The sequence below is a fragment of the Saprospiraceae bacterium genome (genome assembly GCA_016714025.1).
Taxonomy (GTDB): domain Bacteria; phylum Bacteroidota; class Bacteroidia; order Chitinophagales; family Saprospiraceae; genus Vicinibacter.
Genome location: JADJOB010000002.1, coordinates 57672 through 102500 on the forward strand (window position 1 = coordinate 57672; position 44829 = coordinate 102500).

Annotated in this window: 37 protein-coding genes (2 of these 37 running past the window's edge); 28 read left to right on the top strand and 9 right to left on the bottom strand. The window is 35.9% G+C overall.

Going from position 1 to position 44829, the window contains the following annotated elements; translation table 11 throughout:
• From IPJ80_03585 to IPJ80_03655, 15 genes are all read left to right on the top strand, one after another.
• Positions 1-521 carry the 3' portion of an aldo/keto reductase gene (locus tag IPJ80_03585; protein ID MBK7912561.1) on the top strand. The gene continues 436 nt to the left of window position 1, outside the view, so 521 of the gene's 957 nt are visible here — the last part of the coding sequence; its start codon lies off the left edge, out of view; it ends in the stop codon at positions 519-521.
• 68 nt (positions 522-589) lie between these two features.
• Positions 590-1312 (top strand): SDR family NAD(P)-dependent oxidoreductase, encoded by a 723-nt coding sequence (locus IPJ80_03590; protein MBK7912562.1) that lies wholly within the window; start codon positions 590-592, stop codon positions 1310-1312.
• Positions 1313-1541: 229 nt separating this feature from the next.
• On the top strand, positions 1542-2306 hold the full coding sequence (locus IPJ80_03595) for a hypothetical protein (GenBank protein ID MBK7912563.1): 765 nt from the start codon (positions 1542-1544) through the stop codon (positions 2304-2306).
• A gap of 12 nt (positions 2307-2318) precedes the next feature.
• Positions 2319-2798 carry a tryptophan-rich sensory protein gene (locus IPJ80_03600; GenBank protein ID MBK7912564.1) on the top strand — a complete coding sequence of 160 codons (480 nt, stop codon included), beginning with the start codon at positions 2319-2321 and terminating at the stop codon, positions 2796-2798.
• A 707-nt stretch (positions 2799-3505) separates the two neighbouring features.
• Positions 3506-4270: a hypothetical protein gene (locus IPJ80_03605; GenBank protein ID MBK7912565.1), complete on the top strand. Its 765-nt coding sequence runs from the start codon at positions 3506-3508 to the stop codon at positions 4268-4270.
• A gap of 662 nt (positions 4271-4932) precedes the next feature.
• Positions 4933-5394, top strand: coding sequence for a GNAT family N-acetyltransferase (locus IPJ80_03610; protein ID MBK7912566.1), 462 nt, complete (start codon positions 4933-4935; stop codon positions 5392-5394).
• Between the two features lie 151 nt (positions 5395-5545).
• Positions 5546-6481: an alpha/beta hydrolase gene (locus tag IPJ80_03615; protein ID MBK7912567.1), complete on the top strand. Its 936-nt coding sequence runs from the start codon at positions 5546-5548 to the stop codon at positions 6479-6481.
• Between the two features lie 361 nt (positions 6482-6842).
• Entirely contained in the window at positions 6843-7163 is a 321-nt protein-coding gene (locus tag IPJ80_03620; protein MBK7912568.1) for a winged helix-turn-helix transcriptional regulator, read from the top strand.
• The gene (locus IPJ80_03625; GenBank protein ID MBK7912569.1) at positions 7160-7654 is read left to right on the top strand and encodes an SRPBCC domain-containing protein; all 495 of its coding nucleotides are present in this window, start codon (positions 7160-7162) and stop codon (positions 7652-7654) included. Before IPJ80_03620 ends, IPJ80_03625 begins: the two co-directional genes overlap by 4 nt.
• 3 nt (positions 7655-7657) lie before the next feature.
• Positions 7658-8092, top strand: a complete 435-nt coding sequence (locus IPJ80_03630) for a DUF1801 domain-containing protein (protein MBK7912570.1) — start codon at positions 7658-7660, stop codon at positions 8090-8092.
• Between the two features lie 293 nt (positions 8093-8385).
• On the top strand, positions 8386-9054 hold the full coding sequence (locus IPJ80_03635) for an FMN-binding negative transcriptional regulator (GenBank protein MBK7912571.1): 669 nt from the start codon (positions 8386-8388) through the stop codon (positions 9052-9054).
• Between the two features lie 206 nt (positions 9055-9260).
• Positions 9261-9722: an SRPBCC family protein gene (locus IPJ80_03640; protein ID MBK7912572.1), complete on the top strand. Its 462-nt coding sequence runs from the start codon at positions 9261-9263 to the stop codon at positions 9720-9722.
• 133 nt (positions 9723-9855) lie between these two features.
• Positions 9856-10479: a CatB-related O-acetyltransferase gene (locus tag IPJ80_03645; GenBank protein ID MBK7912573.1), complete on the top strand. Its 624-nt coding sequence runs from the start codon at positions 9856-9858 to the stop codon at positions 10477-10479.
• 183 nt (positions 10480-10662) lie between these two features.
• Positions 10663-11133, top strand: a complete 471-nt coding sequence (locus tag IPJ80_03650; protein MBK7912574.1) for a DUF1801 domain-containing protein — start codon at positions 10663-10665, stop codon at positions 11131-11133.
• 283 nt (positions 11134-11416) lie between these two features.
• Positions 11417-12127, top strand: a complete 711-nt coding sequence (locus IPJ80_03655; GenBank protein ID MBK7912575.1) for a hypothetical protein — start codon at positions 11417-11419, stop codon at positions 12125-12127.
• Between the two features lie 96 nt (positions 12128-12223).
• Here IPJ80_03655 and IPJ80_03660 read toward each other — a convergent pair whose 3' ends face one another.
• Together IPJ80_03660 and IPJ80_03665 are read right to left on the bottom strand one after the other, a co-directional pair.
• Positions 12224-14317: a carboxy terminal-processing peptidase gene (locus tag IPJ80_03660; GenBank protein ID MBK7912576.1), complete on the bottom strand. Its 2094-nt coding sequence runs from the start codon at positions 14315-14317 to the stop codon at positions 12224-12226.
• Between the two features lie 125 nt (positions 14318-14442).
• Complete coding sequence (locus IPJ80_03665) at positions 14443-14886, bottom strand: DUF393 domain-containing protein (GenBank protein MBK7912577.1); 444 nt, start codon at positions 14884-14886, stop codon at positions 14443-14445.
• A gap of 192 nt (positions 14887-15078) precedes the next feature.
• Between IPJ80_03665 and IPJ80_03670 the strand changes: the two genes are divergently transcribed.
• Positions 15079-17127: a hypothetical protein gene (locus IPJ80_03670; GenBank protein ID MBK7912578.1), complete on the top strand. Its 2049-nt coding sequence runs from the start codon at positions 15079-15081 to the stop codon at positions 17125-17127.
• A gap of 50 nt (positions 17128-17177) precedes the next feature.
• On the opposite strand, the gene IPJ80_03675 is transcribed toward IPJ80_03670, so the two are convergent.
• Positions 17178-17900 (bottom strand): TerC family protein, encoded by a 723-nt coding sequence (locus IPJ80_03675; GenBank protein ID MBK7912579.1) that lies wholly within the window; start codon positions 17898-17900, stop codon positions 17178-17180.
• 404 nt (positions 17901-18304) lie between these two features.
• Between IPJ80_03675 and IPJ80_03680 the strand changes: the two genes are divergently transcribed.
• Both IPJ80_03680 and IPJ80_03685 read left to right on the top strand, forming a co-directional pair.
• Entirely contained in the window at positions 18305-20560 is a 2256-nt protein-coding gene (locus IPJ80_03680) for a sodium-translocating pyrophosphatase (GenBank protein ID MBK7912580.1), read from the top strand.
• Between the two features lie 50 nt (positions 20561-20610).
• Positions 20611-21480 carry a cation transporter gene (locus IPJ80_03685; protein MBK7912581.1) on the top strand — a complete coding sequence of 290 codons (870 nt, stop codon included), beginning with the start codon at positions 20611-20613 and terminating at the stop codon, positions 21478-21480.
• Positions 21481-21577: 97 nt separating this feature from the next.
• Here IPJ80_03685 and IPJ80_03690 read toward each other — a convergent pair whose 3' ends face one another.
• Positions 21578-22024 carry a GatB/YqeY domain-containing protein gene (locus tag IPJ80_03690; protein MBK7912582.1) on the bottom strand — a complete coding sequence of 149 codons (447 nt, stop codon included), beginning with the start codon at positions 22022-22024 and terminating at the stop codon, positions 21578-21580.
• Positions 22025-22219: 195 nt separating this feature from the next.
• On the opposite strand from IPJ80_03690, the gene IPJ80_03695 reads away from it, so the two are divergent.
• Positions 22220-22825, top strand: a complete 606-nt coding sequence (locus tag IPJ80_03695) for a DNA-3-methyladenine glycosylase 2 family protein (GenBank protein MBK7912583.1) — start codon at positions 22220-22222, stop codon at positions 22823-22825.
• Between the two features lie 10 nt (positions 22826-22835).
• Positions 22836-23297 carry a hypothetical protein gene (locus tag IPJ80_03700; protein MBK7912584.1) on the top strand — a complete coding sequence of 154 codons (462 nt, stop codon included), beginning with the start codon at positions 22836-22838 and terminating at the stop codon, positions 23295-23297.
• Between the two features lie 88 nt (positions 23298-23385).
• Here IPJ80_03700 and IPJ80_03705 read toward each other — a convergent pair whose 3' ends face one another.
• From IPJ80_03705 to IPJ80_03715, 3 genes are all read right to left on the bottom strand, one after another.
• Positions 23386-24579: an ABC transporter permease subunit gene (locus IPJ80_03705; protein MBK7912585.1), complete on the bottom strand. Its 1194-nt coding sequence runs from the start codon at positions 24577-24579 to the stop codon at positions 23386-23388.
• Positions 24576-25613 (bottom strand): ABC transporter permease, encoded by a 1038-nt coding sequence (locus IPJ80_03710; GenBank protein ID MBK7912586.1) that lies wholly within the window; start codon positions 25611-25613, stop codon positions 24576-24578. Before IPJ80_03710 ends, IPJ80_03705 begins: the two co-directional genes overlap by 4 nt.
• Before the next feature lie 490 nt (positions 25614-26103).
• Positions 26104-26718, bottom strand: coding sequence for a YdeI/OmpD-associated family protein (locus IPJ80_03715; GenBank protein ID MBK7912587.1), 615 nt, complete (start codon positions 26716-26718; stop codon positions 26104-26106).
• A gap of 155 nt (positions 26719-26873) precedes the next feature.
• On the opposite strand from IPJ80_03715, the gene IPJ80_03720 reads away from it, so the two are divergent.
• Positions 26874-29651 (top strand): T9SS type A sorting domain-containing protein, encoded by a 2778-nt coding sequence (locus IPJ80_03720; GenBank protein ID MBK7912588.1) that lies wholly within the window; start codon positions 26874-26876, stop codon positions 29649-29651.
• Positions 29652-30262: 611 nt separating this feature from the next.
• Here the strand turns inward: IPJ80_03720 and IPJ80_03725 are convergent.
• Entirely contained in the window at positions 30263-30985 is a 723-nt protein-coding gene (locus IPJ80_03725; GenBank protein MBK7912589.1) for a class I SAM-dependent methyltransferase, read from the bottom strand.
• A gap of 109 nt (positions 30986-31094) precedes the next feature.
• Between IPJ80_03725 and IPJ80_03730 the strand changes: the two genes are divergently transcribed.
• The 4 genes from IPJ80_03730 to IPJ80_03745 all read left to right on the top strand — a co-directional run bounded on the left by IPJ80_03730 (position 31095) and on the right by IPJ80_03745 (position 34403).
• On the top strand, positions 31095-32723 hold the full coding sequence (locus IPJ80_03730; GenBank protein MBK7912590.1) for a S41 family peptidase: 1629 nt from the start codon (positions 31095-31097) through the stop codon (positions 32721-32723).
• Between the two features lie 14 nt (positions 32724-32737).
• Positions 32738-33418 (top strand): tRNA (adenosine(37)-N6)-threonylcarbamoyltransferase complex dimerization subunit type 1 TsaB, encoded by a 681-nt coding sequence (gene tsaB, locus IPJ80_03735; protein MBK7912591.1) that lies wholly within the window; start codon positions 32738-32740, stop codon positions 33416-33418.
• A gap of 141 nt (positions 33419-33559) precedes the next feature.
• A complete protein-coding gene (locus tag IPJ80_03740) occupies positions 33560-33898 on the top strand; it encodes a helix-turn-helix transcriptional regulator (protein ID MBK7912592.1) in 339 nt (112 codons plus the stop codon).
• 175 nt (positions 33899-34073) lie between these two features.
• The gene (locus IPJ80_03745; GenBank protein ID MBK7912593.1) at positions 34074-34403 is read left to right on the top strand and encodes a helix-turn-helix transcriptional regulator; all 330 of its coding nucleotides are present in this window, start codon (positions 34074-34076) and stop codon (positions 34401-34403) included.
• 532 nt (positions 34404-34935) lie between these two features.
• On the opposite strand, the gene IPJ80_03750 is transcribed toward IPJ80_03745, so the two are convergent.
• Positions 34936-35583 carry a lipoprotein signal peptidase gene (locus IPJ80_03750; GenBank protein ID MBK7912594.1) on the bottom strand — a complete coding sequence of 216 codons (648 nt, stop codon included), beginning with the start codon at positions 35581-35583 and terminating at the stop codon, positions 34936-34938.
• A 71-nt stretch (positions 35584-35654) separates the two neighbouring features.
• Between IPJ80_03750 and IPJ80_03755 the strand changes: the two genes are divergently transcribed.
• The 3 genes in view from IPJ80_03755 to IPJ80_03765 are tightly spaced (at most 29 nt apart) and all read left to right on the top strand, a layout consistent with a single transcriptional unit that may run on beyond the window.
• Positions 35655-39008, top strand: coding sequence for a gliding motility-associated C-terminal domain-containing protein (locus tag IPJ80_03755; protein MBK7912595.1), 3354 nt, complete (start codon positions 35655-35657; stop codon positions 39006-39008).
• A complete protein-coding gene (locus IPJ80_03760) occupies positions 39005-43648 on the top strand; it encodes a gliding motility-associated C-terminal domain-containing protein (GenBank protein ID MBK7912596.1) in 4644 nt (1547 codons plus the stop codon). The genes IPJ80_03755 and IPJ80_03760 overlap by 4 nt, the downstream gene beginning before the upstream one ends.
• Before the next feature lie 29 nt (positions 43649-43677).
• Positions 43678-44829, top strand: the beginning of a protein-coding gene (locus tag IPJ80_03765) for a gliding motility-associated C-terminal domain-containing protein (GenBank protein MBK7912597.1). It continues 2070 nt past the right edge of the window; the window shows 1152 of its 3222 coding nt (coding positions 1-1152); it begins with the start codon at positions 43678-43680; its stop codon lies beyond the right edge, outside the window.

Below are 44829 nucleotides of genomic sequence, written 5' to 3' on the forward strand. Positions count from 1 at the left end.
AGGGAAAAATAAAACATTTAGGCATTTGTGAAGCCAACGTAGAAATGATTCGTCGGGCGCATGCTGTTCACCCACTGGCAGCCGTCCAAAACGAATATTCATTGTGGAGCCGCGAACCTGAACAAGAAATTTTGGCTGTGTGTCAGGAACTCGGAATCACTTTTGTTGCATATAGTCCTCTTGGACGAGGGTTCTTAACGGGAGCAATCAAAAGTCGGGTAGATTTGGAACCAAGTGATTGGCGTCTTACACTTCCTCGCTTTACAGACGAAGCGATAAAGGAAAATCTAAAATTTGTAGCGGTTGTGGAGCAAATTGCACAAGACAAAAAAGTTACCAAAGCTCAAGTCGCTCTTGCCTGGGTTCTTAGTCAAAACGATGAAATTGTGACGATTCCAGGTACTAGGAAAGTTCATCGTCTTGAAGAGAATTTAGCTGCCTTTAATGTGGAATTAACAACTACTGATTTGGCTATAATTCAAAATTCTCTGCCATCACAAACAATTGGAAATCGTTATTAAACAAATAAAAGAATCTGTCAATAAATAATCGCTTTAAAAGATACAAATTCAATTAAAATATAACAATTATGAAATTATCAAACAACAAAATTTTAGTCACAGGCGGTGCAAGCGGTATTGGTTTAGGACTTACCGAGCGATTTATCCAGGAGAACAATACTGTGATAATCTGCGGCAGACGAGAAGCTACATTGCAAGAAGTAAAAGACAAATTTCCCTCTGTAATTACTAAAGTTTGCGACTTATCTTTAGAAGCTGATCGGTTTGAACTTTATAATTGGGTATCAGAGCATCATCCTGACCTGAATGTACTTGTAAATAACGCAGGCATTCAAAATTGGATGAACATCTCTGACAGTGACTTCTATTCCAAATCGATCAATGAGATTAATATAAATGTGGTAGCTCCAATTCACTTGACAACTCAATTTATTAATTTAAATAATTTGGATACTATTATCAACGTGACATCCGGTTTAGCATTCGTTCAACTTTCCAAAGTCCCTGTTTATTGTGCAACAAAAGCATCTCTTCATTCATTTACACTTTCATTACGACACATGTTGAAGGATAAAAATATTGAAGTAATTGAAATGATACCACCAGCTTTAAATACAGACCTTGGCGGTAAAGGTTTACACGATGGTCAACCACCTGTTTCAGCTTTTATTAATGCAGTTTTCCAACAAATGAAAGAAGGCAAAACAGAATTGACCTTTGGATTTAGTGAAGTTATGGCAAAAGCAACACCAGATATTATCAATGCAACTTTCAATAAAATGAACCCATGATCACATGAAATAACTATAAAACGTTGAAAATAAAAAAAACATAAACACAGGATTTTTTAAAATAATCATTCAGTACTCTACTAACACTTTTTCATGTCAATCAATCCAAGTTTTCTCACGTCAAAATTTATAGTTAAAATCGCTATCTGCACCAAGACCAACCAATCCATGCAAGTTAAATAATTTTTCATTAAAAAAAATAACATCAGAAATTAATACTGTTTATAAAATGAAAACTTTAATTAATTCAATCTCAATTATATTACTGACTTTCATATTGAATATTTCAGTGAGTGCACAGTCAAATATTGATTTGGAAACAGGAACTTTTTTTACTGGTTATAATAAAGTCCGCATTCCGGGCGATCTGGGTACAACTTTTTCTCTTAAAGATGATTTAAAAGCTAAAACACAGCTATTTTATCGTTTGAGAGCAAGTTACACATTAAAAAAACGGCACACGCTTTCTCTACTATATGCTCCTCTTGGGACTAAATCAGAAGGCAGTGTGTCAAATGCTATTTTCTTTGAAGGTGTTTCATTTCCTGCTAATACAGAACTTGTTGGTAAATACAAATTTAATTCCTACAGGTTGACATACCGATACGATATAGTAAATAAATCTAATATTGTTTTCGGCTTAGGATTCACTGCAAAAATCAGAGATGCAAAAATTGCACTTTCTTCGCCCGGGCTAAGTTCTGAAAAAACGAATGTTGGATTTGTTCCAATTATTAATTTCAGGCTTGTATGGAATGTATATAGTAAGTTTGGTCTGCTACTGGATGGAGATGCACTTGCTGCCCCGCAGGGAAGAGCTGAAGATGTTCTGATTGCTGCAACATATAAACTTACAAATAATTTCGATATACGGGCAGGATACCGCATTCTAGAAGGAGGTGCAGACAATGACGAAGTTTATAATTTTGCGCTCTTCAACTATGCTTCCGTTGGGTTGACGTATACTTTTAATAACCAGAATGAGTCAAATTAAAATTATTTAGGTATGAGCAAATTGCAAATTATAAAACTTATAGTATCCATAATAGTTCCTTTAGGCCTTGGCAGTATAGCAGGAATATTTACAGCTCAATCAGTACCTGAATGGTATGCAACCTTAAACAGGCCTTCGTTCAATCCTCCAAACTGGATATTTGGACCAGTTTGGACAATGCTATACATTTTAATGGGTATCTCATTATTCATGATTTGGAAACAAGATATGAGCAAAGAACGCAACTTGGCCATTTTAGTCTTTATGCTTCAATTGCTCCTTAATTTTGGATGGAGTTTTATCTTTTTCTATTTCAATATGATAGGTTTTGCATTGATTGAAATTATTTTATTGTGGATTAGTATTTTATTTATGCTTTTGTTGTTTTACAAAATCAAACCAATAGCTGCTTATATTAATATACCCTATTTATTATGGGTAAGTTTTGCAACCGTGCTTAATGGAAGTTATTACTTTCTCAACAGAGGCTGATTTCAACTTAATGCAAATAGGGTTTAAAAGTACTTTTCCATTCCTTATATAGCTCCCTGTAAAGATTTTAATAACAAGATTCCATCAACTTCAATTTTGTAGTTCTCAAAGCATTCACTTGTAGGTGTAGGAAAACGTTACACCAATAGGCAGCAACCGCTACATCGCTATTGCTTTCAGGCTATACACCAAATGTTTTGGCTGTTGAATAAACATTCTTTACTTTTGGTTAACTTAGGTTTGGTGATGCATCATCGTTGTTAATCGAACGACTAAATTTTATGAATAGATATAACGTAGTTGGAATTATTTTAACATCTTTAATAATTATTATCATTATAAATTATACTTATATTAGTTGTTTGTGTGTATTAACTAATAAAGTATGTGTTTATATAAAAAACGAAAGTGGCCAAATTATTAAATCGGGTTACTTAACAGCATACGAAACTGACACTCTGAAATTTTATAACCTTCAGAATGAATCTGCTATCTGTTTAAAATATTATAGCCCGGGAGAGAACGCTTTTACCTTAATAACTTACTTATCTGATAATAAGTCCTTTCAATTTGGTCCTGAATATTCGGAGAGTGGATACTGTTTTGATCTAAAAATTACAACTAATAGTATTCAAATTAATCGGTAATTTTAAAAATAAACTGCCTCAATACGCGTTAAATAAAATGGCTACCTATAAAAATTGGATATGAAAACAACTAGAATCTACTTAGCTCTAATTTTGACATTTTTTAGCACTTATTCAATTTATGCAGGATATAAGCTCGCCATTCTCAAAGATCCGGATGGATTCTCAAATGTTCGTAACGGACCTGGTAATGACTTTTTAATAGTTGATACACTTTATACAGATGACTTTCTCTATTTTCAGTTTATCGAAAATTCAGAATGGGCTAAAATAAGTGCTTGGAAAGGAAGACAAATAGAGGGTTTTATTCAGCTTAATAAAATTCAAGAAGTCGAGAAACTTGAAAACAAAATCCAACAGGAGCTTATTGCTAAAATACTCAATACACGTAACAAATTGAAAGCTGATTTTGTGGATTTCCAGAAATCGAAAGATAGTCTTGCTTACATAAACTGCCTTAGTGAACTAAAATTTTATAGCGATACCAAGTTAGAACCGATACTTGAAATTTTACCGAGATATATCTGTTCAACCCAGGATACCAAAATTCTCAAACTATTCTTTGCTTCCTATTGGGCCGATAAAGGATCATTAAATGAGATGCCTTCCCTTACAATGGCTAGTTTTTTCATTTGCAATCCAGACTTGGTCATCAAACAATTGAATAAAATAAACAGCATTGAGCAGAAAAAATCCATTTTAAACCATATTTATTGGGGACTTATAAACTATTACGGTATTGAAGAAAATGGAAAAACAAACAATAAAGAATATAATAAACATAGAGCACGACTCGATACTGAAATAAAGAAAATCAACCCATAACTAAGCATTCACTCAGACCCAATAGAAAAATCTAAAAGTCCATATTTTACTTTGGTTATAAAATTTAAATTCCTATCTTGGGATTCCTCCCTTTGACAGGAGGGATTGCGAGTGTACCCAAAACGTTGTGCATTATACCAAGAGCCATTAGCAAAAATGAGGAACTTTAATATGATAAAAAATAAAATACTATTTTTAAGTTGCTTGACATTTATGCTTCCTACGAAGGACAAAAAAACAAACACTCCTAAAGACCCAAATATTTCTAAACCAATCCCAACAGTGATTAAAAACTTTAATGCAGTCACATTACGTGCGAATATTGACACTACCCTGGTCAGTCAATATATCCGAAGTAATTTTCAGGACTCGAAAAAGAATTTATGGTTTGGAACATTAAGCGAAGGTGTAGTGAACTAAGATGCGAAAAGGGTTCATGGAATGATGCAATGAAATTTAAAAAAATCTATGACAACTGTGCTCACATATAAAGAAACCAAAATTGGAACTTTGTATTTAACTTTAAAACAAACAAAGCTCTCAAAGCTTGACTTTGAATATTACTCTCTAAAACCTGGCATAGATCTGTATTGCTAAAAAATTAGTAAACATTATTATATAGCTTCTAAATAGAACAAAATTAAAATAGAGATTAACACGCAATGAAAATAATCGAAATCACTTTTGACGACTTTACAATTACGACAGACAGATCAAAAATGGATCTTGTTGAAATCCACGATTTCCTATCAAAATACTCAGGCTGGAGTGATAATATTCCATTCGACAACGTAGTAACTTCTATTAACAATTCCCTTAACTTTGGTTTATTTCATAAAGACAAACAAATTGGGTTTGCAAGAATCATATCTGACTTTTCAACTATAGCATATTTAGGCGACATATATATATTGGACAATTATCGTGGACAAGGACTCTCTAAGAAACTAATGGACGCAGTAATGAGTCATCCAAACTTACAAGGATTAAGGCGGTGGATTTTATTAACATCGACAGCAGATTGGCTTTATGAAAAATATGGATTTACTAAATTACCCAAACCTGAATTATATATGGAGCTATTTAATCCAAACGTTTACAAATCTGACATACAAAAAACATGACGAGTAAATTAAAATAAAAACAACGAACCGGTATCAATAGATCTAGCTCAGTGTTGACCTTGACGTTGGAGCATAAGCAACGAAATAGACCATAAACAAAGATATACCCTGTAATCCTGAGAAGACCCACTTTAAACCAATATCAAAAATTATGATTAGACTTTTTATAATAATTTTTACTTTTTCACTTTTTGCTATAAACGGAACGGGACAGAAAGCATCTAACCTAAAAATTGAGAAAATATTTCTTGATGTAAATGACAATACAAAAAACTGTTACACTAAAATATATCCACCCAAACTTCCGTGGAAAGGAATTATTTTTCTAATTCCAGGTTTTGGTGAAACAGCGGAAAACGTTTTACAGCAGACTGACTTACCCTACAAATTAGCCTTAAACGGGATTTTGACTATTATTCCAACTTTTCAAGACGGAGTTTTGTCTTTCGGTGTAGATAGTTTAAGCCAACACGCATTTAATAGAATTTTAAATGATGTAACTGCAAAGCACAAACTTGTGAATCGAAAATTCTTTGTAGGCGGATTTTCAATAGGGGGTAGTTGCGCAATTAAATTTGCAGAAAACGCAGAAATTAAACCAACAGCAGTTTTTGCGATTGACCCACCACTCGACTTTGAAAGATTTTATAATTCCGCTAAAAGAGCTATCAGACTATCAAAAAACAGCCAAGCCAGCCAAGAGAATCTTTATATGATTAACAGACTGGAAAAGGAAACGGGCGGGAATCCAAATACACGACTCGATGAATATTATAAAATTTCAGCTTATTCATATTCTGACACATCTCAAACTGAAATAAAAAAACTATTAACTGTTCCCTTAAGAATCTATACTGAACCAGATATAAATTGGTGGTTAAAAGAACGTGGTGCTGACTTTACGAGCATGAATGCGACCGAATGTTCGGCTATGATTAATGAACTGAATAGGCTTGGAAATCAACATGCCGAATTAATAATTACAAAGAATAAAGGTTATAGAAAACCAGATAATATAAGACATCCACATTCATGGAGTATTGTGGATACTGACGAATTAATAAAATGGTTACTAAAGCAGATTTAAGACCCGAAAGTAACAGCCATCAAGCAAATGCAGGAACTGTGTAATTTTATATGAGTGAAATGGTAAATTCATGCTTAGTGCTGTTACAATAACCAGATTATGGATTCTTTAACCCGATAAATTACGGAAAAGGGATATTCGGTTGGAAAAGCGAAAACTCCTTCACCAACGGCAATCCTGAAATTTAAGGCCTCTGTGCTAGAAGTTCCATTGCTGCAAAACCAAAGTGTTTAAGCTTCGACAACACTAAAAGACTTGGAAAATCCCAATATTTTAAAATTAATTTAAAATAAATTTGTGAAACCGAATGGTTGCGCATATATTTGCAACTGATTAGTTTCGTAATTCAATATTTAAGTGTATGAGAAGAGATATTTTTCAAGCAGTTGCAGATCCAACCAGACGCGCCATTATCGTCTTAATTTCTTTACACGCAATGACACCGAACGCCATTGCCGAACAATTTAACACCACCCGACAGGCCGTTTCAAAACACCTGCGCATCTTGACTGAGTGCGATCTTGTAAAACAAAATCATCAAGGAAGGGAAATTTACTATTCTCTGAATATCGATAAAATGAAAGAAATAGACGAATGGATGGAACAGTTTCGAAAAATTTGGGAAACCCGATTCAATCAATTAGACCATTTATTATCAACAATTAAAAAAAATAAAAAATGAACCATTTAAATTTTGAATTTAAGGTTGACAAGTCAACTAAAACCGTACTGGTTACCAGAGAATTTAATGCCGAACTTTCCCTTGTATGGGATGCATTTACTAAAAAAGAAATTCTTGACCAATGGTGGGCACCTAAACCCTTCGAATCAAAAACTAAAATCATGGATTTTAAAGTGGGCGGACGTAGATTTTATGCCATGGTGAGCCCTGAAGGACTAGAAATGTGGCAACTCCAACAGTACACTTCAATTACACCTAATACCAATTTTAAATTTTTAAGCGTATTTGCCGATAAAGATGAAAATCCTCATTTGCCAGGTTCAAATTGGGATTTAAATTTTAGTGAAGCTAATGGGATAACAAAAATCAGTATTTCAATCTATAACGAATCACTTGAACGTATGGAAAAAATGATCGAAATGGGATTCAAAGAAGGATTCACTATGACCTTAAACGAACTGAATGACTTATTAAATAATATAAATAAATAACACATGCAAGTAAATGAACAAATCCAGGAATATATTTCGAGTCAGGCTGAACCTAAACGCAGTGACCTACAGGCTTTGCACTCCATCATTCTAAAAACTATGCCTGGCTGTAAACTATGGTTCCTGGATGGTAAAAACGAAGAAAACAAAATTGTTTCCAATCCCAATATTGGATACGGCCTTCAAACCATTAAATATGCTGATGGTAAAACAAGACCGTTTTATCAAATTGGCTTGAGTGCTAATAAAACCGGAATCTCAGTTTATATTCTTGGTTTCAAGGATAAGACCTACTTAGCGAAAATCTATGGCAGCAAATTAGGCAAGGCAAGTGTTACCGGCTACTGCATAAAATTCAAAACGCTCAAAGATATACATAGCGACATCCTTCAAGAGGCAATACTAGATAGGCTTTCGACCCAGAATGAACTCAATTAAGCTGGAGCTAAACGCAGTGTAAACACGATTCTCCATCATTCTCATATGCTGCCTTTTAAAATTCCAATTGCTGTGGGACTCATAGGATATTAATCTTTGAAAATTAGCAATAAATACAGCTGTTATTTCTTTTCCTGTCATAGACACCCAAGGATAAATGCAATAGAATATTTTAAACTAATATCTACATTTGTAATATATTCAATGGATTGCAATCAGTTGGCTTGAATTTACCAATTAAAACTATTAAATGGTTCATTTAATCTTTACTATAAACTAACCTTACTTTTATTATGTACAGTTTCTCATACTTTAAAGAAAAAGATCAACAACTTATTTTGGAATTTCTGGACAAATATCCATTTGCTTTTTTATCAGGAAGTAATCTTCTGGGAAGTCCAGTAGCAACCCAGATTCCTGTTTTATTTGAAGAACGAAATGGTGAGTTGTTTTTGCAGGGTCACATCATGCGAAACACAGATCATCATAAAGCTTTAGTTGAAAATCCAAACGCTCTCATTGTATTTACAGGACCCAATACTTACATAAGTGCTTCGTGGTATAGCAATTCAAATATTGGCTCCACCTGGAATTATATGAGTGTTCATATCAGCGGTCAACTAAAATTTATGAGTTCAGATGAATTAATTCAGTTTATGCGAAAATTCACCTTAAAATTTGAAAAAGGGAATAAAGCATCTCAAACTATTTACGACAATCTCCCGGAAAATTATTTGGGTAAGATGATGCCTGCGATAGCTGGTTTTGAAATGAAAGCAACTAAAATTGACAATGTATTTAAACTAAGTCAGAATAGAGATGAAAAAAGTTATCTGAACATAATATCCAAACTTGAAGAACAAGGCGGAAACTCAGCATGGATTGCGGAGGAAATGAAGAAAAGAAAATCAGAACTATTTCCACCCGGACTTGAGTGGGACGGTTCAAAATTTGATTCATAGTTATAGTATAATCTATAATAATTGAAACGAATCGAAATTAAAAGCTTATCGCTGATTAGTAAAGTCCAAATTTCCAGGAAATTAATACGCTTGTAATATTAAATAAATTAGGGTTTGAAAGATTAGATTCCAATCCTAATACACAAATTCAAAGATGATTTATTCAAATTTTATCAACAAATATGCGTATTGAAAACTAGATACAAATGATAACAGAAATTATTACGACAACACCTGATTGTGAAATTGAAAGTTCAAGAATTTTTTCTGCGAACAGAGAATTGGTTTTCCGGGCATGGTCTGAACCAAATCATTTAAAAAATTGGTGGGGTCCCGCCGGGTTTACAAATACCTTCAATGAATTTGACTTTCGGGTGGGTGGCAAATGGCGCTTTATTATGCACGGACCAGACAAGGGAAATTACGTAAATGAATGCGAGTTTATAATAATTGAAACGCCATCACGAATAGCCTGGCAACGAATTTCAAAGCCAATTTTTCAAGTCGTAGCGACCTTTGATGAAATATCAGAAGACAAGACCTACCTTGTGTTCAAAATGCTATTTAATACTGCAGCGGAGTGCCTAAAATTAAAGCCCTATGTAATTGATAAAAATGAAGAAAATTTTGATAAACTTGAAAGAGAATTAAATAAAATGATTTTATAAAACAAAATAGCTACACCTGATTGAATCATGTTCAATCAGGTTTTTATTTCCAAATAATTTGGCAGCTAATGAGTTTAGATATCATTTTAGAATCAATTTAAACTTTATTTATAAATTTAAATTATTGTAAATTATGACAGGACCCAATAAAGACATTACTTTCCCATTAGACAGTTATCATAGACTTTGCTTTCTAAAAAATATTATTAAAAATCCAAATATTGTTGTAGGCGATTACACCTATTACGACGATTTTGAAAATGTTGAAAACTTTGAAAAAAATGTAAAATACCATTTTGACTTCGTTGGTGATAAATTAATAATTGGCAAATTTTGTATGATTGCTTCTGATGTGAAATTTATCATGAATGGAGCAAATCATTTAACGAACGCATTATCAACATATCCCTTTGCCATTTTTGGAAACGGCTGGGAACACGCAATGGAAAATAAATCCTATCCACAAAAAGGGGATCTAATTATAGGGAATGATGTGTGGATAGGATATAATGCAACTATTATGGCAGGAGTCACCATCGGAGACGGTGCAATTATAGCCACAAATTCGACAGTGATTCACGATGTTGAACCCTATTCCATTGTTGGAGGCAATCCAGCAAAGGAAATTAAAAAACGATTTCCAGAAGATGTTATTGCAAAACTAGTAGCAATTAAATGGTGGAATTGGGATATTGAAAAGATCGCAAAAAATATTCAAAATTTAACAGATAATTCTATTGATAAATTAATTGATTAAGATTTAAGTAGCTTACTATTGGTGGAACCACCAAACTGATAAGATAGTTTAGAAACCCTTTTTACACTAAACAGTTCATATTCCTATAGCAATTTACTTTCATTTCAAGATTCTTTTAAAAAACCATACTCCTCGAAGTTAGAATTAATAAATATTTGTATTTTTGAATATAACTACTGTTAAATGAAAGCACAAGGCAAAACCGTTAAGGAAATTTTAATAAATCTGCCCGAGGATCGGATTGAACCATTTAATAAACTGCACGATGTCATTGTTAAGAATTTACCCAAAGGATTTGAACCAGGCATAAGTTATGGGGGCTTAGGTTATGTGGTACCTCATACACTTTATCCAGCCGGTTACCATTGCAAGCCTGAAGAACCTCTCCCTTTTGCCGGCATTGCCTCTCAAAAAGGTTCTATCAATTTTTACCATATGGGGATTTATGCAGATCCAAAATTATTAAAATGGTTTGTGGATGAATATCCAAAACATAGTAAGCAAAAGTTAGATATGGGCAAGAGTTGCATCCGTTTTAAAAAGATGGATGAAATTCCCTATAAACTCATTGGCGAATTAATGAAAAAAATGAGTGCTAAAGAATGGATTGAAATGTATGAATCTCATTTTATAAAGAAATCTAAGAAAAAGTAGGCATTCTGAATCGATATTTATGATTGAAATTCAAGGAATGAGCAACTCAAGAATGACTAATAAGCCTACACGTTCTGAAATTAAGTCAATGTGCGTTTAAGGACTCCAACACGTTGAGCATTACCTTTATGGCCGATTGCTAACTAGTTGAAAAAATAAATTCTGGTATAAGCGCAGCTTGAACTAAAATCCAGGCTGATCAATTGCTTTAAACAAATAATTAATTATTATTTTTGATGAATTACTGGTACTTTAATGGTACACTATCATTCATTTTTTTACTATGGAAAAAGGATATAAAAATCTAGTATTTTTCTTTGGAGCAATCGCCTTAATTACTTTTATAGGATTTTATAAAAAGTATTTTTCGTTGGCACCGGATTTTCCAGGCTTAAAGATCATTCATCATTTTCATGCTGCCCTCTTGATTACATGGCTTGGTTTACTAATAGTCCAGCCCATACTTATCGCCACTCATAAAATTAAAATTCATAAATTATTAGGAAAACTATCCTATTTTTTGGTGCCGATCGCATTTATTTCTATGCTGCTGGCTTACCACAATCAATACCTCCGCTTTATAAGTGAGGGCCAATCAGAATCTTTCGTTCTGTCCTTTGTATTCGCTCCTGCCACAGATGCAATTCCCTTTGTAATCTTGTATCTGCTGGCTATTCTAAACAAGCATGAAACTCCTAAGCACATGCGTTATATGATTACAACGGGAATTGTCATAGGCGGACCAGGATTGGGAAGAATCTTCATGACCTGGATGGATATGGATATTTTCATGGCGATTCAGATCCAGTTTCTATTTCAGTTGATTACATTTATTTCCCTGATTATTTATGACCGTATTCATAAAAAATCATTTGGCATCAATCCATATACCATTGCATTTAGCATTTGGCTTATTCCTAATATACTAATCATGTTCTTTCCAAATACAACGCTTTGGCAAGGAATTGCAAAGTGGATCGTAAACTATTTTTAAGTTTTATGGAATGTATATCCTTTTGAATATAGCTCTAAAAAAACAAGGCTTGACTTAATAAAAAGTCAAGCCTTTCGAAAATACTGATTTTGGAATTTATTTCTTTCGAATATCGCGAAGGATATTCATGGATTCATAAACATACAAATCTTTATTCAAACTTTTCAGGAAATCTTCATTGCGCGCAATTTTAGCGGAATCGGTATGGATTGATGCATAATCTTCCTGTAAGTTTTCCACTTTCATTGCGGTGATTACCTCATCTCCGATTTTCTCAAATTTCTTAATTTCCTCTTTACGTTGATTAATAAAACTTTTATATTTATTTAATTCAAGATTTACTTCAGTTTCTTCGCGACTTTTTGCAAGTCGTTTTGCATTTTCATCAATCAATCCAAAAACAGGATTTGCTTTGATTCGCTGCTTGCTGTTGTTAGCAACATCTTCCAAATTATCTATTACAAACGTATTGGGAGAATAATTTTGTTTTTCGATGACATCGTATGGCAATGGATGTTTGTATTCCTTTTCTCCATTGACAATATAACTATACGTATCAGGAAGCAGAATATCGGGCTCAACACCCTTTAACTGAACAGATCCACCACTTACTCTGTAATATTTTTGAATGGTTACTTTCATTTCACCCAAAGGTTTCATTTCTGAATTTGGAGTTAACTGATCCAAATTACGAAATTGTTGCACACTCCCTTTTCCAAAAGTAGGTTCGCCACCAACAATCACGGCGCGTTTATAATCTTGTAAACATGCACTGATGATTTCCGATGCAGAAGCACTGTTGCTGTTTACCAGGATGACCATCGGTCCGTCGAAAAAAACATTTTTATCCGGATCATTATAAGGTCTGATACCGCGTCGATCTTTAACCTGAACAACAGGGCCTTCATCAATAAACAATCCAGACATGTCTACAACTTCTTGCAAACTTCCCCCACCATTATTTCTTAAATCAAGTATTAAACTGGTGGCTCCTTCCTTTTTTAATTTTTGCAATTCTTCAGCAATGTCTTTTGCCGCTGATGGACTGTTTGGATCATTAAAATCAGCATAAAAACGGGGTAATTTGATATATCCGATTTTATCCTCTTTCCCCTCTTGCTTTAATAAAGCGGAACGTGCAAATCCTTCGTCCATGATCACCTCATCCCGAATAATTGAAATTATTTTTATGGTGCCATCCTGTTTTTTAACTTTCAAACTGACCTTGGTTCCTTTTTTACCACGAATTTTACTAACTACGTCATCAATCCGCATGCCTTTGATGTCAACCGGTTCCATTCCATCTTGCTGAACCCCCATTATTAAGTCATTTGCTTCCAATTCACCCTGGCGCGCCGCAGGTCCTCCTGGCACGATCGAACTCACTTTTGTAAATTCACGTTCGGTTTGAAGCCGCGCCCCAATGCCTTCCAGTTTTCCAGACATATTAATATTGAAATCTTCCTTCTCTTTAGGATTTAAATAATCTGTATGCGGATCGTATAAATGGATAAATGTATTTACATAAATTTCAAACCGGTCTTCTCGTTTTAATTTGGATAAACGGTCAAACCAGGCATCCATCATGTCCTTAACTTCTTTATTGATATCCATCCGAATGGAATCATCCGGACGTGTCTTCTTTTCTTTTTCTAATTGCTGCAAATCTTCAATATAGCGATTTAATTTTTCATACTTAATTGATTTGCGCCAATAGTCTTTCATCTCCTTATCATCTGCAGGCCATTTCCGCTTATCTGCATCCAATTCAACTTTTTCATCTTTGGTAAATTCAAAAGGCATGTTTATAAATTCCTCGTAATAAGATTTAGATTTGACTATCGCTTCATCAATCAACTTTAAGGACAAATCAAAAAATTCCAATTTGCCTCCCTTAAAATGATCATCCAGATCATTTTTAAATTTTTCCATTTGTTTTACATCCTTCTGAGTATAAAACCGCTTGCCAGGATCCATATCTACCAAAAACTCATCGAATGCTTTTTGTGAAAAGGCATCATCCACTACCGGAGGTGCATAATGGAATCTTTGGGAACTTTCATAAACCAATTTCAATAAATGACTCTCCTTGGAAGTCGGTTCCCCTTGCGGATGACTGCAATTTGCAGTAAAATAGACGAGTAACATGCTCAAAGGCACTAAAAGGAACCAGGCTTTTTTTGATTTCATTTTTTCTTTCATTTTGCAATTAATCTATTCAACAGATTTTAACTCATTTTCATTATCAAGAATAAACTGATTTATAAAAAGTTTAACAAAGATGAGGAAATCCGTTACTTATCGTTGTAAAGATACTACGAAAAGCTTCGTATTAAATAATCTAAAGCCAATTTATTTTGAATAATTCGATGGGAATTTTCATAATCAGTCAGCGAACAAGAGGAATTTCTGGCATTAAAAGCATAGCGGTGTTTTGCTATCAGCTCATACAATCCATCTCGTAAAAGCCTGGGAATCAACCTATAAATTTTGAAAATTGACCACCAACCGCCCAGCGCAATCAATATTTTGAAAACAGCATCGGAACGGTAAAAAACCTTCCCCTCCTGAACCAAAACAATTGAATCCACCTGCTTTAAGGGTTCCTGGATCTTGAGTTGTTTGCCCAACTCAGCATCTAAATTTAAATTGCAATAAATAAACTGTTCACTTTGATCCCATTTAAGCAATAGCCTTACCCATCGATTACAAAATCCACAATTTCCATCAAAAAAAACGATTCCAACTTGCTTAGACACAGGTATTAAAACAATTTTCCAAAGGGTTTGATCTTAAAATGCTCATTTATTTATTCAAACAACTAGATTTTATATTCTACGATCCCACCCGGAAATTCAAATCCCTGATAAAAAAGCAATTCGGCTGCCATCGTTTGATCCAATTCCTGTTATAATCATTTTGATTTGTACATTGTATTTCCAAACGAACCCATGAAAGTCTACAAACCCACTTTTTACTTCGTTTTCTCATTACTTGCCTTGGCAACATGGTACAACTATCAGGAAATCAGTTTTAAAAAACCTCAATCCATTCATAAATGGCGGCAAGCCGATGGTGCTTCTCTCGCTCTTAACTATTACCAGCATGGCATGCATTTTTTTCATCCTCAAACCCATAACCTCACTTCGGATGGAGGAAATTCCGGTGCCGCTTGCACCAGCGAAATGCCTATTTTATATTTTGGTGTTGCCCTATTATACAAGTTGTTTGGATATCACGATTTCATATTCCGGATTTTTAATACCCTCTTGTTTTTTTTGGGACTATGCTATCTTTTTAAAATCTTTCAGTATTTATTAAATGATACCCTTTGGTCTCTCTTGCTTTCGGTGTTGTTTTTTACCGCTCCAGTTTTAGTCTATTATGGCAATAACTATCTCAGCAATACCGGCGCCCTTTCGTTTGCTATCATTGGTTGGTATTTTTTTATAAAATTTTATTTTGAACGAAATTCCAAATTACTTTATACAGCATGCACTTTATTTTTTATTGCTGCCTGCTTTAAACTGACTTCTTTAATGAGCTTGTTAAGCATTCTTGCAGTCGTGCTGGCAAATCAATTCAATCTGATACCGCTGGATCGCACCGAGAAATTTATCAAGTCATTAAAACCGTTTCTATTCTATAATGCTGTCCTATTATCACTTTTGGCGATATGGATTTTTTATGCACGTACTTACAATACAGCACACGATAGCAGTTACTTTTCTACCACCACCTTCCCAATTTGGAGTTTGTCATCGGTAGAAATCAAAGGCGTATTGGAAAACATTCAAACCCTTTGGTTGGATCAGTATTTTCATCCTTCGGTCATCCTGTTATTATCAGCTTGCCTGGTCTTTTTAATTTGGAATAGAAATAAAAATATAAGCCTATTCAATTTATTGCTAGCATTTATGAGCATCCAAATGATCGTATTTATCCTGCTGCAATTTTGGACATTTGCGGATCACGACTATTATGTTATTGATCTCTACATCTTTCCGATGTTGATGCTTTTATTTACTGCTTATGCTCTTCACAAGCAATTTCCACAAATATTTCAATCAAAGTACTTAAAAATAGGATTTACATTTTTCATACTCTTCAATGTAGTATATGCAAGACAGGAAATGAATACCAGGTATTCTGAACCCATAAACGATTTTGAATCCAATGCAGCGATATACAGCATTACTCCATATCTGAGACAAATAGGAATTCAGGCTGAGGATCGGGTCATTTCAATACCTGATTTTAGTCATGCATCCTTGTATCTTATGAATCAAAAAGGATGGACAGAATATACGGATGCGCGATTTAACACTGGCACAAAAATTCCCTACAATCAGGATAGTGCCGGAATTCAATTATCAATCAGCAGAGGCGCAAAGTATTTAATCATAAATGGAATTTCTGAAATTCACAAAAAACCTTATCTCAAATCATTTTGCAAAAACTTAAAAGGACGCTACCAAAACGTATTCATTTTTGATTTGATCGCAACAGAAAACAATTTTAATCCTGATGCACGTGAAGTATTAAAAAAATATACTTGTGACGCAGAATTTCGTACACCAGATGGTATTTACTATCAATCAACCGCAGACAGCAGTTTATTTGAATTTGGACAAACACAAACCAACGAACAGGCTCATTCCGGAATGAATGCGTGTAAACTGGATGAACTAAATCCTTATGGTATGACATTAAAGATTCCACAAATTAAAAGTGGATTCATATTTGAAATTACTGTTTGGCGAAAAGCGTCCGAAAATTCCAAATCAAGCTTAATTGCTTCCAGCGAACCCAATCCATTTTATTCCGGCGAATGTAAAATTATTGAACGCGAGCCAAGTGGATGGGTAAAACTTAAAATGGAATTTGAAATCAGTCCGCCCCTGGCTGGTCAGGAGCTTAAAATTTATGCATACAATCCAGACAAACAAGTTGTCTATTTTGATGATCTAGAAGTGATCTGTTATAAAATGATAGAATAACCAATTGGCTAAAGTTTTTTAGCTCAATTTACAGATAACTCTCTATTTAATTATTTTGCTTTAGAACTTGTTCTACTTCCGATTTTCACATTTATAATTTCAACAAAAACTGCGAAAGCCATTGAATAATAAATGTAGCCTTTAGGAATATGAAAATCCAATCCTTCAGCAATTAAGGCCGTTCCAATCATCAGTAAAAATGCCAAAGCCAATATCTTAATTGCAGGATGATTATTTATAAAATTGTTTAAGGTTCCGGCAACCATCATCATAATGATCATTGAAACAATTACAGCAGCAATCATAATGGCTATTTGGTCAACCATACCTACTGCGGTAATCACAGAGTCTAGAGAAAAAACGATGTCAATTAAAATAATCTGAAGAACAACTCCGTGAAATGTTATATTTTTTATGTTTGCTTCCAATATTGAATCTGAATGCTCAATTTTCTCATGTATTTCCCGTACACTTTTTATCAATAAAAACAAACCACCTATTATTAATATGATATCCCTTCCAGAAAATCCAAGTGAACCTATTGTAAAGAAATCATTCGTCAAACCCATAATCCATGATATCGAGAATAACAGCATAATACGAATGACTAAAGCCAAGCTTAAACCTATTTGACGCGCTCTCCTTTGTTGGTGTTTGGGAAGTTTATTAGCAAGTATGGAAATAAAAATCAGGTTGTCAATACCTAAAACAATTTCTAATGCACACAAAGTTAAAAAAGCGATCCATACATCCGGGTTAAACAGCCATTCCATAAAATTTTGCTTGGATTTAAAATGATACCGATATAAACTCTAAACTTTTGAATATAGTTCACTAAAACAGAAAATTAATCTTATGTTTATTTTGATTTATTTTAATGTTTATTGGATTCCTTTGGATTTGAGTAATTTCTACAAAATTTAGTATAATTAGTCGTTTTAAACAGGCAATCCATGGCACTATTTTCGATATCAGTAAGCCCAATTTATATCTACTATCCATATTGGTTTGAAAGCACCCTGCTTGAATAGAAGGAGCATAATCCCATTGTGAGCCTTTGCTTTCTTTGCATTTAATGCAGTTTTCAAGATAGAATACCGTCTAAATTCACTAAAATTCATAAACGAATCAGTTTATCGCATTACTTTTGAGCCGTTTTTTAAAAAATTCAGATAGAATGGAAAATTTAGTATACTTCTTACCCGCATTTGGGATTGTTGGATTGCTTTATATGATTTATTTATATAAATGGGTTTCTAAACAAGATCCAGGAGACGCTAAAATGCAGGGGATCGCAGGTCACATAGCTGAAGGTGCCATGGCATTTTTAAAAGCTGAGTACCGTGTTTTAACCATTTACGTAGCAGTTGCTGCGTGTTTATTGGCTTTCCTGAGCTTTAAAGTGGACACAACCCATTGGACCATCGTCATTGCCTTTATTTTAGGGGCTCTTTTTTCAATAATTGCTGGATTTATAGGGATGCGAGTCGCAACCAAGGCCAATGTCCGGACCACCCAGGCAGCAAGAACTTCTTTGGTTAACGCCTTGCACGTTTCTTTTAGAGGCGGTACGGTAATGGGATTGGGTGTCGCAAGTTTGGCGGTTTTAGGTTTAAGTATCCTATTTGCCCTGTTTTTCTATTCAATTATGGGTGGAATTTGGGGCGGATCCACAGTTAAAGGAATTCAATACGATGCGGTTCATTCTATGACCATCATCCTTGAGATCCTGGCTGGATTTTCATTGGGTGCTGAATCCATTGCTTTATTTGCACGTGTTGGAGGTGGAATTTATACAAAAGCAGCCGACGTAGGAGCAGATTTGGTGGGTAAGGTTGAAAAAGGAATTCCAGAAGATGATCCTCGGAATCCTGCCACCATTGCCGATAACGTGGGAGATAATGTAGGAGACGTAGCCGGTATGGGAGCCGATTTATTTGGTTCGTATGTAGCCACCGTTCTTGCAGCAATGGTTCTTGGAAATTACGTAATCCGTGACATGGGAGGTGATATCACTGCCATGGACTCATTTAAAGGCTTAGGTCCTATTTTGCTGCCTTTGTTTTTGGCATGCATCGGCTTGATATTTTCCATTTTTGGTAGCTTCTTCGTAAAAATTAAAGGAGAGCAAGCAGGTGCCAATGATGTGCAATATGCTTTGAATATGGGTAACTGGGTTTCGCTTGCTTTAACAGCGATTGCAGCTTACTTCTGTATTGATATGTTATTGCCAGAAAAAATGCAAATGATGTTTTTTGGACAAGGGATCCATGAAGTTAGTTCGATGAATGTATTTTATGTCGTACTGATTGGTTTATTTGTTGGGGCATCCATTTCATATTTAACTGAATATTATACTGCATTGGGTAAAGGACCTGTAAATGCCATTGTTAATAAATCAGGTACCGGTGCAGCCACAAATATTATTGGAGGATTGAGCAACGGAATGCTAAGTACCGCTGGTCCGGTATTGATATTTGCTGCAGCGATTTGGATTAGCTATTCATTGGCTGGTTTTTATGGTGTATCCATTGCAGCTTCTGCCATGATGGCCACTACTGCAATGCAATTAGCGATTGATGCCTTCGGACCGATTGCTGACAATGCAGGTGGAATCGCTGAAATGTCTGAATTGCCAAAAGAAGTTCGCCAAAAAACGGATATTCTGGATTCAGTAGGAAATACGACTGCAGCCATAGGAAAAGGATTTGCAATTGCTTCTGCCGCATTGACCGCTTTAGGTTTGTTTGCAGCTTATGTTACATTTACCGGAATCGACGGAATCAATATTTTTAAAGCAGATGTATTGGCTGCACTTTTTGTCGGGGGTATGATTCCTGTAGTGTTTTCAGCATTGGCCATGAGTTCAGTAGGAACCGCAGCAATGGACATGGTAAATGAAGTACGTCGTCAATTCAGAGAAATTCCCGGAATCATGGAAGGTACCGGCAAACCAGATTATGGACGTTGTGTGGAAATTTCAACAAAAGCAGCTTTGCAACAAATGATATTACCAGGTGCAATTACTTTAATAAGCCCAATTATTATTGGCTTTGGAATGGGACCTGAAGCTTTAGGTGCTTACATGGCAGGTGTATGTGTAAGCGGTGTTGTATGGGCTATCTTCCAAAATAATGCAGGCGGTTCCTGGGATAATGCAAAAAAATCTTTTGAATCCGGGGTAACGATTGATGGTGTGGTATATCACAAAGGTTCAGATCCACATAAAGCAGCCGTTATTGGTGATACAGTTGGGGATCCGTTTAAAGATACTTCAGGTCCATCCATGAATATTTTAATTAAATTGACCTGCCTGGTCGGTTTGGTCTTGGCACCCATTTTAGGTGAAATTTATGGATCTGAACAAATGCATTCCACCAAAGAAAAAACTGAACAAATTCTTCAGAATACGCCACCTGTTGAACAGAAATAAGCAGATACCTTAGTGCTTTGACTTAGGATCCATACTTATACGATTTACAGATGAGTTCAAAAAAAGCTATCGCCGTCCAGGTGAGTTGGCTTAGTATACTATCCAACTTCATTTTAGCTATCGTCAAATGGTTGGTAGGGTATTTTGGAAATTCGTACGCATTGATCGCAGATGCGATTGAATCAACAACTGATATCCTTTCATCGATTCTGGTATTATTTGGAATTCAGTATGCTCATCGTCCGCCTGATAAAAATCATCCCTACGGACATGGCCGACTGGAGCCCCTTATAACTTTTATTGTCGTTGCATTTTTAGTTTGTTCAGCCGTTTTAATTGCCATCACCTCCATTCGCAATATCCAAACACCCCATCAAATTCCGGAATCGTATACGCTTTACTTTTTAGCAGGAATTATATTGCTAAAAGAAATTATTTATCGGAGGATCCAGTTTAAAAACCAGGAAGTTAAAAGCAGTTCACTGGCAGCAGATGCATGGCACCATCGAAGTGATGCGATCACATCCGCTGCAGCATTTATCGGAATCAGCATTGCATTGTATCTGGGACCTGGATTTGAATCGGCAGATGATTGGGCTGCATTAGTTGCTTCGGGTTTTATATTATTCAATGCATACCTCATCTTTAGACCAGCCTTGGGTGAAATTATGGATGAGCATGTTTACGATGATTTAATAAAAGAAATCAGGATGCTTTCCATGCAAGTTCCCGGAGTACTTGGAACAGAAAAATGTTTTGTCCGAAAATCTGGAATGCATTATCTGATAGACCTCCACTTAATTGTAAATGGAGACATTTCGGTGCATGAAGGGCATAGCATTTCACATGCATTAAAATCTCATTTATTGGAAGAGTTGCCTCAGATCTCTGATGTATTGATTCATATTGAACCCGCATAAGCGTGATTCCTATCCAGGTGAGACCGATTAAGAAAAATCAGTATCGTAAAAATTTGAAAGAAAGATGTAAGCTAAAAGCAAGCTTGGATGAGAGTCATTAACCAAGTAATTCCTTTACAATTGCAGATATTGCTTTTCCATCTGCAGCACCTGCAAGTTTTTTAGATGCCATCCCCATCACTTTTCCCATATCCTTGGCATCTTTTGCGCCAGTTTCTGCAATGATCTCTTGTAAAATTGACCGCAGCTCCTCCGGACTCATTTGAGCCGGTAAGTAACGCTCAATGACTTCTATTTCTTCCCGTTCAACAGAAGCTAAATCAGCGCGACCCTGTTTTTCATAAATATCCAAGGACTCCCGACGTTGCTTTACCAGTTTTTGCAATATTTGGATTGATTTATCATCATCCACCGGTTTGCCTGTACCATCAGTATTTGCTAATAAAATAGCTGCTTTGATTGCCCGAATTGCACGCAAAGCTTTTTGGTCTTGCGCCTTCATGGCTTCTTTCAGGTCGTTATTGATTTTGTCGGTAAAACTCATGGCTCGAAAAATTATGTGTACAGTAAACAAAACAAATCACAAAAGGTTCAATTAAAATAACTAAGCAATGTAAAATAATGCATTTTCAAATGCACAATTCATATTTAGCCAATTAAAAATCGTAATTTTCCATCCTAAATTATTAATAGACGCGTTCCCAATTCTTAATTCTTAATTTTTAATTCTTAATTAAAAATGCATCATCTTCAAGTACTAAGTAAAGACACAAAACTAAATAAACTGATTGCTTCGATTCCAATGGATCAGTTGCATCAAACAGGCATGAAATCTGATTTAAGAGAATATTTAGTAGGATCAATTATCAGTCAACAACTTTCAACGAAAGTGGCGAAAGTCATTCAGGATCGCTTTTTAACATTATACAAAAATAAATTTCCTACAAATAAGGCCATTCTGAAAACGGATGATGATAAATTAAGGGCCATTGGATTATCCTATCAAAAACTTTCCTACATTAAAAATATTGCTGCGTATTTTGAAGAAAATAAATTAAATGGTACGAATTGGAATGAACTGTCTGACGAAGAAATTATTAAACTGCTCATTCAAATCAAAGGAGTAGGTCAATGGACCACCGAAATGGTATTGATGTTTGGATTAAGTCGACCGGATGTATTTTCTGCCGGAGATTATGGGATTCAAATGGCCATGAAGAAATTATACAACTTGAAACTGGAAGGGAAAGACCTTCAAAAAAAAATGATTCAAATTGCTGAAAAATGGAGGCCTTACCGTTCGCATGCTTGTATGTATCTTTGGGCCTGGAAAGACGCAAAATAAAATTAATAGTATGATTGCTGCACATCAATTGGACGAAACAATTCTCAATTTTGAAAATAATGCCAAGGAATTGGATAAGCTGCTGGACCATGTCCAGGAAAAGCAAAGTTTACTTATTGATATATTAATCGGTACCCATGCCGAATTGCTTACAGAAGAAGAAATGGATTACCTCTTGTTTTTGTTTTTGGGAATCTATGGCACCTTTCAAAAACAAGCAGAAGTTCCCATATTTACCGAACAGGAAATTGCTAAAGCAGAAGAATTTAGTTGGCAAATAATCAACGAAAATAATGATTACAATACAGCCATGGATTTATTTTTTGCCGCCATTCCGGAAGAAGATGTAATGGATTTTATAGATCTTTCTATTGCACCGGATGATGAAAACGAAATAAAAATTACTGATCCGGGCCGTTTAATCTTACTGGCGGTACTCGCTGCTCTTACAAAACTTTTAGGGAAATTCTAAAAAGTCCTTTATTCAAAAATTTACTGACTTTTCCTTCTATATAGTATTTTGAATTGTGTTTGATTATAATAATTTATAAGCAATCACTTCAATTCGTTGGTTCTGTCAATTCTTTTGAAAACAAGGTTCCAATTTGATTAAATAGAATCACTAACCAGAATATCAATAAACCTGGAAATACAATGACCCACCATGCGGATGGGTTGCTTCGGGCACTGTACAATAAACCACCTAAACTAATTTCATCCACGCCCAAACCAATACCAATAAAACTTAAACTAGCTTCTAACAAAATGATATTGGCCAGTCCAAAAGCCATTACCGGAATCAAGGCTTGCATAATTTTTGGCAAAACATGTTTTGTATATACTTGCCACCCAGATTGTCCCATTGCAATGGATGCCGTAATAAAATTTTCACTCGCCGCCTTTAATGTAAAAGCCCGTGCATACTTTACCAGATAAGGAATAAAAATAAATGCGAGCATACCGGCAAACTGAATGCGATTGGGTTGAGTAAGGATTTGGAGAATAATTAATAGAATCAATAGCACTGGAATCGATTTCATGATTTCCAAATAGCGCAAACTCCAGGTATCAAGCATATAGCGAACCATTGGCTTCGAATTTCGAATAGCTATTGCAAGAGAAAATAAAACAATAACAATAAATAGTAAAGGATAGATCTGATTTGGAATTAACATCCATTCAAAGCAAATTGCTAGAACATAAACAAGCATTATTCCTGAAATCGAAAATAAAATAACAGAACCCAAAGAAATTTGCTGGTAACGCACACTGTGAAACACAACCAGGGATCCTAAACTGAGGGCAGGTATTAATGAAAATATTAGTGTCAAAAGTGCCAGACTCAAACTTTTCTTAAAACCAATAATACATGCCACCAGTAAGTCCTTTCCCAAATCATAGGAGCCTAAAATAAACAGCGTTCCATTTTTGGAATGTAATCCTGGTTTTAACCAGGCTGACTCGGGTTCGAGCTTTTGTGCATTCCGGATCAGCATCGGCCACCAGGCAAAATCATAATGCAAGTTTTGAAAGTCTCCTGCTGCTATTTCATTTAAATCGTAGAATAAAACACCATTTCCTTTTGGTTTTTCATTCCACATAAAGCTATACCATTCATTTTTGTAACTGCAAAAAACAGGCTTACTGCCTATAATAAAATCAGAAAATAAAAATATAAACACGATGCAATGAATCGATAGACTCAAGCACAAATGATTTTTCCAAAGTTGTATATAGTTTCTTTTCAAACTCATGCTTTGGAATCCAATTGAGGATTATAAATCCGGTAAAGAATGTCGCTGATTAAAAATCCAAATATGGTAAGTGCCGAACCAAGCAATAGTAAAAATTGAACCTGGGGCCAATCCCGAACAGAAATCGAATGATACATCAATCTCCCTAATCCGGGAATACTAAATATTTGTTCGATGATTAAGGAGCCTGATATTAATGCAGGGAATAAACTTCCAATCCATGCAATAAGCGGAACCATAACCACCGGAAATGCTTCGTCTTTTAATGCTTGACGATAACTCATGCCACTACTCAATGCTCGAATCCAATAAAATTTATGAGTTACTTCCTCCATCCCATTTTTTATTAACCTACTGAGATAGGCCAAAGAAGGAATAATAAAACAAACCAACGGTAAAATCATAAATTCAGGTTGTTGGATCCAAATCAACCAGGGATTTGAAATGGAAAGACTTTGCATTCCGCTTGGAAATATTTTTAAAAAATCAGGATTTGCAAAAAATAAAAGCAATAAACTTGCCAACCAAAATACCGGAATTGCATGAATCCAAATTAAACAAGAATTAATAATTTTTAAGCCAATAGACTTTGGATACATTACCGAACTGCGTCCCAACCAAATGCTGATGCATAGAATTAATCCAATGGCTGGCAGTTGAAAACTCAAAGACCATGGAAGTGCATCTTTAAATTTTTTAGAGACTGCTTGTTGATCTACAACGGACCTTCCGAAGTCGCCCGATAAATACTCAGTCAATTTATTGTGAAAATTATTGTTAACTCCATTCCACCAAAACTGGGGCAGAATGGAAGCTGTTTGCATGGAATCCGTTTTTGACGGAATCCAGCTAAAATAAAACAATGGAATTTGTACCGGATCAATGGTTTGACTTTCATGTTGTCCGGCATTTTCTGAAAGCATGATTTCATTGTAGGATCCGGGAATTAAGCGGATCAGCCAACAGGACAGATACAACACAAGGATCAGGCTAAAAATACCAAATCCAATTCTTTTGAATATAAAGGATACCATGCATTGCAAATATCAGACATTTAGAGGGAACACACTAACAAATTCAAAAAGGATGATTAATTGAATAATTAAATGTTTAATTAGCAGTATTATATTTGGATGATGCAAGCCAGACCCGGTCCCTTGTTTCATGAGTTTTAGGATTTATTCCAGGATATTATGTGCCAGATATTTTACAATTATTTTGAAAGCTTACCCAGAGTTCTTTAAGTGATAGGAACCATACTCGTGCTTCAAACAGGATTTATTTTATTTGCTCTTTGCTTTTAAAGACAAAGTAAGTCTTCAGTACCGTTGATTTATTCAGATCCTTAAGAAGTTTTGTATCTGATCTGGTTAAGTTTTTCATTTTTGAAACACAGCCCACAGTAAAACAATTGGTTACGTGGTATAACTTTTGTTGCGTTGGCTTTTATTAGTTGTACCCTTTGGCGCATTCAATATTATCCAAGGTTGGTAATGCATTTATTATTTGAACGCTGATCAAAATTCAACGAATGTATTTAGAATTTTGTGATTTTCCTTCTGATAGCATTTCAATACTTTTTTGAATGCGTGCCAATCGGGTTGCATCGCGTTTGGCTTCCAATATGTAATTTATATATTCCCGTTTATGCGAATTGGAAAACGCATTAAAATTCTTCTTTGCAAGGGCATGCTTATTCAATGCACGTTGAAAATCATCCGGAATTACAATAGCTGAATCCGGAATCTTTTGGACGGGTTTTGAAAGCTTAATTCCTTTTTCATTAAGATCCATGGCCTCCTGGATGCAGGCTTTTAAAACTTTTTTTGAAGGCAGGTCCTGAATGCAACTGATTTTTCCAAAATCTCCCATCGCCGTTTTTCCTTTATCCGTAAGCAAATTACTGGATTTAACCATCAACTTTTCTTTCCAAAATCCAAAAGCACAATGCTGTTTAAAAGCAGCCATGCTGCAGAGGATATCCCCTTTATACAGAAAATGTGGAAAATTCCATTTCATGGTTTCGACACATTCCGGACAATTGGCATGCACTATATCTCTTAAAAATTTCAAAATCTCCTGTGCAAACGGAGCTGATTTAGAAATGTAAGCATCGATGCGCGGATCCAAATTTTGCATAAATTCAAATTACACGGCTAAGATAAGTACTGCTATTTTTTTTGATTAAGTTTTACAAATTAAACTCAAATTAGTAACTTTATAAACCAGAATGTTTAAAAATTATTCTTAGAGGTCTTTTTGCTTCTAATAGGGATCTTGTTAAAATTAAAATTATGAGCCCGATACCTTATTGCATATTAAATCCTAAAATTGACTTATTAAAAATTTTAAGTTTTGTTCTTTTGTTTCCAATTATTGGTACTGGGCAACAAAACCGAATCGTTGCACCAGATGACATGGTGGTGAGTTGCGGATTTCAATTTACTACTAAGGATTTGTCTGATACCAGCAGCACCTTATTTGGCAAGCTCCAAATGGATTCCAGTCAACGAAAAAAATTAATCAGTCTGGATGTAGTTTGTAAACAGCTTTGTGAATCAAATAAGAAAACCGGTTATCCGGGACCCATACCACCGGCTCCATCTGAACCTCCGGCTTCGGCGAAAGCCTGTGCCTATTTTGGAGCTTTATTTGATTCACTTCATAAAAATAATTTGTATGAAATGGTATGGGGCTTTGATGGATACCTTACAAATCCATTGGAGTTAAATTACACGTTGGAAGTTTCAGATTTGAGATTTTGCAATCAGGGTAAAATTCTTCGTATATTTTCCACACAGGGACCAAATCAAACCCTTTTAAAAGATACACAAACCATTTGGGTGGTCAACTGCCATCCGTTTTATATTAATACCCTGGACTTATGCGATCCAAATGATGATGTTGTAATTCCGGATTGCGATTTGAAACAGGTCCAGTATGGTTGCAATATTCCAAAAAGAGATACCAGTTCCTACCCAAAATTACCAATGGATTCCTGCCGTTCGATTGGAATCGATTTTGTCGATTCGATTGGAGTTCAATTGCCGGAACATTATTTTTATGTATTACGGCAATGGCAATTGACTGATTGGTGCCAGTTTGATCCAACGGACCCAGATTCCAAAGGGCGTTTTAACATAACAGATACGATATTTGTAATTGATGATCAATCCCCTAAAACATCCATAGCCTTAACCGATTGTACAGAAGCTGATTCAACAGGATTTGCTCAGGTAATGATTCAAGCCCATGCAACGGATAATTGCACGGCGGTTGATTTTATTAGATACTCATATTTAATTGATTTGAATAATGATGATGCCGGTATCTATGATGGATCTGATTTAAAAGTGGGTCCGTTGACCATTAGGGAAATGGTAGCAGGTAAAATTCCAACTTTTAATTACAATCCATATGCGACAATTCAAAACAATGCACAAATTGCAGATGGAAGCTATCCTATCGGAAAACACAAAATTGTGTATGTCACTGTAGATGGACTTAATAATGAATCAAAAGATACCGCCTATTTTGAAGTTGAAAGACAAGAAGCTCCTGAAGTAATTTGCCCTTCGGAAGTGTTTAATATTCCTGTGCATCTTCCACAATCCATTGTATTGGATATTAAAACCTTATTATCCAGTGTAGTTGACAATTGTACAGTCTATTCCAAATTAAAAATCTACCTGGACGGACAGAAAGAAAAAATTCAGGACCTTATTAGCTGCGAAGATTTTTTTGAAGTCGGTAATCCGGATACGCTGAAACGCGATTACAAAATATATATTGAAGATGCTGCGGGGAATATTAAAATTTGCACTGTTAATGTAAATTTTATACGCTTGAATGCATGCGATACTCAAAACAGGATTGATCATTCGGGTCAAGTAATTACTCAAAGATCCAAACCGATAGCCCAAGCCAGAATTTTAGTTCGTTCTGATTTACAAAACCAGATTCTTGACAAAAAAGATTGCAATTCGAATTTTGAATTTTCTACATTTAGTGTGAATCCAGGATTTTATCTTGATATTAAAAAAATTGATGCAGTTGCCAATGGGGTTGATGTGTTGGATGCATTTTTAATTTATCAGCATTATTTAGGAATCCAATCTTTATCAAATCCTTTTGATTACCAGGCTGCAGATCTGCATAAAAATCAAATAATTACTCCGGCGGATGTACATCAAGTGCTTCGAATCATTTTAGGAATAAATAGCAATTCAATTAATCCTGAAAATTGTTGGTTATTTTTTAATGCAAAAGATTCAACTTCAATCTCCGATGTAAAATTATTAAAAGATACCATTCTCACGTGCATCGGTCTAAAATTAGGCGATATTACAGGAGATGCTTTAACTATTTGTGATGAAAAATATGTTGAACCAAGCAAATGCATTAAACTATACTATCCCGCACTCCAGGCTGAAAAAGGAAAGCAATACAGAGTGCCCGTCACGTGTTCAAATTATAAGTCGATCATCGGATTTCAATCCGGTTTTCAACTTGTTGGAACGGATCTAATATTGGATTCTATTCTGGAAGGAAAACTCAAATTTCCCTTTAGCTTTAAACAAACTGATCTCAGATTAGATTCAACACATTTTAATTTTGTATTTGTGACACCTTCTCCGGATTTATATAATCTGACTTCAAATGAAGTATTGTTTGAATTGGTTATCACTGCTAAAAAAGACGGATTGTTTACGGATTACCTGGTTCCAAATAATCTCACTTGCAAAACCGTGGCATATCAGGAAGATAAAGAAGCCTTATCGATTTGCACGAATTCAGTCCTGATCGATGCAAAAGATTTAAAGTCTTATGAGCCCTCAATCTTTCCCAATCCATTTTCGGATAATCTTCAAATTCGTTTTCCACATAATTTTAATAAATCCAACTTACAAATTGTGGATGTATTTGGAAGGCAAATTTATTCAACTTCTTTAAATACGAATCTTAATCAAGTTTTGGAATTACCAGGTTATCTATTTCCAAACAAGGGTATTTTTTATATCAAGCTCCAATCGGATGATGTAAGATTGGTTAAAGTAATTGTAAGGGAATGAAGGAAAATGCTGCAATGCTGCAATGCTGCGATGCTGCAATGCTATAATGAATTAATGTTTAATAAATTTGAATGGACTGCCAAGTTACCGAAGGCGTCTCGCCGAGGTTTGTACGACTCATGAAAGAAGAAGGAAAGTCTGTAGGGAAATGCTGCAATGCTAAAATGCTGCAATTCTATAATGAATTAATGTTTTAATAAATTTGAATGGACTATCTAGTTACCGAAGGCGTCTCGCCGAGGTTTGTACGACTCGTGAAAGAAGAAGGAAAGTCTGTAGAGAAATACTGCAATGTTACAATGGTGCAATTCTATAATGAATTAATGTTTTAATAATTTTGAATGGACTATCTAGTTACCGAAGGCGTCTTGCCGAGGTTTGTACGACTTATGAAAAAAACGAGAAAAGTCTGTAGAAATTTAGTCTGTAGAGTAGTGCTGCAAAGTTTGGAAACACGAAATAAAAACACTCAAATCGTAAAAAAACAAACGTTCCAAAATCAAGGGTTTCAACCCTTGATTTTTGGAATGTTTATTTTTGAAACATTGTAGGATCGAACCATTACAGCATTGCAGAATTGCACCATTGCAGCATTGTACCATTTACTCCAGCTATTTTAACCGAAATGCAACAAAGAAATAATTATTAGCTGCTGCGATTAATTCAAAATCGAGGTAATAACTTTCTCTGAAATTTTTAAAGGCCAGGTACTCATGCCTTGGAACTGTAAATTCATCAAACATTACAATATCACCTTTTTTAAGATAGGGTGCAAGCATGGTCAGCACATATAAACTGGATGAATACAGATCCGCATCCATATGGATCAGTTTTGGAAGATTCCAATCTGCATCTTTAAGAAACAAAGGAACCGTTTTTTGAAAGAGCCCTTTATAAAACCGAACCCGTTCATCTTTTATATCGGGAAGCTTGGACCCGGTGCTCATATCCCCTGCTTTAAAAATCCCCCACTCTTCCGGTAAACCTTCAAAAGTATCAAATCCATGAAATCTGGATTCAGGGTGTTGATTGTGTTTCACCCACCAGGAAAAAGAATGCCCTGCCGCTACTCCAAATTCCAAGTACAACAAGGGTTTGTCCAATCCTTGATTTGAAACTAAATATTGATACAAATCGTAACGTTTCAGGTAATTCCAATCTGCCGAGTAAAAATCATTAAAGCTTATTGCTGGGTGACTGTGAACCCATTTGGAAATCCCTGACAAATGAACAAGGTTTAGCAAAATTTTAGAGAAGGGTTCAAAAACAACATGAAGCCTCAAACGGATAAACAAGGCTTTAAGTTTTCGGATAATGGAAAGTTGAAAAGACATCTGATTTATTGAAAACCAAAGATAGGCCTGAAAGAATTATCAGAAACCAGATACAATAATTATATGTTTGACGTTGATAACTTTGCATTTAATTGCTTCGATCAAACCCATGAAAAAAAGAAACATACTTACGATCCTTTCGGCTGCATTTATTCTATGTCTGGCAGCCTTTACCTATAATAAGGAATTTGAAATCGCCAAAAACATTGAAATATTTGCAAACGTCTATAAAGAAATCAATTCCAATTATGTAGATGAAACCAATCCCTCAAGCCTGATGAAAACCGGCATTGATGCCATGCTTCATCAGCTGGATCCGTTCACAAATTACATTTCAGAGGTTCAAATTGAAAACTACCGGCTGGCTTTTGAAGGAAAATACAATGGAATTGGCGTTCGAGCCAAGCGAATTGGGGATTATGTCACCGTAACGGAGGTTTACCAGAATTATCCGGCCTTTAAAGCCGGCATCAAAGTAGGTGACCAGGTTTTGGCAGTAAATGGTCAGGACGGGAAGGGAAAAGAAAGCGAGGATCTCTTTCAGATTGTCCGGGGTATGCCAAAAAGTGAAGTTGAATTTACCATAAAACGGCCCGGTATTAAAGAAAAACTAAATCTAAAGCTGGTCCGGGATGAGGTTAATATTCCGAATGTACCTTATTCAGGGATGGTGAATGCGGATGTTGGATTCATCTATCTAAGCACTTTTACAGAAAATGCAGGTAAAAATGTGCGGGAAGCCTTAAATAAACTTAAGGCCGACCATCCGAATATGAAGGGAGCCATTCTGGATCTTCGAGAAAATGGGGGTGGACTTCTGAGTGAAGCAGTAGAAGTGTCAAATGTGTTTATCCCTCAGGGTCAATTGGTTGCAAGCACTAGAAGTAAATTAAAAGAACGCGAACAACTTTATAAGACCTCGAATCCACCCGCAGATCCAACCATCCCGCTGGTTGTTTTGATTAACAATCACTCGGCCTCTGCATCAGAAATTGTAAGCGGAACCATCCAGGATCTAGATCGTGGGGTCATTCTTGGTCAAATTTCATATGGAAAAGGCCTCGTTCAAAATACGAAAGACGTAGGTTACAATGCGAAGGTTAAATTGACCATTGCGAAATACTACATTCCCTCCGGAAGATGCATTCAAAGTGTAAAGTATGAAAATGGTGAACCGGTCCATTTGCCAGATTCCTTGCGGGTTGCGTTCAAAACGCGGAATGGACGGACCGTTTATGATGGAGGTGGCGTAAAACCTGATATCGAATTACCGGATGCAGACTATCCCAGAATTATTAAAAAATTAATAGATCAAGATTTGATTTTTAATTATTGCACAGAGTTTTGCCTTAAAAATCCGGCACCGACAGATCCAAAATCCTTCGAATTTGCTGGTTTTGAAGAATTTATAAGCTATTTAAAATCAAAACAATTTGACGATCTGGATACCCTGGAGGTAAAATTGAATGAAATTCAAAACCTGTCTGCAAAGGAAGGCGATCAAACGATTGCTGAGAATGTCACAAAAATGAAAAACCACCTGAATCAAAAGCAATGGTCTGAATTAACAAAGCATAAAAGTCTGATTTCCAATATCATAGAAGAAGAAATTGTCAGAAGAAGCTTTTATGAGGAAGGCAGTATTCAAAAGAAAATGGTTCATGATCCTATTATAAAAGAAGCCTTAAGTATACTATCTGATCCCCTTCGTTACAGTAAGATACTTGGAAAGCCTTGAAAGAACCCTTGATTTTGATGATTGAAACTTCCGGACCAATTTGTAGCGTCGGAATAGCACATGGGAACAAGCTTCTTAACCTGTCTGAAGACCATCAGGGCGAACATACCCGTGTGTTAAATGATTTGATTCGAAATGTCTTAAAGCAGTCTGATGTTACTTTAAAGGAGCTGGATGCAATTGCTGTAAATGAAGGGCCGGGATCCTTCACTTCTTTACGGATTGGTGTTGTAGCGGCGAAAGGCATGGCTTATGCTCTGGAAAAACCATTGCTATTGATTCCTGGATTAAAAGCCCTGGCCACCACAGCAAAAGATCAAATTCCGGATGCTTTATATTACCTGCCCCTAATCGATGCCCGGCGAGATGAAGTGTATCTGGCAGTTTATAATTCAAATTTAGAAGAAGCCTTAGTTAGTCCCGTTGCTCAAATTTTGAATAATGAATTACAAACACGACTCAATATTGGAGTAGGGAAATGCGTTATAGCTGGAACAGGAGCCTTTAAATGGGAACAATTTATAAGCAATTGGCCTGTTTCAGTAGCAGAAGCACCCCTTTCGGCATCCAATTTAGTAAAAATAGCATTTGACCGATGGGGTCAAGGAGATTTTGATTCTGTTTCAGAAGCCAAACCCTTTTATCTCAAGGAACCAAATATAACTATTCCCAAAGAAAAACTCATAAGTCGTTGAACTTTAGTCCGATTTGATCCATTTATATATATAAGAACACCTAATATATATGAGATCCGGAAAATATTTAAGACAACTTTCAAAATCGGCACAGTTTTAGCTTAATTCTTAGCTGTTAATGCATTTTTAAAAAACTGTGACATGAGGAATAAAAAGAACGAAACGATTACTCTCAAAAAAGGACCAAAAGAAGTTCAATTAGACTATTCAGATCTAAGAAGGGCTGTATTAGTTCTTCGTGCGGTCAACCACAAGCTTCGCCAGCGTGTGATTGACTTACTGGAGGAAAATGATACGATGACCGTCACAGACATCTATATTAAACTTCGTTTGGAACAATCGGTAGCCTCTCAGCATTTGGCTATTTTGAGAAGAGCCGGGGTAGTCGCAACCGAGAGACAGGGTAAATTTATTTATTACTCTCTCGACAGAGACAGGTTAAATCAAATCTCCAAATTAGTGGAAGATTTAGCGGGTTAACCATCCCACTTTCCATGTATCTTGATCAGGCAATAGTACACACTGCAACGTTACTCACTGATTTACACTGCATTAATAAATAAAAAAAATATTTAATATTTATTTGCAATTCCGAAAAATCTTCTCATCTTTGTTCCGTTAAGGTCAACTACGAAAATCAAAATAAGAAACTTCGATGAAGAAGATTAAGGTAACATTTAATCCTGTCCAACTCGATTATTCCTGTGAGCTCATGAGAGCATTAGCCCACCCTTTGCGGCTAAAAATTCTTGAGTTTATTGATAGGAATGGTTCGGTAAATGTCAATAAGATTTACTCGAGCTTAAATATCGAACAATCAGTCACTTCGCAACATCTCAGCATTCTTCGACTTACAGGCGTTATCGCCACAGAAAAAGTTGGAAAATTCGTGCATTGTTCGATTAATTATCCCACTGTGGAAAAAGCTGAGAAAGCTGTAAATAATTTCTTGGGGAGAACGGCAGTACTCGCAACAAGTAATTAAAACTAAAGGCTAAAAAAGCCGGGAGTTTTTTGCTTGAAAATCTTTGCTGTTTATATGGTGAATCCAATTTGCCATGGAGCAAATCACAAAGAGCAATTAGCAATTAGCAATTTTCAATGGAAGATTCCATTAGTCATTGAACATTGAGCATTGAATATTGAGCATTTCTTCTCCCAAGCATGCTTTTTAATCTTCAATGAGCAATGATCAATTAGCAATTTTCAATGGAGGATCTCATTAGTCATTGAACATTGAGCATTAAATATTGAGCATTTCTTCTCCGGATCTTGCTTTTTTAATGTTCAATGAGCATTGATCAATTAGCAATTTTCAATGTAAGATTCCATTAGTCATTGAACATTGAGCATTGAATATTGAGCATTTCTTCTCCGGATCATGCTTTTTAATGTTCAATGAGCAATGATCAATTAGCAATTTTCAATGGAGGATCTCATTAGTCATTGAACATTGAGCATTGAATATTGAGCATTTCTTCTTCCAAGCATGCTTTTTAATGTTCAATGAGCAATGATCAATTTGAAGACGATACTTCTTCTTTTTCATGCGGCTTGAGTTTTTTATAAAATATAAAAAACAGGCAAATGCCACAAAAAATGGAAGAATCAGCCAGATTAAAGACCGGACGGAAAAACTCAAAGTCTTCACCGGCCCAAAAGGGAAACCACTCCGGAAATGTCCCTTTAAACATGGGAAAATAAAACATATCCACCACGCGCCCCATTAATATGTCAGCATAGCCTCCATCCTCCGGAAACAGCACCGCTTGTCCACCGTGATAAGGAGAAGCAGAAAAAATAAGTCCATAGAATATTGAATCAAGGATATTGCCCAATGCTCCGGCCAGGATCATCGAAAAAGCAATAATTAATCCAATAAATTCTTTTGCTTTAATCATCCGAGCCAATAAGTAAAACAGAAAACTGACGGCAACAATTCGGAACAAGCTTAAAGCAAGTTTGCCTTTGGAGCCCCCCAGACTTAAACCAAATGCCATACCTTCATTCTCAACAAAATGAATCCGAGCCCAGGATTGGCCTAAAATCAAAAATTCCTGTCCTTGCTCCATATGCGTCTTAATCCAAATTTTTAAAATTTGGTCCAGACACAGGATTAACAAAATGGTAAAGGCCGAAACCTTATAAAGATAATTTCCTTTCATGAGCATGCAAAGGTATATGATGCAAGGAATATTCTAAAAATTCACCAATTTTAACGTTCCAATTGAGTCCCATGCGGTACAACCTATTCGTAATTCTTGCTTTCTTTTGTCTTTTTAAGGTATTTGGGCAATCCCAAAAGGAGCTGCCGATTCCACTAAAAAGTCTTTTAGGAGGCGGTGGCTGTTGCTGTGGACAATTTTCAGAGATTTTTTTTCCAAACCTCGATTTTGAAACAGGCCCTCTTCCCTCACCTGGTACTTTTTTTGTTTATAGCGCCGGTCAGAATTTTGGCGGGTGGACGGTGACTCGTGCTACCATTGACCATTGTGATGCCGGAGTTGGTAATTTAGGAGCCGGAAATCCAAATGGGGCGAGTTTTTTTGTAGACCTGCACGGATCCCCCGGATTGGGTGGTATCTCCTACGATTTATTTGGCTTGACTCCCGGAAACCAATATCGCATTGATTTTTGGACCGCACAAAATGGAGGTGGTTTTTCATCGCTCGGTAATTTAAAGATTGCCGGAGGTGCCTGGTTGGATGTAAGTTGGACCGTTTCTGTTTCGGGAGCTGTATCCTGGCGCAAAGAATCCTACATGTTTATGGCCATGGCGGCTAATGCTACAATGGAATTTAGCAGTACGGGGCCTATCCCATACCAAGGGACCTTGATAGACGACATCCATATTTTTGAGTGTCCGGGTGATCAGGAACTACCGGTAGTAAATAACCCTCAGGATGATCTGGAAGTGGAATGTGATAAAGAGGTTCCTAAAGCACCGACCCTTTCTGTAAGCGATAATTGCGATCCCAACCCAATAGTAACTTTTGTTGAAACCAAACAAGTAATTGACGCCTGTTCTAAAAGAATTACCAGAAATTGGACCATAAAAGACAATTGCGGTAACATCAATTATGAAGAACAAATAATAGATGTCATCGATCGAAATCCACCGCAGTTTACTAAGTTGCCCGAAACCAAAACGGTATTCTGCGATAAAGATGTTGTCAAGGAATTTAATGACTGGATCAAAAAGAATGGAAATGCTTTGGCAACAGATGCCTGTGGTCCGGTTAGCTGGAGAACAAATTACGATCATCCTCCTTCCAAACATTGTGATACCATTCTGGTGGAGTTTATAGCAATTGATCATTGCGGACAAGAAAATTTGGAATATGCTCCCTTTATTGTTCGTGATACCCTTGCTCCTAAATTTATCATTAAAGCACAAAACAAAAACCTGGTTTGTGTATCAGGTATACGAGATTCTTTACGAAACTGGTTGGCCAGCTATGGATATTCATCCAATCAATCAGATTGCGATACCATAATTAAGAGTTCAAATTTTAATGGAGATTCTTCTCGCAATCCTTTGACACTTACCTTTTATGCAAGAGATGCTTGTGGAAATGTCGATAGCAGCAAAGCAAGTTTTAGCTACCGAAACAACAGCGATACGTTTCGTATCATACAATATTCTTGCAATTTTTCGGGAAATCAAATGGATACCGCTGTTTTTAGTTCTAAGGGTTGCGACAGTGTAGTAATTACACAAAAAATAAAACAACTTGCTGATACGACATATATCGATCAATTTAGTTGTGATCCTCGTGCAAACACACATGATACGGTTCGCTTATTAAATGTGAATGGTTGCGACTCGTTGATTTTTTACTTAACAGAAATTAAACCTTTAGATACTACACGTCTTCAAGTATTTGATTGCAATTTTCCTGTTTTTACTATTGATACAACACAACTTCAAGGTCAATTTTGTGATTCGGTTATTATAACTGAAAAGATTCCATTAATAAAAGATAGTATCCAAATAAAACAAACTACCTGTGACAGTCTTACCGCAGGAGTTAAAATTTTTCAGTTGATCAATCGATTTGGCTGCGACAGCATTGTAAGGATCCAGACTGATTTTACCGGAATTATTAGCAATCATATTACTAAAATGGAATGCGGCTTGTCCAATAATTATGTAGATACCTTAACGTTTTCAACAGCATCTTGCGATAGTTTAGTGATCACGCAACACATTGCCTTGAAAATAGATACTACCTATACTACAAACACAAGTTGCGATTTATTAAAAGCCGGAGTAGATACAATAATATATCAAACCAGTACTTGCGACAGTATTTCAATTTTAACCACCGTATTTCTGCCTTCAGATACCACCCGGATTATTTTAACTACTTGTAATTTAAATAATGTAGGTATAGATACAAGTATTTTTAGTACCACTACCTGTGATAGTCTTGTTATTGTCAATACGCAGTTTATCCCTTCTGATACAACCCGAATAACACAAACAAGCTGTGATATTAAACAAGTTGGAGTGGATACCCTACTTTTTAATACAGCACCCTGTGATAGCCTGGTTATTGTAACTACTCAATTCATTCCTTCAGATACCAGTTATATAAGTCGGAATAGTTGTGATGTAAACTTAATAGGCATAGATACATTAGTGTATGCAACAAGCCAGTGTGATAGCATCGTCTTTTTACAAACAAATTGGATTCCTTCTGATACCATTCAACAAACTCAAAAATCCTGCTTGCCTGCAAATGCAGGAATTGATACCGTGTTTTTATTGAATGAATTTGGTTGCGATAGCATCATCGTAACGAATACTTTGTATGAGCCCTTGCGAGTCCAATTTAAATTGGATTCAATCAGTTGCTTTGACAAAGAAGATGGTCGTATTGAGATTTTAAATTCCCAAGACTTTCAATCACCGTATAAAGTATTCTTTGATGGTCAAATTTTCGGCAATCAGGATCGGGTGGATCAATTGAAGCCTGGTCAACACCAATTATATGTAATAGACAATCAAGGTTGTGTAACCGATTCTATTTCTTTTAATTTAGAAAACCCGGCAGCATTTATAACTGAACTTGGCAACGATTTGGAAGTTGAAAAAGGCAGTTTGGTAAAATTGGAATTACAAACAAATCGCAATTGGCAACACATTAGCTGGAATCCTTCATTCCTTGTTGGATGCTTTGATTGCAATCCGGTACAATTTCAAGTACAAAACGAACAATGGATTTACAGCTTGGCAGTAGATGAACGAAATTGCGAAAGTTTGGATTCTGTATTAATCCGTGTTAAAGAACCCGCAAAAGTTTTTGTTCCAAATGGATTTTCTCCAAATGGCGACAACATCAACGATTATTTTTATATCCAGGGTGACCCAACTGCCATCGTAGAGTTGTTTCAAATTTTTGATCGTTGGGGCAATTTGGTTTTTGAAAAAACAAATAGTCCAGTTAATGATCCAGTTTCAGGCTGGGACGGAAGTTATAAATCCGAAAAAATGAATCCGGCAGTTTTTATTTATGTTGCAAGAATAAAATTCAGCAATCAAGTTTTAGTTGAATTAAAAGGTGATCTCAGTTTAATTAGATGAAAAATCAATTGATAAAAAGGAATTTTAAACTCCTGTTTAAATGGATTTGTTTTGCATTGCTTTTTATACAATTTGAGTTTACTGTATTTAGTCAACCAACATGTTGTTGTGGTTCACCCAGGGTTTTAGATTTTCCAGGATTTGATTTTGAATTTCCTCCAGATCCACCTCCGGGTTGGTTTATCTGGTATCCGGTTGGATCCAATATGGGTCCTTGGTTGATAACCAAAGGATACGTCGATCATGTAGATAAAGCTCATTATTTTAATACCGCAAGTGGCAATCCAAATGGAGCGACCAATTTTGTAGATTTATATGGTTCCGTACCCAATACAGGAAGTTATCCAGGGGCAATGCAATATACTTTAACAGGACTTACTCCATCCTATTTATATACCTTGGAATTTTATTATGCCAAATTTGATATCCCGGGAGATTATCGCGCCAACATTAAGGTAGCAAATGGCAATTGGTTGGACGTAAAATTAACAGCAACCAATCCTGGAAATATCATTTGGTTAAAAGCATCTTATAATTTTGTTGCGCAAGCAGTATCTGCTGATTTAGAATTTATAGACATTTCACCAAGTTATGGAATTGGTGTTTTGATTGATGACATTACAATTTATGAATGTCCGAATGATGTAGAAAAACCCAGCTTGCTCGATCCACCTGAAGATTTACAAGTTGAATGCGATGCACAGATTCCACCAGTTCCAAAATTGAATGCTGCTGATGATTGCGATGCCAATCCGCTGATTACTTTTAAAGAATCAAAAATTGTTTTGGATGTTTGCAAAAAAAAGATAAACCGCGAATGGACCGTAAAAGATGACTGTGGAAATTCTATGGTGTATCAGCAAGTCATTGATGTGATTGATGAGAATCCACCTGATTTTACTAGTTTACCTGCAGACCTGAGTGTAAATTGTGATGCAGATATTTCAAAAGAATTTAATGCATGGATTAAAGCACATGGAAATGCAATAGCAACGGATGTATGTGGATCTGTAAGCTGGCGGATTATTTACGATCATTTACCTAAATCGATTTGCGACAGCGTGTTGGTAGATTTTATAGCCTTCGATAATTGTGGCAATGAACGGGTTGAAAGTGCATATTTTATAGTTAAAGATTTAGCAGGCATCCATTTTAATGTAAAACCACAAGATAAAATTTTTACAAGCGGAGCATCTGTTAGAGATTCATTGAGAGACTGGTTAAATAATTTTGGATATTCCTCAGCAAAATCCAATTGCGATACCGTTCTATTTACTACAAATTTTAATGGGGACTCATCAAAAAATCCATTAAAGCTCCAATTTTATATCCAGGACCGTTGTGGGAATATTGATAGTGCATCTGCAACATTTGCATTTAGGACATCCAGTAGTGTCACCTGCTGTTGTGGAACTCCCAATGAATTATTTTATTCCAATCTTGATTTTGAATCCCCTCCAACAGCTCCACCCGGAGGATGGATTGACTACAGTGCCGGAGACAATTATGCAGGTTGGAGTATTACTTCAGGATCCATCAGCATACATGATCCCGCACATTTAAATTTAGGGGATGGTAATCCAAATGGATCAACCCAACACATGGATTTGCATGGATTTAATCAAGGTGCTGCCTCTTATACTTTAACGGGATTGACAGCCGGCAATGAATACACCATCAATTTTTGGTATGCCATTCATAGTTTTGGTGCCAATGTTTCTGCAAGACTTACCGTTAATGGCGGAAGTCTATTGAATGAAAGTTGGTCTGCCAGTAATTTTGGGAATGTAGTTTGGTTAGAAAAATCATATGCTTTTATTGCCGATGGTCCGGTTGCAAACATGGAATTTACAGGAACCGGTGCTTCGCCTTGTTGCGGAATGCTTATTGACGACATTCGCATTTTTGAATGTGTACTTGATACTGAGAAACCTGAGGTGCTCAATCCTCCAGATGATCTGGAATTTGAATGTGAAATGGATGTTACGAAAGCACCCGTCTTAATGATTTCAGATAATTGCGATCTCAATCCAAAAATTAACTTTAAAGAAATCAAAGACCTGGTTGATCCTTGTACAAAAAAAATCACCCGCAATTGGGAAATTAAAGATGCTTGTGGAAACATAAGCAATGAGGAACAAATTATTTTTATCATTGATAAAACGGACCCACAGTTTACTAAAGATCCGGAAAACAAATTCGTTTTATGCGACAAAGACATACTTCAAGAATTTAATAACTGGTTACAAACAAGAGGAAATGCCAAAGCAAGTGATCTTTGTGGTCAAATTAGCTGGAGAACCAGTTATGACCATTCACCCCAAATGAGTTGCGATTCTGTCCTTGGTGAATTTATTGTTTCTGATCCATGTGGACATGAAGTAACTAAATATGCCTGGTTTGTTGTACAGGATACCTTGGCACCAAAATTCATTAATAAAGCTCAAAATATAAATCTGGTATGTGTGTCTGGTATCCGGGACACTTTGCGAAATTGGTTGGAAAATTTTGGCTATTCCTCCAATGCGATGGATTGCGATACAATCATTCGATCCAGTAATTTTGATGGAGATTCTACGAAAAATCCTATGGTCGTTACATTCTTTGCTAAAGACCGATGCGGAAATATTGACAGCAGTACCGCAAGTTTTTCCTATCGGGGTGGAACCGATACCTTTCGGATTACTCAATTCTCCTGCACCTTTCCAGGAAACAGTGTCGATACCCTGGTCTTTAGTTCCGGTGGTTGTGATAGTGTCGTCATTTCTGAAAAAATAAAACGAAGTGCGGACAGTACCTATATCAATACATCCAGCTGCGATCCTAAAATAAAAGTTTTTGATACCCTGCGATTGAACAATCAGTATGGTTGTGATTCCATCATTTTTACACAGGTCGTAATTCATCCCATTGATACCAGTCGACTAAAAATTTATGATTGCAGCTTTACAAGTATTGTTGTAGATACCGCTGTTTTTACCGGACAATTTTGTGATTCACTGGTCTTGACTGAAAAAATTCCATTGCGAAAAGACAGTACTTTTATTCAACAAACCAGTTGCGATAGTTTGGATACAGGTTTAAAATTTTTAAATCTGACCAATGTTTTTGGATGTGACAGTGTGGTCCGTATTAACACCACATTTTCTGGAGTTATCACGCAATTTATTACAAAAAACGAATGCGGTTTGGCTAAAAACTATACCGATACCCTCGTCTTCTCAACATCCAATTGCGACAGTCTGGTAATAACCAATCACATCGGATTAAAAATTGATACCAACTTTGTTCAACAAAGCAGCTGCGATTTAAGCCAAGCAGGAATTGATACCATCATTTACCAAACAGCAACATGTGACAGCATCGTAATTGTCAATACCCAATTTATTCCTTCAGACACTACATATATTCAACAATCGAGCTGTGATCCCAATTTAGTTGGCATTACCAGTAAACTTTACAATACGTCCACATGCGACAGTCTGGTAATTATCAATACACAATTTACACCTTCCGATACCACACGAATCAATTTAAGCAGTTGTGATATCAATCAAGTCGGAATAGACAGTATGTTGTTTGCAACCAGCACCTGTGACAGTTTAGTAATTATCAATACGTCTTTTATTTCTTCCGATACCACACGCATTTTCTTAACCAGTTGCGATGTCAATCAAGTCGGAATAGACAGCATGCTCTTTGCTACCAGCACCTGCGACAGTTTAGTGATTATCAATACCTCCTTTAAATCTTCTGATACCAGTTTGATCAATCAAGTCACTTGTTTGTCTTCAGCGGTTGGGCTGGATACGGTTCAGCTGCAAAAGAGCAATGGGTGTGACAGTTTAGTAATAACAAATACGGTGTTTGTTCCTTTGCGTTTGCAATTTAAATTGGATTCCATAAGTTGTCATGACAAAGCAGATGCAAACATTCAAATACTCAATGAGCAGGATTTTAGTAAACCCTATGTTGTTTATTTAAATCAAAGCAATGTAGGTCAACAAAACCAACTCACTAATTTAGGGCCCGGAAAGCATCAGGTGTATATCAAAGACCAGCAGGGATGTATAACTGATTCAATAGAGATCGATTTACAAAATCCGGAAGCTTTTACAACGGAATTAGGAAATGAGCAACTGGTTAATAAAGGCAGTCAGGTTCAATTGTTGTTACAAACCAATCACAACTGGCAGCATATCCAATGGAATCCATCGGGAGTGATCGGATGTATGGATTGCAATCCAGTGAGCTTTCAGGTAGATCAGGATACCTGGATTTACAGTTTAGCAATTGATGAGCGAAATTGTGAAAGTTTAGATTCTGTTTTAATCCGGGTTCGGGTAGATGCCAAAGTTTTTGTACCTAATAGTTTTAGTCCGAATGGAGACAACATCAACGATTATTTTTATGTGCAAGGTGACCCGCAAGCAGTAGTTTTATTAATGCAAATTTTTGATCGCTGGGGAAATCAGGTTTTTGAAACACGCAATGTTCCGGTCAATGAGCCTTTAAAAGGATGGAATGGATTTTTTAACAACCAACGAATGAATCCAGGAGTATTTGTGTATTTTGCAAAAATTAAATTATCGCCTGAGAATTCAATTGATTTAAAAGGAGATTTGAACCTTATCAAATAAACTTCGGGGATATTTTATTTTTATACAATATGAATAAGAAAATATTCTTATTATTTATTTGGATTTTTGTAAGCATTCATTCTGAATCCAATGCACAGATTAGCTGTTGTTGCGGCGCACCCAAACAATTGGATTTTCCCGGATTGGATTTTGAAATTGATCCGTTTCCACCCTTAAATAACTATTTTTATTATACTGCATTTACTACGTTTGGTCCATGGAATGTTACCCAAGGGACAATTGATCATGGAGGTGCTGAATACTGTGGAGGACTTGGACTTGGAAATCCAAATGGTCAAAGTCACTTTATAGATTTGTTTGGTTCTCCGCCTACTGGAAGTATTGCTGGCACGATAGAGTATCCGTTGTATGGCTTGACTCCTGGATTTCAATACACCATTAAATTTTGGTATGCAACATTTACATCGAATGGGAGTTTTTCTGCGAATTTAAAAATTGCAAATGGTTCCTGGCTTAATGTAACATGGACTGCAAATAATCCGGGTGCTGCTGTTTGGCTAGAGAAAACATATACATTTGTTGCACAAGCGACAACTGCGACTCTTTCCTTTACAGATACCGGTTCGAGTTCAGCCACCTATCAAATTGGAATGCTGCTGGACGATATTACAATTTTCGAATGCCCTACCGATCTTGAAAAACCTGTTGTCAACAATCCTCCTGATGATTACAATGTAGAATGTGATTTAGATGTGCCTCCGGTTCCAATATTAGATATCATGGATAATTGCGATGCGGACCCAGTGATTACATTTAGAGAAACTAAAGAAACATTTGATCCGTGCACTAAAAAAATTACCAGAAGCTGGGACATCAAAGACGATTGTGGCAACATTCAAACAGAAGTTCAAATTATTAATATCATAGATCAATTTCCACCGGAATTTACACAATTACCTAAAGATACATTTGCGTATTGTCAACAAGATGTAATGAAACTATTTAATGATTGGGTAAGGCAAAATGGATATGCCACTGCCACAGATGCCTGTGATGTAATCAATTGGAATTCGAGTTTTATACGAACACCCCGATTGACTTGCGACACGGTAATTGTTACATTTAAAGCAACAGATCATTGTGGAAAAGAAAGTACAGAATCCGCAAAATTTATAGTAAAAGATACCAGCGCTCCCCGGTTTATTTTACCCGCAATTGAT

Excerpts from the sequence above, each read along its gene's own strand:
- IPJ80_03590 (MBK7912562.1), top strand. The coding sequence starts at position 590 with ATGAAATTATCAAACAACAAAATTTTAGTCACAGGCGGTGCAAGCGGT.
- IPJ80_03595 (MBK7912563.1), top strand. The coding sequence starts at position 1,542 with ATGAAAACTTTAATTAATTCAATCTCAATTATATTACTGACTTTCATA.
- IPJ80_03600 (MBK7912564.1), top strand. The coding sequence starts at position 2,319 with ATGAGCAAATTGCAAATTATAAAACTTATAGTATCCATAATAGTTCCT.
- IPJ80_03605 (MBK7912565.1), top strand. The coding sequence starts at position 3,506 with ATGAAAACAACTAGAATCTACTTAGCTCTAATTTTGACATTTTTTAGC.
- IPJ80_03610 (MBK7912566.1), top strand. The coding sequence starts at position 4,933 with ATGAAAATAATCGAAATCACTTTTGACGACTTTACAATTACGACAGAC.
- IPJ80_03615 (MBK7912567.1), top strand. The coding sequence starts at position 5,546 with ATGATTAGACTTTTTATAATAATTTTTACTTTTTCACTTTTTGCTATA.
- IPJ80_03620 (MBK7912568.1), top strand. The coding sequence starts at position 6,843 with ATGAGAAGAGATATTTTTCAAGCAGTTGCAGATCCAACCAGACGCGCC.
- IPJ80_03625 (MBK7912569.1), top strand. The coding sequence starts at position 7,160 with ATGAACCATTTAAATTTTGAATTTAAGGTTGACAAGTCAACTAAAACC.
- IPJ80_03630 (MBK7912570.1), top strand. The coding sequence starts at position 7,658 with ATGCAAGTAAATGAACAAATCCAGGAATATATTTCGAGTCAGGCTGAA.
- IPJ80_03635 (MBK7912571.1), top strand. The coding sequence starts at position 8,386 with ATGTACAGTTTCTCATACTTTAAAGAAAAAGATCAACAACTTATTTTG.
- IPJ80_03640 (MBK7912572.1), top strand. The coding sequence starts at position 9,261 with ATGATAACAGAAATTATTACGACAACACCTGATTGTGAAATTGAAAGT.
- IPJ80_03645 (MBK7912573.1), top strand. The coding sequence starts at position 9,856 with ATGACAGGACCCAATAAAGACATTACTTTCCCATTAGACAGTTATCAT.
- IPJ80_03650 (MBK7912574.1), top strand. The coding sequence starts at position 10,663 with ATGAAAGCACAAGGCAAAACCGTTAAGGAAATTTTAATAAATCTGCCC.
- IPJ80_03655 (MBK7912575.1), top strand. The coding sequence starts at position 11,417 with ATGGAAAAAGGATATAAAAATCTAGTATTTTTCTTTGGAGCAATCGCC.
- IPJ80_03660 (MBK7912576.1), bottom strand. The coding sequence starts at position 14,317 with ATGAAATCAAAAAAAGCCTGGTTCCTTTTAGTGCCTTTGAGCATGTTA.
- IPJ80_03670 (MBK7912578.1), top strand. The coding sequence starts at position 15,079 with ATGAAAGTCTACAAACCCACTTTTTACTTCGTTTTCTCATTACTTGCC.
- IPJ80_03675 (MBK7912579.1), bottom strand. The coding sequence starts at position 17,900 with ATGGAATGGCTGTTTAACCCGGATGTATGGATCGCTTTTTTAACTTTG.
- IPJ80_03680 (MBK7912580.1), top strand. The coding sequence starts at position 18,305 with ATGGAAAATTTAGTATACTTCTTACCCGCATTTGGGATTGTTGGATTG.
- IPJ80_03685 (MBK7912581.1), top strand. The coding sequence starts at position 20,611 with ATGAGTTCAAAAAAAGCTATCGCCGTCCAGGTGAGTTGGCTTAGTATA.
- IPJ80_03690 (MBK7912582.1), bottom strand. The coding sequence starts at position 22,024 with ATGAGTTTTACCGACAAAATCAATAACGACCTGAAAGAAGCCATGAAG.
- IPJ80_03695 (MBK7912583.1), top strand. The coding sequence starts at position 22,220 with ATGCATCATCTTCAAGTACTAAGTAAAGACACAAAACTAAATAAACTG.
- IPJ80_03700 (MBK7912584.1), top strand. The coding sequence starts at position 22,836 with ATGATTGCTGCACATCAATTGGACGAAACAATTCTCAATTTTGAAAAT.
- IPJ80_03705 (MBK7912585.1), bottom strand. The coding sequence starts at position 24,579 with ATGAGTTTGAAAAGAAACTATATACAACTTTGGAAAAATCATTTGTGC.
- IPJ80_03710 (MBK7912586.1), bottom strand. The coding sequence starts at position 25,613 with ATGGTATCCTTTATATTCAAAAGAATTGGATTTGGTATTTTTAGCCTG.
- IPJ80_03715 (MBK7912587.1), bottom strand. The coding sequence starts at position 26,718 with ATGCAAAATTTGGATCCGCGCATCGATGCTTACATTTCTAAATCAGCT.
- IPJ80_03720 (MBK7912588.1), top strand. The coding sequence starts at position 26,874 with ATGAGCCCGATACCTTATTGCATATTAAATCCTAAAATTGACTTATTA.
- IPJ80_03725 (MBK7912589.1), bottom strand. The coding sequence starts at position 30,985 with ATGTCTTTTCAACTTTCCATTATCCGAAAACTTAAAGCCTTGTTTATC.
- IPJ80_03730 (MBK7912590.1), top strand. The coding sequence starts at position 31,095 with ATGAAAAAAAGAAACATACTTACGATCCTTTCGGCTGCATTTATTCTA.
- IPJ80_03740 (MBK7912592.1), top strand. The coding sequence starts at position 33,560 with ATGAGGAATAAAAAGAACGAAACGATTACTCTCAAAAAAGGACCAAAA.
- IPJ80_03745 (MBK7912593.1), top strand. The coding sequence starts at position 34,074 with ATGAAGAAGATTAAGGTAACATTTAATCCTGTCCAACTCGATTATTCC.
- IPJ80_03750 (MBK7912594.1), bottom strand. The coding sequence starts at position 35,583 with ATGAAAGGAAATTATCTTTATAAGGTTTCGGCCTTTACCATTTTGTTA.
- IPJ80_03755 (MBK7912595.1), top strand. The coding sequence starts at position 35,655 with ATGCGGTACAACCTATTCGTAATTCTTGCTTTCTTTTGTCTTTTTAAG.
- IPJ80_03760 (MBK7912596.1), top strand. The coding sequence starts at position 39,005 with ATGAAAAATCAATTGATAAAAAGGAATTTTAAACTCCTGTTTAAATGG.